Origin of the sequence: Pseudoclavibacter caeni (assembly GCF_008831125.1) — a bacterium.
Classification (GTDB): Bacteria; Actinomycetota; Actinomycetes; order Actinomycetales; family Microbacteriaceae; genus Pseudoclavibacter_A; species Pseudoclavibacter_A caeni.
This window is the reverse complement of sequence record NZ_WBKA01000003.1, coordinates 284,823-342,493: the sequence shown is the minus strand read 5'-3', so window position 1 is coordinate 342,493 and position 57,671 is coordinate 284,823. Positions and strand designations below refer to the sequence as shown.

Sequence of the window (57,671 nt, the reverse complement as noted above, 5' to 3'; positions counted from 1 at the left end):
TCACCTGCACCGGCACCCACACGGTGACCGAGGCCGACCGCGACGTCGGACAGGTGGTGAACACCGCGACCGCGCACGGAGCCACCTCAGAATCCGGTGACGTCAACCTCTCCGCGACAGACACCGCCACTGCGGTCGTCAACCCGGCGGCGCCAGACGACTCCCGGGTCATCCAGCCGGGCGGTACCGCCACGTTCCAGCTCGTCGACGATGGAACCACACCAGGCATCGTGAGCCCTGACGACGCTGCGAAAGTCACGGTCACCCTCACCGTTGACGGGCAGACCGTGAGCCCCGGCGGTTCGGCGACGGTCGCCGGCGAGGGCACGTGGGCGCTGGATACCGACGGCACGGTCATCTTCACCCCGGCGGACGCCAGCTACACCGGAACGGTCACCTCCGTCACCTACACGGCGACGAACCAGTACGGCGGCAGCGCCACCGGCACCCTGGGCGTCACGATCAACACCGCCCCCCTGCGCGTGTGCACCGCGGACGAGCAGCGAGCCAGCCAGCGGTACTGGGCGTTCGGGGATGCTGCCCAGCTCGATTTCGGCACCAACGGCACCAGTGTGGCGGCGGGCACGTTCACCGGGCTCGATGAGGCGGACGGCACCGTGACCGTCACCGACTCAGCCGGCAACCTGCAGTTCGTGGTGGCTGGCGGCAGCATCCTCGACGCGTCCGGGGGCGCGATGACCGACACCGATGACGGAGCGGTGACCCTTGACATCGGGGCCGGGGCGTCCCCAGCCACCGTGTTCCCCGCCGCGCAGGGTACCGGACGCTACTACGTGGTGTGGAGCACCGCGACCACCGCGACCGCCGGCCAGCTGAAGTACGCGGTCGTCGACATGACCGAGGGCGCGCACGGCGCGGTGACCACGGCCCCGACAGCGGTCGGAACCGGCACGAACGCCTCGGGCGCAGTCGCATCCGTGCCGAACGCCGACGGCACTGGCTACTGGGTGCTCAATCCGCAGCGCGTCAACGACAATTCGCTGTTCTCCGCTGATGGGTACACGCTCGACGCCTGGCAGTTCACGGCGAACGGGCCGGCGACCGCACCCGTGACCACCCCGGAGCTGGGGACGTCGGGGGTCACCTCCTCGACGGATGTCGCCACGGCATACGAGGACATCCGGTTCAGCCCGGACCTCACCCAGGCTGCCGCGATCTCCTCCGTACACACGACCGGCGGAACGCTTTCCGTGAATTACGAGACACACCTGCATCTACTTGGCTTCGACGCGGCTACGGGAACGCTCACCGAGGTCAAGGACCAGACCATCAGTGACAGCCGCGGTCAGGGCTACAGCGTCGAGTACGGTCCGGAAGGCAGCGATGCCCTGTTCGTCTCCACGCTGATCACCGATCCCGGCGAAAACGTCGCGAGGCTGCTGCAGTACTCGAAGGTCTCTGAACAGAGCAGTGTGAGCATCTGGAACGCCAACGTGCTGAAGACGTCCAGCCTGACCGGCGCCATCCGACTCGCGCCCGACGGACGCCTCTACTGGGCGCACAACACGTCGGCACTGACCGTGCTGACGAACCCCGGCACCGCCACGAGTGACTCGAATGCGGAGTTCACGACCTTGGACCTCGGCTCGGGCACCCCGGCTCGCCAGGGCCTGACCAACACCCTTACCGACTGCGCGATCTCGCCGACCGGGTTCGCCTTGCACAAGCTCGGTGCCGGGGCAGGGGAGGACGGTTCCGATGCCGCCGTTGACGGTGCGGAGTTCGCACTGTACCCGAATGACGACGGCCAGGCCGGCGCTGACACCGCCGCCACGCTGACCCCCGTGGATGGGCAGACCGGCGTGCTCACCGTCGACGGGCTCGCCCCCGGCTACTACTGGCTGCGCGAGACGAAGGCGCCCGCCGGGTATGCACTGCTCGCCGACGACGTGCGGGTGCACATAGCCCTGCGCGGCGAGGTCACCGTGCAGAACACCGGCGGGCAGAACCCCCAGGTGCAGCTGACCGCGGGCGGCGACGGCACATACACGATCACCGTCACCGACACGAAGACGTATCAGCTGCCGTTCACCGGCGGATGGTGGCTGTTCGCCCTGCTGCTCGCCGGCGGCGGCCTGCTCGCCGGTGTGCTCGCCCGCGCCATCCAGCGCCGACGGCAGCACGACGAGGACCTCACCGACACCGATGACCATACCGAGACCACCACAGAAGGGGAATCATGATGAACACACGAAAGAGGCGTCGGGGCATCATCGCCTCGACCATGGCCTTGGTGAGCGCGGTCGCGCTCGCCCTGGGCGGCGCGGTCGTCGCCCAGGCCGACGACAACGACATCCCGACGACGTCGGACATCACGATCACGAAGCTCACCACACCCCCGACGGGGCAGGGCGACGCCGCGACGGGTGCCCAGAGCGGCATCCCGTCGGGGGCAGAGCCGATCAGCGGGGTCACGTTCACCGCCTACGCCGTTCCGGTGCAGGACAGTGGCACGGACCTCACCGCGGGATCGAACGCGTGGCAGCAGAAGATCTCCACCATCGACGTGACCGCAGCGCAGAGCCTGATCGGCGCGACCCCGACCGCAGTGCACACGTTCGACGCCACGAACGCCAGCGGCGTCGCCACATGGTCGGACGCCCCGCGCGGCCTGTACCTGATCCGCGAGACCGCGGCGCCGGCCGGCGTCACCCCCGCACAGGACTTCCTCGTGGCCGTGCCGATGACCGACCCGGAGAACCGAAACACCTGGCTCTCGACGATCTACGTCTACCCGAAGAACTCGAAGGTCACCGTGTCGAAGGCTGTCGACGAGAGTGACTCGGTCGCAGTCGGGCAGGACGTCACCTGGACGGTGACCGCGGACATCCCCCGCGACACCGCCATCAGCAAGTACGTCATCTCGGACGCGCTGGACTCACGACTCACCCCCTACGCCACGGGTGACAACGCCCCAACCGTCGGTTTGACCGGCAGCACTGGACAGACCCTCACCTCAGGTGACTACAGCGTCGCCGTCTCTGGGCAGAATGTCACGGTCACCTTCACGGATGATGGCCGTGCGAAGCTGGCCACGGCCTGGGCCACGGATCCCACGGCGCAGGTCACGCTCAGCATCCCGACAACGGTGAACAGCACCGCCAAGGGTGCCCAATCGACGACGTCCGCCGCGATCAACAACACGGCGACCCTCTCGGTCAACGACGCTGCAGACATCACCAGCACCCCCGCGACGATCAAGGTCGGCGACATCAAGATCGCCAAGACCGACTCCTCCACAGGGGATCCGCTGACCAGCGGGGCGGCGACGTTCAGCGTGTACCGAACCGAGGACGACGCGAAGAACCGTGTCAATGCGATCAGCGTCGACGGAGAGACTACGTTCCAGACGAGCACGACCGACGGCACCGTCGTCATCTCCGGCCTGCTGTTCTCCGACTGGGTCGACGGCGAGTCCGTGGCTGAGGGCTCCTACCGTTCGTACTGGGTCAACGAGGTCACGGCCCCGGAGGGCTATCAGCTGCTTGCCCAGCCGGTGAAGGTGAACGTCACCGCTGCCGGGGTTGACGTCGCGACGACCACGATCGCCGACGCGCCCAACAGCACCGGCTTCACCCTGCCGCTCACCGGTGGCACGGGCACGCTGATCCTCACCGTGCTCGGCGCAGGCCTCCTGGTCGCCGTGCTGGTGATCGCCCGCCGGCGTCGCGCCCGCGAGGACCAGGCCGCGTAGCCGATATCTGTGCTCGGGGCAGACGCGCGGACGCGTGACTGCCCCGAGCAGCACAGCCGGGGCGCCCTGCGTGGTCTCTGAAACCGGAGCCCCGGGCGCTCTCCGCGCGACGGCACCACACCGCCGACGTCACGACGGAGGCACCCAGGCCACCTTGGACACCTGCAGCAGGAACAGCAGAACCAGCAGCGCACGAGGGAGGAGGACCCGCATGGACAGCGAACGGTCGCAGACCGGTTACGTCCCGAGCACGTCGACGGGCATGACCCGTCCGGGCGGGCGTGCGGTGGGGCACTCGGCTGACGTGTCCGTGCGGCTCCTCCACCAGCCCCGTGTGCCCGACCAGGCCGGTGCGTGGCGCACCACGACCCGCCCGCTCGGCATCCTGCTGACCGTGCTGCTCGCCCTCGCCCTGCTGCTCGTCACCGGGCCCCGGGCACAGGCGACCACCGCAGCGTCCCCGGCTGGCACATCCGCAGCGGGCACAGTGCCTGCCGGGGATGCCGGAGCTGCGCAGGCGACCACCGCATCCGCCAGCGATGAGAGCGCCGGGCGCGTGACCATCGCATCCATCGACCCCGACGCGACTACGGCGATCGAGGTGCACAAGCTCGATCAGCCCGAGCAGCTTGGCGAGCCGGCCAGCGGCGTCGAGCAGGATGTCTCCGGGCTCACCCCGGTCGCCGGGGCCACGTTCACCGCGACCCGCGTGCCCGGCCTGGACCTGACCACGGACGCCGGCCGCGCCGAGGCCTCGACGTTCACCGCCGCCGACGCGATCGCCCGCATCGGTGACGCCGCCCCCGACGTCACCCGCACCACCGACGCCAGCGGGCTCGCGAGCCTCGCGCCGCTCGGCGTGGGGCTGTACCTGGTCGACGAGACCGTCACACCCGACGGATACGCCTCCAGCGATCCCTTCCTGGTCGCCCTGCCGCTGACGAACCCGGCCGGCGACGGGTGGCTTGAGACCGTGCACGTCTACCCGAAGAACGCCGGCGCCAGCGCCGACCTCGCCGTCGATGACGCCGACGCCGTCGTGCTCGGCGACACCGTGCGGTGGACGAGCCGCACGACCGTGCCCCGCGCCGAGCCGCTGCGCGTCTACCGCGTGCTCAACCGGGTCGCCGACGGGCTCGAACCTCCGACCGCCGACCAGGTCGCCGTCACACTCGGCGACGGCACGGCCCTCGGCGCCGACGACGTGACCATTGCCGTCGACGGCACCCTCATCACCGTCGCGTTCACCGACGCCGGGCGCACCCGACTCGCCGACCTGCGCGCCACGAACCCCGACCTCGAGGTGCACGTCGCCTACCCGACCGTCGTCACCGCCGAGGGCGAGCACACGAACCGGGTGCGCCTGGTGATCACCGACGACGGCGTCGCCGACGCCGACCAGACCAGCCGGCTGACCGACACGGCGACCACGAAGTGGGGCCCGCTCGAGATCATCGTGACCGAGCAGGGCCGCCCAGACCATCGCATCCCCGGCACGCGCCTACGCTTGTACCTCTCGGCGGAGGACGCACTCGCCGGGCGCGACCCGGTCACCATCGAAGGCGTGAGCGAGTGGACGACCGACACCGACGGCCGCGTGCTGCTGCACGGGCTGCGGTTCTCCGGTTTCGTCGACGGGCTCGACCGCGACACCGATGACCCGCTGTACCGGCAGTACTGGGTGATGCCGGTGTCATTCCCCGCCGGTTGGACCGGCGATCTGACCCCGCAGGCGGCCATCGTAAACTCGGTCACCGACGCACAGATCGTCACCCTGCAGGTGCGACAGGCGGACGAGGGCGCGGCCGGCCTGCTCGGCCCCGGCGGCGCGCTCGGCCCGGGGACGCTCGCCCGCACCGGGCTGCAGGCCTCCGGTGCTGTGCTGCTCGCCGCAGTGCTCGTGCTGCTCGGTCTCGCCGCGCGCCGACGGGGGCGGGCGACGGCCGAGGTCACTGCTGGGGCAGCCGGTGCCTCTGGCGCGAACCCCGACGGGAGCGCGGGGCCGGCAGCGAACCCGGGCGCCCGATGACCGCAGCCGGCGAGGCAGGGACAGGCACTCCCGTCGAGGGAGCGTCCGCGCGCGAGGGCGGGCCTGCGGCGGCGACCACAGGCGAGACCGCAGCCGGTGAGGCGGGGGCGGGGCAGCATCCCCAAGGACACCGCCGGAGCCGCCGCCGGCGCAGACGGACGCCGCGGCAGCGCCGGCGACTGCGCCGCGGCATCCTGCTGCAGATCGTCGCGATGATCGCCATCGGGCTGCTCGTGTACCCGCAGGCGGCCGACTGGTTCGCCCGGCTGGCCGCGAGCCGCGAGATCTCGGGGTACCTGCAGGGGGTGGAGCAGACGCCGTCGGCGGAGCGGCAGCGCATCCTCGACGCCGCATACGCATACAACCAGACGCTGCAGGTCGGGCCGCTGACCGACCCGTACATCGAGCAGAACCCCGACGAGGCCCAGCGCACCGCCGTATACCAGGCGTACGAGAATCTGCTGCGTGTCAGTGGCACCGACGCGATCGGCACCCTGAGCTACCCGGCCCTCGACATCGGCCTGCCCATCTATCACGGCACGGCCGACGAGACCCTGTCGAAGGGACTCGGACACCTGTATGGCACGTCACTGCCCGTCGGCGGACCGAACACGCACGCGGTGCTCACCGCACATTCCGGGCTCATCCACGCGAAGCTGTTGACGAACCTGACTCGAGCACAGGTCGGCGATGTGTTCTGGATCAGCGTGCTCGGCGAGGACCACCGCTACCAGGTGATGAGCACCGAGACCGTGCTGCCGAACGAGACTGACTCGCTGAAAATCGTGCCCGGAGAGGACTGGGTGACCCTCTTCACCTGCACGCCGATCGGCGTCAACAGCCACCGGTTCATGGTGCACGCGAAGCGCATCGCCGACACCGACGACAGCGGCGGCGAGAGCCTCGGCGGCATCGGGGCACCGGGGTTCCCCTGGTGGGCGGTGTGGTTCGTCGGCGGGTCAGCGGTGACCGGGTGGATCATCCTCACGCCGCCGCGGAAGAGGCGGGCAACGCGGGGGACGGGCCGCTGCCGGTAGGGCCCGTCTCCCTCCCCGTGCACGGACCTGCCACGGAGGATCCGTATGGCACGGATCTGCCAGGGGTGGCAGGTTGGTGTTCGGGCGGCAGGTCGGTGCACGAGCGGGCACGGAAGGTGCTGAGAATGTGCTGGCGGGCGAGCGAGTGTGAACGAATGTTTCAGTGGCCCCTGGTCGTGGTCGTCGTGGACGTCTATCGTTGAGAAGCTGTGTCGCCCGGAACGGTGTCAGGGGGTGCTAGGGCAGGCCCTCGGAACGGCGGTCTCGGATGACAGACCGGATGTCCGGCACGGCGGTCTCGGGCGCCCGGCCAGCGGCCCGCGGTCGACAGCGGCGCACGGGTCGCGGAGCAGAATAGGACAGGAAGGTGGTCGCGATGAGCTGGACGGTGATCGCGAAGGCGATCCCGCTGTTCGTCGACGCCTTCTGGACCACGCTGTGGCTGAGCGCCGTTGGCATCGCGATCGCGCTCGTCGTCGGCGCGGCCGCGGCCCTCGCCCGCCAGTTCGAGGTGCCCGTGCTCGGCCGCGTCGCCGCCGGGTACGAGGAGCTGCTGCGCAATACCCCGTTGCTCATCCAGCTGTTCTTCCTGTACTACGCGTTGCCGTCGGTCGGTCTGCGGATGTCGGCCGAGACCTGCGCGATCGTCGGCCTCGGTCTGCTCGGCGGCGCCTACATGGCCGGTGCGTTCCACGGCGGGTTCGCCGGGGTGGCGGACGCGCAGGTCGAGTCCGCACGCGCACTTGGTCTGTCACGCCTGCAGCAGGCCCGCTTCGTGACCCTGCCGCAGGGGCTCTCGCTGAGTGTGCCGGCGATCGCCGCGAACATGATCTTCCTGGTCAAGGAGACCTCGATCTTCACCGTCATCGCCGTGCCCGAGCTGACGAACACGGCACGGTACCTGATCGGCATGTACTACCGCACCGACGAGTACCTGTTCCTGCTCGTCGTGGCATACGCGATCATTCTGATCCCCCTGTCGGTCGGGCTGACCCTGTTGGAGAGGAGGGTGCGTCGTGGTGCATTCCGGCGCTGAGCTGCTGCTCGACCCGACGATCCTGCTGCGTCTGCTCGGCGGGCTGTGGGTCTCGGTGCGCATCGCGCTGCTCTCCCTCGCCATCGGCATCCCGCTGGGTGTGGTGATGGGGGTGCTGCGCCTGCTGCCGAGCCGCCTGCTGCGCACGGTGCTGCGGCTGTACCTCGAGTTCTTCCGCATCGTGCCGACGCTCGTGCTGCTGTTCCTCTTCTACTACATCCTGCCCCGCGAGCTTGGCGTGCAGGTGGGCGGCGAGGTCGTCGCCGTCGTCGCGTTCGCACTGTGGGTGGCCGCCGAGATCGGGGACGTCGTGCGCGGTGGCCTGCAGTCGGTGCCGGACGCGCAGGTCGACGCGGCCCGCGCACTGGGGCTCGGGCGGATGCAGCTGCTGCGCTGGGTGCGTATCCCCCAGGCGATCCCGCTGATGGTGCCGGCCACGATCAACCTGGCCACCCGCGTGATCAAGACCACGTCGTTGCTGCTCATGATCAGCGTGCTCGACGTCGTCACCGTGGGCCAGCAGATCATGGAGGCCAACCGGGACAACGCCCCGGATGCCCCGTTCTGGATCTACCTGTTCATCTTTGCGCTCTTTTTCGCCGTCTGCTGGCCGCTCGCCCGGCTGGCTCGTCGGCTCGAGCGCCGTACCGAGGAGCGTGACCGATGACCGCATCCGTCGACGACCAGCCCGCCGAGCCGTTGCTGCGCGTCACCGATCTCGCCAAGCGCTTCGGCGACCGCGAGGTGCTGCGCGACGTGACCTTCGAGGTGCCCCGCGGCAGCGTGCAGGTGCTGCTCGGACCCTCCGGATCGGGCAAGTCGACGCTCATCCGCTGTCTGAACGGGCTGGAGACGATCGATGGCGGTCGCATCGAGTTCGGCGGGGCCACCGTCGTCGACGCGACCGGCTTGGCGGACCGCCACCCGAGCCGCCGAGCGCTGGCTCGTCGCGCCCGCGCTCAGGAGGACGCTTGGCGTCCGCTGCGCACGCGCATCGGCATGGTCTTCCAGAGCTACGATCTCTTCCCGAACCGCACCGTCGCCGAGAACATCCGGCTCGCCCCGCTCAAGGTGCAGCATCGCGACCGGGACGAGGTCGACGCCGACATGGACCGTCTGCTCGACCGGGTGCAGATGGGCGACTATCGCGACGCGTACCCGCGTGAGCTCTCCGGTGGGCAGCGGCAGCGGGTCGCGATCGTCCGCGCGCTCGCCATGCGCCCCGAGCTCATGCTCTTCGACGAGATCACCGCCTCCCTCGACCCCGAGATGGTGCGTGGGGTGCTCGAGATCCTGCTCGACCTGGCCCGCGACGACATGACGATGATCGTCGTCACCCACGAGATGGAGTTCGCCCGGCGCATCGCCGACACCGTGCTCTTCCTCGACGGCGGCGTGATCGCCGAGCGGGCCGGGGGAGCGGAGTTCTTCGACCACCCGCGCACCGACCGCGCCCGCGCGTTCCTGGAGAGCATGGCCCCGCTCGAATGAGGCCCGGAGCGCGCACCCGGTGCGACACGTCGGGCGTGCACCGGGTTGCCCGAGACCGGCCGGCCGGGGACGCGACCTGGCACCCGTGCGTGTCGGTCGCCTGGAGCGGGGCCGAGCCGCACGCCACAGTACGACACATGCGGGCGTACCGTCGCGCCCACATGCCAGCATGACCTGCGGGCCGGCCTGGCGCCGTGTCCGCTTCACCCGGCTCAGACCGGACCTATCGCAGGAGGAATCATGAACAGGATCACCCGTCGTACGTTCGCGGCACTCGCCGCCACCGCCGTCGTCACGGTCGCGCTGACCGGCTGCGCGAGCGGCTCGGCTGACTCGTCGCCCCAGTCGCAGACGGGCGCGACCGTGCAGGAGATCAAGGATCGCGGCAGCATCCGCATCGCGACCTTCACCGACCTGAAGCCGTACGGGTACACGAAGGACGACGGCACGAACACCGGCTTCGACGTCGAGCTCGGCGAGCGGCTCGCCCAGGACCTGGGCGTGACGGTCGAGTGGGTTCCCGTCAACGCTGACGCTCGCGTCGACACGCTGCGTTCTGACAAGGCCGACCTCGTGCTCGCGAACTTCACCGTCACCGACGAGCGCAAGGAGGTCGTCGACTTCGCCAAGCCGTACATGAAGGTTTCGATCGGCGTGGTGTCGCCCGACAGCGCGCTGATCACCGATGTGTCGCAGCTCGAGGGCCAGACCCTCGCGGTGAACAAAGGCACCACCGCCGAGCAGTGGTTCACCGAGAACGAGCCGGGCATCGAGCAGTCGAAGTACGACTCGAAGACCCAGCAGTTCCAGGCGTTCCAGGACGGCCGTGCCGCCGCTCTCGCCGATGACAACACGTACCTGTACTCGTGGGCGAAGGACAACCCCGGCTACACCGTCGGTATCAAGCAGCTCGGCGACCAGTCGTACATCGCCCCGGCCGTGGCCAAGGGCAACAGCGACCTGCTCGGCTGGGTCAACGAGCGGATCACCTCGCTGACTGACGAGGGCTTCTTCGAACAGGACTACACCGACCAGCTCGCGCCGTACTTCACCAGCGACGTGCAGCCCTCGGACGTCGTGCTCGCCAGGGACGAGCTGGCGGGACTGTAGGCCTGCGCGGGGCGCCCCCTCCGTGCACCGACCTGCCGGTTGTGCATGGTTCTGCCACAACGTGGCAGATCCGTGCACAAGCACTGTCGCCGTGCATGGTGACCGCTCTGCACGGAGGTCGTCACGTGCTGCGGTCCAAGCCGCCGACGGGCCGACCCGTATGCCGCCATACGCGTTCGATATGGCCGCACGGCCCGGCGGCCGGAGCCGACGTGGTGGACTGTGACGCAGATCGACCGATCGACCGGTCAACCGGGTCGCGGGCGGACAGCTCGTCGGCGTTCCCGGTGAACCGGTCGGCCGGCCGGGCAGCACTCATCAGGCCGACAGGGAAGAGGCACATCATGCAGGCGGACGTCGTCGTCATCGGACTCGGGACCATGGGGTCCCTCGCGCTGTGGGAGGAGGCGAAGGCGGCCGGGGACCGCGCTGATCGGGTCGTGGGCATCGAACAGTACGGGCCCGTCCACACGCACGGCAGCTTCACCGGCGAGTCGCGCGTGTTCCGCGTCGCCGTGCACGAGGGAGCCCGGTACGTGCCGGCGCTGCTCAAGGCGCGTGAGCGCTGGCAGCACCTGCAGGAGGTCGCCGGCCGCCAGCTCTTCCTGCCCACCGGTGTGCTCAACGTCGGCCCCGAGGGCTGCGAGCCGATCGCGACGGTGCGCCAGTGCGTTGCCGAGAACGATCTGCCCGCCGAGGAACTCGACACCGCGGAGCTGCGCGAGCGGTTCCCGCAGCACGCCGTCGACGAGGGCGACGTCGCGGTGCTCGACACCCTCTCCGGCGGCCTGCGCCCGGAGCTGACCGTGCTCAGCGGTCTCGAGCTCGCGGCGAAGGCGGGGGCGACGATCCTCACGAACACCCCGGTCACCGGCATCGCCCGCGACCCGAACGGCGGGGTCACCGTCACGATTGGCGGGCCCGAGCCGCAGACGATCCACGCCGGACGCGCGATCGTCACCGCCGGCTCGTGGGCGGGCCGTCTGCTGCCCGGCCTCGCCGACCTGCTCACCGTGCACCCGCTGTCGCTGACCTGGTTCGCCCCGCACCACATCGAGCTGTTCACCCCGGATCGCTTCCCCGTGTTCCTGCGCGACCGGCGCACCGATGACGGCGGGCTTGAACACCTGTTCGGCGTGCCGACCCTCGACGGGTTCAGCATCAAGGCCAGCGCCGGCTCGCTGTTCGGCGTCTTCGACGACGTCGCCGAGGTGCCCGAGATGCCCGGCGCCGACAAGCTGCGCGAGATCGGCGAGATCGCCCACCGGTTCTTCCCGGATCTCAACCCCGAGCCCGTGCGCGCGAGCATGCACCACGACGCGTTCACCCCTGACGACGCGCCGATCGTGGGCGTGGACGACTCGGGCACGATCGCCTTCGCCGCCGGCATGAACGGCAACGGGTTCAAGTTCGCGCCGCTGTTCGGCGCCTGGGTCAGCGAGCTCTCCCGCGGTGAGACCCCCGACCTGTACGACGAGGAGTGGTACGGGCTCGCCGGGCATCGCGCCCGCGCCGGCCTGGCCTGACGACCTGCCCACCTTGCGTCCGCCGGGCTCAGGCGGAGCCGACCCCCGCATCCGCCCGCATCGCGCCCAGCACTCCCGCGAGCATCCCGGCCAGCCGGCCAGCGGCGTCCGCGACCGCAGCCGTCGCATCAGCCCGGTGCACCACTGACAGCGGGCTGAGCGCGAGCGGGTCGGCCAGCGGGCGGACGTCCAGGCCGGGCCGGTCCACCGGTGCGCCGTGCGCGTCGGTCACCGTCGAGCGCGGGACGAGCGCGGCGCCGGCTCCGCACGCCACGAGCGAGAGCTGATCCATGTCGTTCGACTGCGGATGCGCGCGGTGCGGGCGCACCCCGGCCCGGGCCAGTGCGCGGCTGATCGCGTCATGCGCCTGCGGGGCCACGTCGCGTGGCCAGGAGAGCAGGGTGAGATCGGCGATCCCGTCGAGCGTCGCTGGACCCGGCGGCAGCCCATGCGCGGCGGGCACGGCCAGCCACAGCGGTTCGCCGGGCAGCGGACGCCAGCACAGGTCACCGGCGGTGACCACGGGGACCCGATCGAACTCGGCGCGGGCGGGCGGCGCGGACGGCGCGGACGGCGCGGACGGCGCCGACGCGTCCTGCGGCCAGGCGCGGATGACGCCGAGGTCGAGCTCCGCCTCGCGAAGCCGAGCGAGCTGGCGGGCCTCACTGACCACGCGGACGTCCGGCAGCGTGATCGAGGAGGCGGAGAGCGCGGCCGGCAGCAGCCCCGCGGCGATCGTGGGGGCGGCGGCGACCCTCAGCCGCTGCAGGTCGTCGGAGGGAGAGGTCCCCGTCCGCAGCCGCTGGCCGAGGGTGCTCAGCCGCTCGGCGCCGAGCACGAGCTCGCGGGCGCGGTCGAGGTACCGGTCTCCCTCGGGTGTGGGGCGCATCCCCGCGCGGCCCCGGGTGAACAGGGCGAAGCCGAGCCGGCGCTCGAGCCGGGTGACCGCCTGGCTCAGTGCGGGCTGGGCGAGGCGCAGGCGGCGCGCGGCGGGGGAGATGCCGCCCTCGGCGCGCACGGTCAGCGCATAGCGGAGTTCCCGCAGATCGACGTCCACGGTGTCAACGGTAGCGGGTGGTCGCTGCACGCTGCACGGGCCGGGCCGGGGTCTGATGGCGAGCCCTGAGCGGGTTCAGGGCGGGCAGTGGTCGAGGGCACGACCATGTTCGCGCCAGCTCCCCTTGAGACGACCATGTCTGCGCCAGAGACTGGCGCGTTCGTGGTCGTGTGTGGCGTCTGTGGCGCAGACTTGGTCGTGCCCTCCGCTCACGATCCACGTCTGTGTGCGCGAATCCACGTCTGTGTGCGCGAATCCGCCATCGGTGTGCACGAGATCTCCCTCTCAGTGCTCGAGTTCCGTCCGCGCGCACGCGCTCCATCCATCCCCGGGTATTGAGGTGAACCTCGCCAGCGTTAGACTGTGTGAGGGCAGCCTCACCGCTGTCCCTCTGGGGTTGTTCCGACGCCGTCTGTCCGTGCCGCGTCTGACGGAGCCAGTGAGAGACGAAGGAGTGTGCGATGCGGGTTCAGGTGCCGCGCGTGCCTGTGCAGGGACGAACTGCATCGGTCGGTTCGCACCGTGCGACCGGTTCAGACCACTCGACCAGTTCACACCTCTCGTTCGGCTCGCACGACCAATGCCAGCTGACCGAGATCCCCTGCGGGGTGGCCGTGGTGATCCGCGACATCGCCGCGTCCGGACGCGACGATGCGGTCGACGCCGGTCGCATCCGCCGGCTGCGGGATCTCGGCCTCACCCCCGGCACGACCGTGACCGTCGAGCGGCGAGCGCCGCTGCGCGGGCCGCTGCAGCTGCGCTTCCGTGACAGCGCGATGTGCCTGCGCCGCTGCGAGGCCGAGCTCGTCATGGTCGAGGCGGCGAGCGTCCCCGCCCCAGGTGAAGCGGCGGACTCCGCCCGAGGTGAGACGGAGTGCGCGAACCGCGTCGAGGCGGACGATCCGGGTCACGGCGAGGCGGCCGCACGCTGATGTCCCGCCGTCATCCCGAGGACACGTCCGCCTCCCGCGAGAACGCACCCGAGAGCGCGTCCAGCCACGGCGCCTCCGCAGCCCCATCCGGCACAGGGGCCGGCGGCCACTTCGGCACCCCCACCACCACGCCCGGCTGCCACGGCGCCCCCACCGCATCCGTCCCCGCCGACGCCGACCTGCGCGTCGCCCTCGTCGGCTCCCCGAACGCCGGCAAGTCCACGCTCTTCAACCGCCTCACCGGCGGCCACGCCCACACCGGCAACTACCCGGGCGTCACCGTCTCCCGCATCACGGGCGCCTGCCGGCTGCCCGCCCGCCCCGGCCGACACCGCCGCACGGCCGTCATCGAGGACCTCCCCGGCACCTACAGCCTCGAGCCTGCGAGCGTCGACGAGCGCATCGTCGCCGACACGCTGCACGGAGAGGGCCCCGACCCCCGTCCCGACGCGATCGTCATCGCCGCTGATGCGACCACGCTGCGCCGCTCGCTGCTACTCGTCGCCGACGTGCTGCGCCTGCGCATCCCCGCGATGCTCGCGGTCACCATGCCCGACGAGCTCGCCGCGCGCGGCGGCAGCCTCGACGTCGCCGGGCTGTCCCGAGCGCTCGGGGTGCCGGTGGTGCTCTCCGACGGACGCCACGGCCGCGGTGCCGCGGTGCGCGACCTGCTCGGCGACGTCGACCGCTGGCCGGCCCCGCCCGTCCTGCCGCCGGCCGACGCCGCGGCGAAGGACGCATGGGTCGCATCCGTCCTGGACTGCGCCCGCTACCGGCCCGCGGCGCCGGACGCGCGCACCCGACGGCTCGACCGTGTCCTGCTGCACCCGGTCGTGGGTGTGCTCGTCTTCCTCGCGGTCTTGGTCGTGTTCTTCCAGATCATCTTCACCCTCGCCACGCCGCTGCAGGACGCGATCGGCGACGGGTTTGCCGCCGCGGGCGCCTGGGTCACCGGCACGTTCGGCGACGGACTGCTGGCCGGCTTCGTCGCCGACGGCCTGCTCGGCGGCGTCGGCGGCGTGCTCACCTTCGTGCCACAGATCGCCCTGCTGTTCGTGCTCATCGCCGTGCTCGAGCAGAGCGGGTACCTCTCACGCGCCGCGTTCCTGATGGACCGCACCATGGCGTCCACCGGGCTCGAGGGGCGGGCGTTCGTCAGCGTCCTCAGCTCGTTCGCGTGCGCGATCCCGGGCATCATGGCCACGCGCACCCTGCCCGACGCCAGACAGCGGTTCGCGACGATGATGACGATGCCGCTGGTGACCTGCTCGGCCCGGCTGCCCGTCTACAGCATCCTCGTGGGGCTGCTCGTGCCCGAGGACGCCCGCTGGCTCGGCCTCGACGGGCGCGGTCTCGCCATGTTCGCGCTGTACTTGCTCGGGGTGGCGTCGATGATGGCCGCCGCCCGCGTGATCACCTGGGCGACCGGCCGCCGCGGCGTGATCATGCCGTTCACGATGGAGATGCCGCCCTACCGCTGGCCCGACCCGCGCACTCTCGGGCAGGCGGTGTGGCAGCCGGTCAAAGGGTTCATTCGCAAGGTCGGCACGATCATCCTGGGCACCACGATCGTGCTGTGGGCACTGCTCAACGTCCCCGTGGCCGGGACGGACGTGCTGCGGCAGGCCGGCGTCGACCCCGACGACTCGGGCGCCGTGGCGACGTACACGATGCAGCACTCGGCCGCCGCCGCGATCGGGCACGCCGTCGAGCCCGTGTTCGACCCGCTCGGCTTCGACTGGCGGGTCGACGTCGCCGTGCTCTCGTCGCTGTCGGCGCGCGAGACGTTCGTCGCCACCCTCGGCCAGATGGTCGCCGCCACCGACCCGGAGGAGCCCGACGACGCCCTGGCCGCGATGACCTTCGACGAGGGCCCCCAAGCCGGCCAGCCCGTGTTCACCGCCCCGACGACGGTGGCGCTCATGGTGTTCTTCGTCTACGCGATGCAGTGCATGTCCACGTTCGGGGTGCTGCGCCGCGAGACCGGCACGTGGCGGTGGCCGCTCGCCGCGTTCGCCGGCTACGGCACGCTCGCCTGGGTGATGGCGCTCGCGGCGCGGACGCTCACCGCGCTGGTGGTGGGATGAGCCGGCGGGGTGCGACCTCGTCGTGTGTCGAGGCCGGTACCGCGCCGGGTGCGCTTCCAGCGCAGAGCACGCCCCGGCCATCGGGCGAGCTCCTGTTGCACGCCGAGGCCGGCGCGGCGGCCGACGAGGTGCGCTGGGTGATGCCAGGACGCGTGCTCGCACGCATCGCGTCCTGCGCCGGCGGATGGGGCGCGCTCACGGTGATGCCGGCCCCGCTGCAGGCGCTGTGCGACGAGGGGACGCTGCGCGACGTTCGCCTGGCCGCCGACGCCCTCGTGACGCGGTGGGGGGCGATGCCAGGGGAGGGCGCCCGGGCCGTGGCAGGCCGGAGCACCACGGATGTGTCCGCTGTCGGTGACGTGTCGGCGGCCGCAGCGGCACGCTCTGTCGGTGCCGAGCGGCGTCAGCGGGATCGCGAGGGCGCACGCGTCGAGGCGGCCGTCCGTGCGAGCGTGGCCGAACCCCGGGCGGCATGGCGGGTGCGCGCCACGGGCGAGGGGGACGTCCTCGAACAGGTGCGCACACTCGTCGACGGGCCGGTCGCGGCGATGCTGCGCCGGCACGGCGGGCGCATCCGGCTGCTGGGCGTGACCGAGTCCGCGGGCGGGATCGACGTGCGCGTGCGGCTCGGGGGCACGTGTCGGGGCTGCCCGGTCGCGCAGCTCGACCTGACCGGGCGGGTGCGACGAATGCTGCGCCGGGAATGCCCGCAGGTGCGCCGCGTGACCGCGGGGTGAGCCCGAGGCGCACAGGGCGCGTGCGATCGGCCGGTGCGTGCGAGCGGGGCGTGCGAGAGCGGCCGACCGGAATCGCGCCGGTGATCCGCCGGATGACCGGGTCTGCGCCACGAGGCGGTGCAGATGTGACTGTCCGTGGAGGTGGTGGCGCGGAAATGGTCGCAGGTCGGTGTTCGACACAGTCAGACAGGTGTTCGGGCAGGCAGTGGGATGCTCAGACACACAGGCCTCTCGTCGGATACCGCCATGGGTATTAGGCTCATGGTGCCGGCGTGCGATCGGCTTGGGTGCATCACTGGTCGGAGGCCGGACGCATCACCGGTCGAGGGAAGGCATCAAGAGGAGTGCCGTGCACATGTGCGCACGCGTATTCCGCATGACGAGCCCCGCGCACGTCAGCGCCCGAGCCCTGCGCACACGCGGCGTTCACACGAGCAGAGGAGCAGACATGAAGGCATTCGTGAGGTTCATGGCCACGTCGGGCGGACGCTGGCTGCGCGTCGTCGCGGGAGCGGCGCTGATCGCGATCGGCGCCGCGCTGGGCGGTGGCTGGTGGGCGCTCGCCGTCGTGGGCGCGCTGTTCGTGCTGGTCGGAGCGCTCGACGTGTGCCTGATCGCCCCGCTTGTCGGCCTGCCGGTGCGCGGCCGCGACGTGCGCTGAGCCCGGACGGCCTGAGCGGGCCGGGCCCATCCCCAGGACAGGCGGTGTGCGCGACCCACGCGCTCGCGATGGCGTCCAGGTCTGAGGGCCCGCTGCGGATGGGTGCAGTTAGGCGCTGGGCAAGGATCCGCCTCGATCAGTGGAGCATCCCTGCGGCGGGCGGGGCACGCCGCTCCCGGCCCGATCCGCACACAGGTCTGCGACAGCATCCCCACAGCCCGCCGCTGTGACCGCACAGGTCGCGCCGAGGCCCTCCGCGATTCACTGGGAGTGTCGCCGACGAACCCCGCCGACGACAGGTGGATCGCACACGGAGGCATCATGGGCATGAATGACACACCCGCAGCAGGCCCGGCGAGAGGGGACGCGTCGGCGTTCGGCGCGAGCACAGCCGATCCCGAATCCGGCACGGGCACGACCGGCACCGCCGGACACCGCAGCCCTCACCACGTCCTGCGCGGCGTGCTCGCGCTCGGCGGCACGGTGGCTCTGGGCATCGGGCTCGTCCTCGGCGGTGGGCTCGCGTCCGGATGGCTCGGCGGGGCGTCCGGGTCCGGGGCGATCTCGGCACTGCCCGCGCTGGGGCTTGACGGTTCAGGCTCGACCACATCGAGTGGCATCACCACGGCCACCGACGATCAGCAGCGGGGTGCGGCGATCATCGAGACGGTGCTCGGGTACGGCAACGGCGAGGCCGCCGGCAGCGGCATCGTGCTCACCAGCGACGGACTCGTGCTCACCAACCACCACGTCGTCGAGGGAGCCACCGAGATCAGCGTGACGATCCCGTCCACCGGCCGCACCTACACGGCATCCGTCGCGGGTACCGACGCCGACAAAGACGTCGCTCTGCTCCAGCTGCAGGGCGCCTCCGACCTGGCCACCGCTGACTTCGACGACGACGGTGTCTCCACCGGTGAGACGCTCACCGCGATCGGCAATGCCGAGGGGCGCGGGGAGCTCGTCGCGGCGTCCGGCGCGGTCACCGACACGGACAGGGGCATCACGACCAGCTCCACGAGCGGTGAGGAGTCGGAGCAGCTCAGCGGGCTGATCGAGTTCCAGGCCGATGTCGTCTCCGGCGACTCCGGCGGCCCCGTCCTCGACAGCGACGGCCAGGTGGTCGCGATGACCGTGGCCGCGTCGACCAGTGGCGGCAGCGGATCCTCCGGCTCGCTCGGCGCCGGCTGGCGGCAGGACGAGGGGGCCGGCTCCGCCACCACGGTCACCGCCGGCCAGCGCGAGTCGGCCGCCGGACGGGACGGGGCGGCTGTCGGCGGCTCGACTGACAGCGGCGTGGTCTCGACCGTCGCCGGACCGACGCCGAGTGGCACCGCTCTCGGAAGCTCCGTGTCCGGTGGGTCGGGCTCGTTCGGCGGGGCTGGCTCCTCGGGGGCCACGACCACGACCGGCTATGCCATCCCGATCGACACGGTGCTCGCCGTGGCCGACCAGATCCGCAGCGGCGAGGGCACCGACGAGGTGCACATCGGCGGCACCGCGTTCCTCGGGGTCACTCTCAGCTCAAGCGGCGGTTCCCGCCGCGGTGGTTCTGGTTCCAGCGGTTCTGGTTCCAGCGGTTCTGGCTCCAGCGGTTCTGGCTCTGGCCTGAGCGAGGGGTCTGGGCGCAACGGCTTCGGCTCGTCGGCGAACGGGTCCTCCGCTGGCTCCAGCCGGTCCTCGGCGTCCGGGGCGCTGATCGCTGGCGTGGTCGACGGCGGTCCTGCCGACGAGGCGGGCATCACCGCGGGCAGCACGATCACCGCGATCGACGGCACGACGGTGACCGGGGCGACCCGGCTCAGCGAGCTCATCGGCGACCATGCGGTCGGCGACCAGGTGACCGTCACCTGGACCGATGCTCAAGGGGCCTCTCACACCGCCACCGTCACGCTCGCAGAAGGGCCGGTCGCCTGAGCCCGGGCGACGTCTGCGGGGATCCCAGACATCCTGACGACCTGATGCCTGCCTGGGCGACCACACGCCGGCTTCAACGGTGTCTGCCGCTCGTGTGCGCGATGCTGCCGGCAACCAGATGGCACACGTCGCCGACCTCCCGGCCGCCCGTGTGAGCACGAACACTGCTCTCGATGTGTGCACGAAATGCGGCCCTCAACCGCCGGGCGGAATCCGGCAGACGGGCGCAGCAACCGGGGCCGGCGGGAGCCGCATCGGCCGGGATGATCCCCTCGCCCTCCAGCGCAATCGTCGCGCCGGCCGCCCTCAGACGTCCTCGGCGCCCGTCAGCAGCGCTGCGGTGATCCGGCGGGCGGCTCGAAGGCGGGCCAGCACCGTGGCGGCGGTCTCCGAGCGTGTGCCCGGTGTGACATCGTCAGCGGCGGAGGCAGCGCCGGGGCCGGTCTCTGTCAGGGTCACACCCATCGCCACGTGCAGCACCGCTCCCGCCGCGGCGAACAACAGGTGTGCCTGCTGACAGGCCTCGGGGGAGCTCGCCGCGATGCCGCGCTCGTGGGCGATCCGTGCGGCGATGGCGTCGTGCACGCTCCGCTGCAGCGGGCGGGAACGGGTCAGGTGCTCGCTGAGCAGTGCCGGGTTCGTCTGCAGGATGCGTCGCCGGGCCTGGCCGAGATCGGGATGCCGCAGCGGGTTGTGCTCCGATCGCGAGAACAGCCACAGCAGCCCGTCGAGGGTGTCGTTCGGGTGGCCGGAGGCGGCGGATGTGACGGGCGTTCCCCGACCCTCATCGCCGGTGCACCGGGACTCGACGTCGTTGCGGCCCCTGTCTCCGTGAGAACAGCATGCCGTGTCAGCGGCGTCCATCAGCGCGCGGTCATCGTCGATGAACGCCTGCAGTGCGTCGTCCGGGGTGTCCGGCAGCACGCCGAGCACAGCGGCGTCCTTCGTGCCGAAGTAGTTGTAGAACGTGCGCGGGGAGACGTCCGCCTCGGCACAGATCTCCTCGACCGACACCGCGTCATAGCCGCGCTCGGCCACGAGTCGCACCGCGATGTGCTCGATCCGGGCGCGGGTGCGACGCTGCTTGCGCTCACGCAGCGAGCAGTGGCCCGCGCCCCCTGCGTCTCGAGCGGCGCTTCCGGCGTCGGCGCTCATCGTCGACTCCTGCCACGCCGTGCCCCGGGCATCGCACCCTGCTTGAGCGGGTGCTCCTCCACGAACGCGAGCAGCACGAACGCGATCGCCAGCAGCGGGATGAGCCACAGGAACACCGGGGTGAGCGCGTCGTTGTACGCGCCGGTGACGAGCACCCGGATCGCCTCCGGCAGCTGCGCCACCGCGCCCGGGGTGATCGAGTCGATCTGCGGGGTCTGGGCCAGCGCATCCGGTGCCTGTCCGGATGCGGCGGCGGCCTGGGCGGCATCGGCGAGCCGGTCGGTCAGCAGCGTCGTCAGCCGGGAGGTGAACACGCTGCCGACGATCGCCGAGCCCAGAGTCGCGCCGATCTCGCGGAAGAAGTTGTTCGCACCGGTGGCCGTGCCGACCTCGGCGGCGGGGAACTCGTTCTGCACGACCAGCACGAGGATCTGCATGCCGAGGCCGATGCCGGCGCCGACCACGGCCACCCCAGCCTGCACCTGCCACAGGGGCGAGTCCGCCTGCAGGCCGCCGAGCATCACGAGCCCGGCGATCGTGACGAGCATGCTGACCAGCGGCATCCACTTGTAGTGCGGGGTCGCGCTCGCGAGCCAGCCGGAGAGGATCGAGGTGACCATGATGCCGGCGACCATGGGCAGCATCCACAGGCCTGACTCGGTCGCGTTCGCGCCGTGGACGATCTGCAGATAGGTGGGCATGTAGCCGAGGGTGCCGAACATCGCGATGCCGATCGCGAGGCTCGCGGCCGTGGTGAGGTTGAAGTTGCGGTTGCGGAACAGGTGCAGCGGGATGAGCGGTTCGACCGCCTGCGACTCCGCCCACACGAACAGCGCGCCGAAGACGACGGTGCCGGCGATCAGGGCGATGATCTGCGGGGAGTCCCAGTCGTACGTGTTGCCGCCCCAGGAGCTGAACAGCACCAGGCAGGTGACCGCGATCGCCATCAGCGCGGTGCCGAGCCAGTCGACCCGGGTGCCGCTCGCACTGTGGCGGGGCAGGTGCAGTAGCGCCATCAGTGCGATGATCGCGATGACGGCCAGCGGCACGTTCATCCAGAACGCCCAGCGCCAGCCGATGCCGTCGGTGAACCAGCCGCCGAGCAGCGGGCCGCTCACCGCGGCGAGGCCGAACACGGCGCCCATCGGGCCCATGTACCGGCCGCGATCCTTCGGCGGCACCACGTCGGCGATGACCGCCTGCGAGAGGATCATCAGGCCGCCGCCGCCGAGCCCCTGCACGCCCCGGGCGATGATCAGCCAGGCCATGCTGTCGGCGAGCGCGCCGATCACCGATCCGGCGAGGAACAGCCCGACCGCGCCGATGATGATCGGCTTGCGGCCGAGCAGGTCGCCGATCTTCCCGTAGACGGGCATCATGATCGTCGCCGCGAGGATGTACGCGGTCGACACCCACAGCATGTGCTCGACCCCGTCGAGCTCGCCGACGATCGTCGGCAGCGCGGTGGAGAAGATCATCTGGTCGAGCGAGCTGAGCAGCATCACGATGATGAGCGCGACGAAGATCAGGTTGATCTGCCGCTTGGGCAGGATCACGCCGTCCCAGACGGGTGCGTCGGGTTGGGTGGTGTCGGTGGATGCGGCGGCCGCGGCGGCCGTGTCGACGGAGGATGCTGATGCGGTCTCGTCGGTGGCATTGGAGCGGGCAGAGTCGGTCAGATCGGGCATGGGGCCTTCCAGGAGGATGCAGATGGGGGATGCGCGGCGGGCGTCATCGCTCGGACGCCGCGTTCAGTGACTGTAAACTTGCAGTCACTGCAATGTCAAGTGCGGCGATTCGTCGCCGCAGGGGCGCGGGCCCGTCCGCGGAGAAGCTCGTCCGGTCACCGGCGGCGCAGCAGCAGCGAGGCCGCGGCGCCGAGCAGTGCGCCGGTCGTGTTCATCGCCACATCGTCCAATGTCGCGAAGCGTGCGGGCAGCAGGAGCAGCTGGGCCGTCTCGATGGCGCCGGAGACGGCTAGGCCGGTCAGTGCCGCGATCCACCAGCGCCGGCGGGGCAGCAGCAGAGCGACGAACAGGCCGAGCGGGACGAAGAGCACGACGTTCGCGGACCGCTCGACGAAGGCATAGTCGAACATCCCGGGCAGGCCGTGGGCGTGCAGCCAGGTCAGAGCCGATTCGAGCGCCGGGTCGACGCCGCGGTCCACCGGGGACGGCCAGAACGCCACAGCGGTCAGCAGCAGGGCATAGCCGACCAGCGCGGCGGTCGGCCACAGGGAGCGGCGCCCACCGCCGGCGCGATGCCGAAGCCGGACGTTCATCGAACCAGTCTACGGTCGCCGGCCGCGAATCTGTCGCAGGGCCCTCGGGGTGCGACCGGCTGCGTGGTGGCTGCGACCGGGTCGGTGTGACCACGCCCGGTGGGGTGTGGCCTCGATCGCGGCATGGGTACGCTGGAGGGCATGACCCATGCGCTCGAGACCGACGCCATGCCCCATCCCCGCCGCGATCGTCGTGATCGCCGTGCGCGACGGACGCGGCGTCGCTGGCCGTGGATCATCCTGGCCGTGGTGGTCGTCCTCATCGCCGCGCTGGTCGTGATCGGAGTGCAGGTCGTCCGGCACGCGTTCGCCACCCGCGACGACCTGCAGCAGGCGAAGGCCCAGCTCTCGCTCGTGGGCGACCGTTATCAGAGCGGCGACAGGTCCGGGGCACAGCACGCCTATGACCAGGCGCGGGCGCTGGCCGGCTCCGCGCGTGACGAGACCTCGGGGGTGTCCTGGACGATCGGCACGGCCGCCCCGGCGCTGGGGGCGAACCTCGCGGCGGTGCGCACCGTCGCCGACCAGACTGCGGGGCTGCTCGACGACGCCGCACCGCTGGCCGGGCGGATCCTCGCGATGGACCCGGACCAGCTTGTGCACGACGGAGCGCTCGACATGGACGGACTTGAGACGATCATCGACGACCTGCCGGCGCTCGACACTCGGCTTAGCGACGCCAGGGACGAGCTCGACGCCATCGACACCGACCCGCTGATCTCACAGGTCGGCGACGGGGTCGGCGAGCTGCGCGACCAGATCGACGGGCTGCAGCCGACCGTCCGCCAGGCGGCCTCGCTCGGCAGCCTGCTGCCCGGGGTGCTCGGCGCGGACGGGCCGAAGAACTACCTGCTGCTCTTCCAGAACAACGCCGAGGTGCGCTCGCTCGGCGGCAACCCCGCCTCGCTGATGCTGCTGCGGGTCGAGGACGGCCGGCTCGAGATCGCCGATCAGAAGGACAGCGGCAGCTTCAACAACAACTACGGCGGCGCCCACCCGAACGCGATCGCCGAGCTGCCGGACGGCGCCTACAGCGTGTTCGTCCCGAACGTGTCGCGCTTCGAGATGGACATGACCGGGTTTCCCGACCTGCCGGCCGTGGCGGCCATGGCGAAGGGCTGGTGGACGGAGGCCGGCGGCACCGCGCAGATCGACGGCGTGCTCACCTTCGACCCCGTGGGGCTGAGCTACCTGCTGCGCGCCACCGGCCCGGTCACCATGCCGAACGGCGACGTGCTCACCAGTGACAACGTCGTCAAGACCGTGCTCAGCGACGTCTACGCGCGCTATCCGCTGCCGGCCGCGCAGGACGCCTACTTCGCCTCCGCCGCGGCGAGCGTGTTCAACGCGCTCACCACACAGAAAGTCGACTCCGGCGAGATGATCGCTGCACTCAGCCAGTCCATCGACGAGCGGCGGCTGCTGTTCTGGAGCGCCGACGCACAGGTGCAGCAGGCGCTCTCCGTCAGCCCGGAGCTGCAGGGGGTGATCCCCGACGACGGCAGCGGCGATGACGGCGCCACCCGCATGGCGGTGTACCTGTGGGACACGACGGGATCGAAGATCGACTACCACGTGACGAGCAGCGACGTGGCCCGCCGGTACACCTGCAGCGCCGACGGCTCGACGACCTACACCGTGGACGTCACGCTCACCTCGACGATCACGCCCGAGGAAGCCCAGCAGCTGCCCGAGTACGTGCTGCCGGACGGCCCCAAGTCGAATCAGCGGTTCGGCACCGACATCTACGCCTTCGGGCCGAGCGGCAGCCGGTTCACCGGGATGGAGGTGCTCAGGGGAGGGCTTGAGCAGAGCGTCTCCCAGCAGGGCGAGACCCTCGGGCGCCCCGGGGTGCGGGTGGTGACACAGATGGCGTTCGGCACCACGACGACCGTGCGGCTCACGTTCGTCGCCGACGGCGTCCAGGACGAGTCACCGCTCGACCTGCTCACCACTCCGATGGTGCACCCGGTCGAGGCCTCCACGGAGACCCTCGACCACTGTGCATCGTGACGGCACGGGAGCGGCTGTCACGCGGGCCGCGCCGCATCCTCGCCGCACTCGCCGTCCTCATCGCCGCCTGGCTCGCCGTGATGACGCCGGTGCTCATGTTCCCCCGGGTGGACGTGCCCGAGCACGCCGACGCCGTCCTCGTGCTCGGCCCGCCCGCCCAGTGGCGTGTCGAGCGGGCGCTCGCCATGACCGGCGACGGGGTGACCGACACCGTGGTGATCTCACGGGCCGCAGACCAGACGGTGCGGGTGTGTGACGACCCGCCCGCGGGGGTGACGGTCATCTGCTTCACCCCCGACCCGTTCACCACGCAGGGGGAGGCCCGCGCGCTCGCGGCGCTCGCCGACGAGCGCGGCTGGGACGACGTCGCGGTGATCACGATGACCCCGCACGTGACGCGCACCCGGCTGGTCATGCAGCGCTGCCTGCCAGACGACACCGTGCAGGTGTACGGCGAGAACCACCTCTCGGCCGGGGAATGGGCGTACAACTACGTCTACCAGACCGGGGCGTATCTCAAGGCGTTCCTCGTGACGACGGGGTGTTAAGGCCCTCACCGGATCTGCTCGGAGCGCGACCGACTGCAGCGGGCCGTCGCCGGCGTCTCGTAGACTGGCCGGGCACGGTGGCGCCAGAAGGCGCTCCGGGATCCCCGGGGCGCTCACGGAAGGGGTGAAGCGCATGACCGGGATCCTCGACTCCACGACCCGCGAGCAGGCGATCGAGACCGTCAGCGATTCGCCGGTCGACGTGCTCGTCGTCGGCGGGGGTGTGACCGGCGCGGGCATCGCGCTCGATGCGGCGACCCGGGGGCTGCGGGTCGCGGTCGTGGAGGCTGAGGACTGGGCGTCAGGCACCTCCAGCTGGTCGAGCAAGCTGCTGCACGGTGGGCTGCGGTATCTCGAGATGCTCGACCTCTCGCTCGTGCACGAGGCGATCCTTGAGCGCAACCTCCTGCTGCGCACGATCGCCCCACACCTGGCGGTGCCGGTGCCGTTCGTCTACCCGCTCCATCACCCGGTCGGGGAGCGCGCCTACGTCGGCGCCGGGGTCACCCTGTACGACGCGCTGGCCTGGCTCGGCGGCACGCCCGCGGTGCCCGGGCACCGTCATCTGTCGCGGGCGGGGGTGCATGAGCTGTTGCCCGGGCTCGCCGCGGAGCGCCTCGCCGGCGGCATCCGCTACTACGACGCGCGCATCGACGACGCCCGCCTCGTGGTCACACTCGTGCGCACCGCCGCGCACTTCGGCGCCCGGGCGATCAGCCGCGCCGAGGTGACCGGGTACGTCACCGACGACTTCGACCGGGTGCGCGGCGCCCGCATCCTCGACCGGGAGTCGGGGCGCACGTTCACCGTGCGCGCGAAGCATGTGATCAACGCCACCGGCGTGTGGACCGAACGCACCGAGGCGCTCTCCGGCACGAGCGGCGGGCTGCGCGTGCTCGCCTCCAAGGGCGTGCACATCACCGTGCCCCGCACGCGCATCCCCGGTCGCGCCGGGGTGATCTCGCGCACGGAGAAGAGCGTGCTGTTCATGATCCCCTGGAAGGATCTGTGGATCATCGGCACCACCGACACCCCGTACGAGGGCGACCTCGCCCGGCCTGTCGCGACCGAGGCGGACGTGTCGTACCTGCTCGCCCACGTCAACGCGCTGCTGTCCGACCCGATCGACCGGTCGGACGTGGTGGGCGTCTACGCCGGCCTGCGCCCGCTGCTGCAGCCCGGTACGAAGGCAGGCACCGCATCCACGAAGGTCTCCCGCGAGCACACGATCGCCTCCCCGGTGCTCGGGCTCACCGTGATCGCCGGTGGCAAGCTCACCACCTACCGGGTGATGGCGGAGGACGCCGTCGACTTCGCCCTCGGCCCGAAGGCCCGGCGCCGCCCCTCGCGCACCCGGCACACCCCGCTGCTCGGGGCCCGTGGGCTGGACGCGCTGGTCGCCCGCCGCGGCGAGATCGCGCGCGTGCACGGCTGGCCGATGTGGCGGGTCAACCGGCTCGTCAACCGCTACGGCACCGAGCTGTACACGCTGCTCGCGCTCATCGGGGACGAGCCCGAGCTCGGCGAGGAGCTGCCCGGCGCCCCCGGCTACCTCCAGGTGGAGGTCGTCCACGCGGTCACCGCAGAGGGAGCGCTGCACCTCGACGACGTGATGGAACGGCGGCTGCGGCTGAGCATCGAGCTGCCCGGCCGGGGTGAGGCCGCACTCGAGGCCGTCGCCGACCTCGTCGCCGCCCAGCTCGGCTGGAGCGCCGGGCGGCGGGCGGCCGAGGTGGCCGCCTACCGCGTCGCCCGCGCACACACCGGGGTCGCCACAGACGATCCGGCGGCCGCAGCCGAGGGCGCGATCTCGTCTGAGGCGACGGCCCAGAGCACTCCCACCGGCCGGGGCGGAGGCGCGGATGCGGCGGATCCCGACGCCGAGAACGGGGACGGCGCACGGTGAGTCAGCGTGCAGACGTCGCGTCGCCCAGGTCAGGGCCGGTCCGCATGGGATCCGCCGGCCGCGTCCACCCCGGGTTGCGCCCGCCGGGTTCCCCGACATTCCTCCCGGCCGTTCTCGTGACGCTCCTGCTCACGCTCCTCGCTTCCGTCACCATGGCGACCGACGCGATGGCGACCCCGTCATCTCGACCGGCGGCCGGCGTCCGCACCGTCGCTGTCGGCTCCGCGGACGCCGCCGCCGACCTGCAGGCCGTGCTCGACGCGCAGGTGGCCGACGCCGCGGCGCGGGGCGTCACCATGCGGATCGCGGTGACTGACCTGGACGGCGCGGTGGCCGGCGTGGGCATCTCCCAGTCCTCCGGGGACGGCGGCCGGGTGGCGGCCGCGAGCACCATCAAGGTCGCGCTCGCCGCGTACGTGCTCGACGGGGTCGACCGGGGCAGCTGGACGCTGCAGACGCCGGTGACGGTGCCGGCCGATGACGTCGTCGGCGGCTCCGGCACGCTCGGCGGTCAGGCCGCCGGCCGGCGGTATCCGCTCGAGCAGCTGCTGCGTCTGATGATCACCGTCAGCGACAATACCGCGGCCAACGCGCTCATCGACCTGGTCGGCGGGTTCGACCCGGTCAACGCCTGGCTCGTCGAGCACGGTTTCGACGCCGACGAGCTGCACCTCGGCCGCAAGATGATCCTGCCCCACGCCGCGGACGCCGAGAACTGGATCAGCGCCGACCAGGCCGTCCGGCTGCTCGCCGCGATCCACGACCACACCCTCGTCTCGGTCGAGTCCAGCGAGCGGCTGATCGACCTGATGCGCGACCAGACGGTGCGCACGAAGCTCGGCGCGGTGATCCCACACGACCTGTTGGCCGACAAGACGGGGGAGAACACCGGGGTGAGCCACGACATCGGCTACCTGCTCGTGCCCGGCCGCACGGTCGCCATCGCCGTGCTCACCGGCTACGACGGCGCGGGCGCGGATGCTGCGAACAGCACGGTGCAGCGTGCCGGCGCCGCGGTGCTCGCCCTGCTCCAGGGGCTGCCCGAGGCGAGTGCGCAGCCCAGCACGTCACCGAGCCCCACGACTGCGCCCGCGCCGGCGGCCTCCACCACCCCGTCCGGCCCGGCCGTGGCGGAGACGGCCGCGGCGTCCCCGCAGCGTGATGCGCTCTCCGGGGGCGATCTGGCCGTTCTCGTCGCGCTCACCGGCGGTGCGGCGGGGCTCGCCGTCGCCGGGCTCGTGCTGCGCGCCCGCGCTCGTCGGCGGCGCGCGGCGGCCGAGCGGGGGCACACCCCGGTCGTGGTCCAGCGGCTCGGGGCTGCGACGGGGGCCGAGAACCCGACCGAGACCGGGACGGTGCCGTGGCCGGCGGATGAGGGGAGGAAACCCCGATGAGCGCAGCGCGGACGAGACCCGACGGGACGGCCACCCCGGCCGGCGAGTGGCACGGCGGGGAGTGCCTGATCGCCGTCGACCAGGGCACCACGAGCACCCGGGCGATCGCCCATGACCTCGCCGGACGGCAGATCGCGGTCGCCCAGCTCGAGCACGACCAGATCCTGCCCCGTCCGGGCTGGGTGCAGCAGAGCGCCGCCCAGATCTGGGGCAACACCCGGGCAGTGCTCATCACCGTCATGGAGCGGCTCGCCGAGCGAGGGCGTCCCCGCCCGCTGGCGGTCGGCATCACCGACCAGCGCGAGACGACTGTGCTGTGGGATCCCACGACCGGCGTGCCCGTGCACGACGCGATCGTGTGGCAGGACACCCGCACCCAGCCGTTCGTCGACGCGCTCGCCGACCGGGTCGGCGTCGACGCGCTGCGGCGCACGACGGGGCTGCCACTGCATCCGTACTTCTCGGCGACGAAGATCGCCTGGCTGCTCGAGCACGTCGACGGTGCGGCGGACGCGGCCCGCGCCGGTCGGCTGCTCGCCGGCACGATGGACACGTGGGTGCTGTGGAACCTCACCGGCGGGGCCCGCGGCCGGCGCACGGTGCACGCCACGGATGTGACGAACGCGTCGCGCACACTGCTGTTCGACATCACCCGGCTCGACTGGGACGACCGGGCGCTCGACCTGTTCGGAGTGCCGCGGGCGCTGCTGCCCGCGGTGCACCCGAGCGTGCACGCGTACGGCCGGGTCGACGCCCGGGCGGCGGGGCTGCCCGGCGTTCTCGACGGGGTGCCGGTCACCGGGGTGATCGGCGACCAGCAGTCCGCCGCGCTCGGTCAGGGCGCCACCCGCCCCGGCGACGCGAAGAACACCTATGGCACCGGCAGCTTCCTGCTCGTCAACACGGGTGACCGGCCCGTGTTCGGGCGGTCGGCGGCCGGGGACGACGGCCCCGACGCCGGCGCCCCGGCGGGTGGGCTGCTCACCACGATCGCCTTCCGGCAGGAGGGGAGCCCCGCCGCCTACGCGCTGGAGGGATCGATCCCGGTGACCGGGTCACTCGTGCAGTGGCTGCGCGACGGGCTGGGCCTGATCGACCATGCGGCGGATGTGGAGGCCCTCGCCCGCACGGTGCCCGACGCGGCCGGGGTGACCATCGTGCCCGCGTTCTCCGGGCTGTACGCCCCGTGGTGGCGTCCGGACGCCCGCGGTGTGATCACCGGGCTCACCCGGTACGTGACCCGCGGACACCTCGCCCGGGCCGCGCTGGAGGCGATCGCCCACCAGTGCGCCGACGTCATCGAGGCCAGCGGGCTCGAGATCGCCGAGCTGCGCGTCGACGGCGGGGCCAGCCGCAACGACCTGCTCATGCAGATCCAGGCGGATCTGCTCGGCGTGCCGGTGCAACGTCTCGACACCGCCGAGACCACCGCCCTGGGCGCCGCCTGCGCGGCGGGGATCGGGGCCGGCGTGTGGCGCGACGTCGACGAGACGCGCCGCCTCACCGTGCTCGGCGACCGGTTCGAGCCCGCGATCGACGATGTGGCCCGCCGTGCGGCCCGCGACCGCTGGCGGGACGCGGTGCCGCGCAGCCTCGGCCTCGCCTGACCGGGGTCGCCGACACTGTCGGGAGCCCCGGGCGTCGCATGCGCTCAGCGTCCAGGGCCGCGCGCATCCGCCGGGTGCGATGGCCGCTGCGCTGCAAGGGGGGCTCACAGCTTGCGCAGCAGCACCCGGTTGACGGTGTGGTCGCTCGCCTTCTCGAGGATGAGATCGGCGCGCATGCGGGTGCGGGCGATGTTCTCGCGCAGATTCGGCAGGTTCACGCTCGTCCAGATGCGCTCGGCGATGCCGCGGGCCTCGGCCGGGCGCAGCCCCGCGTACTTGCGGAAGTACGCGTCCGGCTGCTCGAACGCACCGGCCTGCAGCTTCAGGAACCGGTCGACGTACCAGCGTTCGATGTCGCTCGTGCGGGCGTCGACGTAGATGCCGAAGTCGAGGAAGTCGCTCACCGCCGCCTGCGCGCTGTCACTCGGCGTCTGCAGCACGTTGAGCCCCTCGAACACGAGCACCTGGGGGCGGCGCACCACGATCTCCTCGTCGGGCACGATGTCGTAGCGCACATGTGAGTACACGGGCGCGCGCACCTCGGCCGCACCGCTCTTGACCTGGCTGAGGAAGCGCAGCAGCCCCCGGCGGTCGTACGACTCGGGGAACCCCTTGCGGGCGAGCAGACCGCGCCGCTCGAGCTCGGCGTTCGGCATCAGGAACCCGTCGGTGGTGACCAGCTGCACGCTGTCGATCTCATCCCACCGGGAGAGCAGCTCGCGTAGCAGCCGGGCCACGGTCGACTTGCCGACGGCGACCGATCCGGCCACGCCGATCACGAACGGGGTGCGGCCGCCGCTGGTGTGCAGGAAGCGCTGGAGGCGGCGGTCGAGGCCGCGGCGGTTGACCACGAAGTTCTTCATCAGCAGGGTCAGCGGCAGGTACACCTCCGCCACCTCGCGCAGGTCCAGCGGGTCGCCGAGACTGCGCAGCCGGCGCACGTCGTCCATCGTCAGCGGGTTCGGCACCCGCGGGGCGAGCTCGGACCACGTGTCGCGCGAGATCTGCCAGAACGGGGAGGGGCGGGTGCACCGCTCATCGTCGTGCAGCGGATCGAACGCGTCTTCGTCCAGCTCGGCGTCATCGACAGGCATGGGCTCCATCATGCCGCACGGGCCGCCCGCCGCGCACATCCGGTCTCCGTCGGCTGTCGGAGTCGTCGTCGTGGCCGTGGCGACCTCGGCACCCGGGCCCGCACCGCTCAGGACGCCGCGGTCGCGTGCTCTAGACTCTCCAGCATGTGCGGAATCGTTGGATACGTCGGCCCCGGTGACACTCTCGACGTGCTGCTGGGCGGCCTGAAGCGCCTTGAGTACCGCGGCTACGACTCCGCCGGGGTCGCGGTCGTCTCCGACGACGGCGTCCTCGGCGTGCGCAAGCGCGCCGGGAAGCTCGACAACCTGATCCAGGCGCTGCACGACGAGCCGCTGCCGGTCGGGCACACCGGCATCGGCCACACCCGCTGGGCCACCCACGGCGGGCCCACCGACCTCAACGCACACCCGCAGCTCGGCGACGACGGCCGTCTCGCCGTCATCCACAACGGCATCATCGAGAACTTCGCCGCGCTCAAGCAGGAGCTCGCCGACGAGGGGTTCACCTTCGTCTCCGAGACCGACACCGAGGTCGCCGCGGTGCTGCTCGGTCGGGAATACCGGCGCACCGGCGACCTCTACCAGGCCTTCCTCGCCACCGTGCAGCGACTCAAGGGCGCCTTCACCCTCCTCGCCGTCCACCAGGACGAGCCCGGTCGGGTCATCGGCGCCCGGCGTAACTCCCCGCTGGTGATCGGCCGCGGCGAGGGCGAGAACTTCCTCGCCTCCGACGTCGCCGCGTTCGTCGCACACACCACTCACGCGTACGCGATCGGGCAGGACCAGATCGCCGTCATCACCGCCGACGACATCACCGTGACCGACTTCGCCGGCCAGCCCGTCGAGCCCGAGCCGTTCGAGGTCGCCTGGGACGCCTCCGCGGCGGAGAAGGGCGGCTGGAAGAGTTTCATGGCCAAGGAGATCGCCGAGGAGCCCGAGGCCGTGGCCGACACGCTGCGCGGCCGCACGGCGGACGGCCGGGTCATCCTCGATCTCGGTGCGATCGACGAGGCACTGCTCGCCCGCATCGAGCGGATCATCCTCGTCGCCTGCGGCACCGCGTCATACGCCGGTCAGACCGCCGCATACGCGCTGCAGCAGTGGACACGGGTGCCGGTGACCGTGGAGCTCTCCCACGAGTTCCGCTACCGCGACCCGGTGCTCGACGACCGCGTCCTCGTCATCTCCATCTCACAGTCGGGGGAGACGATGGACACGCTCATGGCGACCCGCTGGGCGCACGATCAGGGCGCGGCGACGCTGTCGATCTGCAACACGCAGGGCGCGACGATCCCCCGCGAGTCCGACGGCGTGCTGTACACCCATGCCGGCCCCGAGGTCGCGGTCGCCTCCACCAAGGCGTTCCTCGCCCAGATCGCCGCCCTGTACCTGTTCGGCCTGCAGCTGGCCCAGGTGCGCGGCACGATGGGCGACGACGCGATCGCCCGCGTCGTCGCCCGGCTGCACGCCGTGCCCGACGCGATCCGCGAGGCGATCACCGCCAGCGAGTGTGTCCCCACGATCGCCCACTGGATGGCCGACACCCGCGCCGTGCTCTTCCTCGGCCGCCACGTGGACTACCCGGTCGCCCTTGAGGGCGCGCTCAAGCTGAAGGAGCTCGCCTACATCCAGGCCGAGGGGTTCGCTGCCGGCGAGCTCAAGCACGGGCCGATCGCGCTCATCGAGCCGGGCCTGCCCGTCTTCGTCCTTGTGCCGAGCCCGCGCGACCAGCCGCTGCTGCACGCGAAGGTGATCTCGAACATCCAGGAGATCCGCGCCCGTGGCGCCCGCGTCCTCGCCGTCGCCGAGAAGGGCGACACGGCGGTGCTGCCTTTCGCCGACGAGGTGATCGCTCTGCCGCTCGTCCACCAGCTGATGCGCCCGTTCGTCACCGTCGTGCCACTGCAGACCTTCGCGATGGAGCTCGCCGAGGCGAAGGGCCTCGACGTCGACCAGCCTCGCAACCTCGCGAAGTCCGTCACCGTCGAGTGACCACGATGCGGGGCAGGGCTGCGGGGGAGCGCGCATGATCGCGGGCGTCGGTGTGGACGCGGTGGACCTCGACCGGTTCGCCCGGACCCTTGCTCGCACCCCGACGCTGCGCGAGCGGCTGTTCGCCCCGGCCGAGCTCCGGCTGCGGCCGCCGCTGCGCGACGAGCAGCTCGCCGCCCGGTTCGCCGTCAAAGAGGCCCTGATCAAGGCCCTCGGCGGGGGCGTGCCGGGGTTCCGCTTCCGAGACGTCGCCACCCTCCCGGGCCCTCATGGGGCGCCTCGGCTCGAGCTCGCCGGGGCCGTCTCCGACCACGTGCACGCACGGGGTCTGCGCCTGCACGTCTCGCTCACCCACGACCGGCCGGTCGCGGTGGCCGTCGTGATCGCGGAGAAGGCGGACGCACCGGCCTGACCGGTCTCGGCCGTGCCGGCCGCGCACGGCCGAGGAACGCTGCGGAGGCGGAACCACTTCTGCGCCAGAAAGACCGGGCCGACCACGTTCGCGCCAGCAGACGGCGCGTTCGTGGTCGGTGGGGGGAGAGGATGGCGCATTCGTGGTCGGCCGTCCGGGCGAACCCCGGCCGTCTGCCCGCGGCGGGTGCACAATAGAGGGCATGACCTCTCTGCAGGAGGTGCGCGTCGACCTGGACGCGTACCGGCGCAATCTCGACACGTTCCTCGCCCGGGTCGCCCCCGCCCGGGTGCTCGCGGTGCTCAAGGCCGACGCCTACGGGCACGGCGCCGTCACGCTCGGCCGCGTCGCCGACCGCACGGACGTGTCGTATCTCGGGGTCGTCACCCTCGACGAGGCGCTGCGGCTGAGGGACGCCGGCATCACCAAGCCCGTGCTCGCCTGGCTACACCTGCCGGGCGTCGACTTCCGCGACGCCGCCCGCGCCGACATCACCCTGGGGCTCTCCACCGCCGAGCAGCTCGAGGCCGCCGCGGACGCCGGCGCGCGTCGCGTGCACCTCGTGTTCGACACCGGCCTCGGCCGCAACGGCGCCCGCCCCGAGCAGTGGCCGGCGTTCCTCGAGACCGCGGCCCGTCTGCGCGACGCGGGCCGGCTCGAGATCGAGGGCGCCATGTCGCACCTGTCGAACACCACGCCGAAGGACGACACCACCCAGCTGCGGCAGTTCGACGCGGCGCTCGCCGCCGCCGCCCGTCTCGGCATCGAGCCGCCGCTGCGACACATCGCCGCGACCCAGGTCGCCTGGGATCGCCCCGAGGCCCGCTACGACATGGTGCGCATCGGCATCGGCTCGTTCGGGCTCTCCCCGGACGCGCGCTCGAGCGCCGACCTCGGCCTCGCGCCCGTGATGCGCATCGCCACGCGCGTGGCCAACGTCAAGCGGGTGCCCGCCGGCACGCCGGTCAGCTACGGCTACCTGTGGCGGGCGCCGCGCGAGACCACGCTCGCTCTCGTGCCGTTCGGGTACGCGGATGGTCTGCCGCGCCCGACAGAGGGCGGCTGGATGCTCGTCGGCGGACGCCGCTGCCCGCTCGTCGGCCGGGTTGCCATGGACCAGTGCGTCGTCGACTGCGGCGACGCCCCGGTCGCGATCGGCGACGAGGTCGTCGTGCTCGGCGACCCCGCCCGCGGAGAGCCCGGCGCGGAGGTCTGGGCCGAGGCCGCGGGCACCATCACCTACGAGATCGTCACGCGCATCGGCGGCCGTCCCGCCCGCGTGGCCGTGGGCGGGTGAGCGGGATGGCCGCGGCGGAGGACGCCGCATCCGGGGACGGCGGACGCACGCTCGCCCAGCTCGAGAACGTCGACGAGACCCGGCTGGCCGCGCTCGGCCGACGTCTCGGCGGCATGCTGCGCGCTGGCGACCTGATCATCCTCGACGGGCCGCTCGGCGCGGGCAAGACGACGCTGACCCGCTCGATCGGCGCGGGACTCGGCGTGCGCGGGCCGGTCACCAGCCCGACGTTCGTGCTCGCGCGCACCCATCCCTCGCTCGTCGGTGGCGCACCGCTCGTGCACGTCGACGCGTACCGGCTGCGCAGCGGACTCGAACTCGACGATCTCGACCTCGACGTCGAGGGGGCGGTCACCATCGTCGAGTGGGGGCACGACTGGGCCCGGCTGCTCGCCGACGACTGGGTCGAGATCGCCCTGACCCCGACCAGCGGCACCACCCGCACCGTGACGGTCACCGCCCACGGGGCCGGGGGCGCGGACGGCCTCGCCACCCGGGTAGAATCGCAGCTCGTATGATCGTCCTCGCCATCGACACCTCCGCCGGCACCAGCGTCGCCGCGCTCTGCGACGGTACCCCCGTGGCGGTGTCCGATGACCAGAACCCCCGCGGCCACGCCGAGGCGGTCGGCCGGCTCGTCGCCCGCACGCTCGACGCCGCCGAGATCGCCCCAGCCGATGTGGATCTCGTCGTCGTGGGCGTCGGCCCCGGCCCGTTCACCGGGCTGCGCGTCGGCATCGCGGCCGGCGTGGGGTTCGCGGCCGGCGCCGGCTGTCCCGTCGTGGGCGTGCCGAGCCATGATGCCGTCGCCCTTGACGCGCTCGCCCCCGCCGAGCCGTGCGACATCAGTGTCGCCACCGACGCCCGCCGCCACGAGGTGTTCGTTACTGACTACGATCGGCTCGACGAGCACGGTATCCCGCACCAGACCAGACCCGCGCGCACCGAGCCGCAGGACTGGCCGGAGCACAGCGATCGCGTCGTCGTCTCGCCCAGCATCCCCGCGCTCGGGCTGGGGCGCATCGCCTGGCTGCGCCACCGGGCAGGCTTGTCGCAGCGCGACACCGCGCCCATCTACGTGCGCCAGCCCGACGTCGGCCGTGCCCGGCCGAAGCGCGTGCTGTGAACGCCGCGACCCCGCGCGTGGCACGGGCCGACGACCTGGAGGCGATCTCCCGCATCGAGGCGGCGAGCTTCCCTGAGGATCCCTGGACGCGCTCGATGCTCGCCGAGACCCTCGCCAATGCCGACAGCCCCGTCTTCGTCGTCGAGGACGCGGCGGCCGGTGCCGTCGGGTTCGCCGCGGTGCTCGCCGCCCGGGGCGCCGGCGAGGCCGACGTGCTCACGATCGCCGTCGACCCCGACGCCCGCGGGCGGGGAGTCGGGCGGACGCTGCTGCGCCGGCTCGCCCGTGCCGCCCGTGATCGCGGGGCGCACCTGCTGTTCCTCGAGGTGCGTGCCGGCAACGCCCCGGCACGCGCGCTGTACGAGAGCGAGGGCTTCACCGAGATCGGGGTGCGCCCCCACTACTACCGGCCCGACGGGGAGGACGCGGTCGTCATGCGTCTCGACCTGCACCGGTGGGAGCGTGAGCTCGGCGGGGACGCGGCGGCCAACACGGCCGTCCGGGCTTGGCACGTGGACGTGGCGGGCGCCCCCGACCGGCACCCTGTCGCATCGCGGCACGGCGCGGGGATGGCGGATGCGGCAGACTGGAGCGGACGCGACGGGGCACCGGCCCCGCAGGCGAGAGGAGGCGCCGCTGATGGCGACGCGCACTGAGACGGACCGGACGGGAGACGCCCCTCGGAACGACGGGCGTGGCCCCCTCGTCCTCGGCATCGAGAGCTCGTGCGACGAGACGGGCGTGGGCATCGTTCGGGGCACGACCCTGCTGGCCAACACGGTCGCCTCGTCCATGGACGAGCACGCCCGATTCGGCGGCGTCGTGCCCGAGGTCGCCGCTCGCGCGCACGTGCAGGCGTTCGGCCCCGCCCTACACCAAGCGCTCGCCGAGGCCGACATCACCATGGCCGACGTCGACGCGATCGCGGTCACCAGCGGGCCCGGCCTCGCCGGCGCGCTCATGGTCGGCATCTCCGCCGCGAAGGGGCTCGCGCTCGGCAGCGGGAAGCCCCTGTACGCGGTCAACCACCTGGTCGGTCACGTCGGCGCCGAGATCCTCGACAGCGGGCGGCTGCAGACGCCGACCGTCGCCCTGCTCGTCAGCGGTGGACACACCTCGCTGCTGCTCGTGCGCGACCTCGTCGACGACGTCGTGCTGCTGGGCGAGACGATCGACGACGCCGCGGGCGAGGCGTTCGACAAAGTGGCCCGGCTGCTCGGCCTCGGCTACCCGGGCGGCCCCCGCATCCAGCGCGCCGCCGAGGACGGCGACCCCACCGCGATCCGGTTCCCCCGCGGGCTCTCCTCGGCGAAGGGCATGCGCGCGCATCCGTACGACTTCTCGTTCTCCGGGCTGAAGACCGCGGTGGCCCGCTGGGTGTCGCAGGCCGAGGCAGCCGCGGCGGGCGGCGTCCCTGGCAGCGTCGGCGGCGACGTCGCCGACACCGCCGCGGCGGCCGAGCGGGCCGGTCTGCCGGTGGCGGACATCGCCGCGAGCTTCCAGGACGCGGTCGTGGACGTCCTGATCACCAAGGCGCTGCGGGCCTGCGCCGATCTCGGCGTGCCCCGGCTGCTGCTCGGCGGCGGCGTCATCGCCAACGCCCGACTGCGCGAGGTGGCCGCCGAACGGTGTGCCAGAGCGGGCGTCACGCTGCGCATTCCGAAGCTGTCGCTGTGCACGGACAACGGAGCGATGATCGCCTCGCTCGGCGCGCAGCTCGTGCTCGCCGGGAAGCCGCCGACCGGACTCGACTTCGGGCCGGACTCGTCGCTGCCGGTGACCGACACGTACGTCGCCCCGCGGGCGGACTGACCAGATCGGGGCGGGCCTCGTCGAGGTCTGGCACGCGCCGCGCCGTCGCATCGGGCCCGTGCACAGACGCACCGGCTAGACTCGCTGCGATGAACGACGACAGCACCACCCCAGCCGGATCGAACGCCGATCAGGGCGATCGCCCGGATCTCTCCCGTCCGCGCCCCGCGCCGAAGTACGGGCTGTACGCGCCCGGGTATGGCCCTGAGGGCCAGGCCGCACGGGCAGCCGAGTCGGGTGCGGCGGCCGGGCCCGCCGCATCCCCGGTCTCGGCCGCGAACGGCGCCATCCCGGCCGGCGCCGCCACGGGACAGGGCGACGCGTCAGGCGCGCCGTCAGGCATCGGCCAGACCTATGACCCGAGCCGGTACGTCTCCGCCGCGTCCGGTGCAGATCCACGGGTCGGCGAGTCCTATGGGGCCGCGCAGCATGGCGTCCAGCAGCCGGGGGAATGGCCGTCGGGCCCTGTGCCCTCGCCGCGCTACGACCAGTCCTCCGGGCCGATGCTGCCCGCAGGCCAGCGCACCGATGGAGTCTCCGTCGCAAGCCTCGTGCTCGGCATCTTCTCCGTGGTGACCTTCCTGCAGCTGTTCGGGCTGCCGGGCATCGCCGCGATCGTCTGCGGGCACATCGGTCTGCGCCGCACCCGTCGCACGGGCGCGCAGGGGCGGGGCATGGCCCTGGCCGGGCTCGTGATGGGGTACATCACGGCGATCATCGGCCTGTTGCTCCTCGTGCTGGCCGTCGTGCTCGTGGTGATCCTGCTCAACGACCCCACGGCATTCGACGGCGTGCTGCCGCCGGACCAGCTGCAGCAGCTGAACCAGGAGTTCGACGAGTTCCAGGCCTGACCCCGACGTCCCATCCTGACGGGTATCGCGTCGCGTCGGCGGGCGCGTCCCGTCTGTGGGGATCGTCCCGCCGGGGCGTGCCCGACCGCGCCGCTCAGTCGCGCACGGCGAGCACGGCGACGTGCCGGCCCGCGGCCCGGGTGACGATCACGACGAGCTCGTCGGCGCGCATCCCGGCGGCGGGATCGGCCGCTGTCGCCGCCGGCTCGGGTCGATCCGTGCGCGCCGCGGTGCCCGTCCCGCCCGTCCGCCCCGCCTCGCGGACGGCGACCCTCGAGAGGTCCCGGGCGAGGGCGGCGGGGTCCAGGTCGGCGCCGCGCTTCTTCACCGTGACCCGTCTGGCGCCGAGCGGGCCGGCCAGCTCGCGCACGGCCCGACGCAGCGTCCGCCGGTCGAACGGCAGCGTGCGCAGGACGCGATGGCGGCGCAGGAACGGATCGTCAACAGGCGGCGCCCCCGCCGCGTCCGACAGCCAGGCGATCGTCGGGTCGATCGTGTGCAGCCCGTGCCGCCGGGCGAGGGTGCCGAGGGCGCGGGCGCGGATCGCCGCGCCGTCCGGCTCGTACAGGTGCGCGCCGACCGGGCCGACCATGGGGTCTGCCCCCTCGGCGACCACCCGGTGCCAGCCGGTCTCGTCATGGCGCAGGGCGCTGCGGCGGCCGAGCGCCTCGGCGAGCGGGCCGGACCACAGGGCGACCTCGACGACCGCGCCCCGGTCGGAGACCCACTCGGCCTCGAGCCCGGCCGGCACGAGCTCGTGCGGCAGTCCGGGGCCGAGCTTGATGCCGGTCGGCCAGCGGTCCGCGACGTCGAACGCCCAGTCGAGGGCGGGGGAGAACTCGTCCGGATTCCATGTGCGCCGGGTGCCGCCGCGTTCGTGGACGCGCCTGGCCGGGTCCAGGAACACGGCGCCCCGACGCGGGGCCGCCGCACCGCTGGAGGCCGTGGCGGCCGGCTCGGCGCTCGCGGCGCCGTCTGCCAGCCCAGCCGGGCCGAGCTCCGCGACGAGGTCGACGTCCTCGGCGCGGCCCTCGCGCACGACGACGCCGGGCCACACGGCCAGGTTCCAGGCCGCCAGCGCGGCGGTGACCGGGTCCGCGTCCACCGCGAGCACCCCCAGCCCGGCCGCGGCGAAGGCGAGGGAGTCGACGCCGAGTCCGCAGCCGAGGTCGGCGACCCGCGTGATCCCGGCCCGTCGCATCCGCCCGGCGTGTGCCGCGGCGACGACAAGCCGTGTGGCCTGCTGCACCCCGTCGTCGGTGAGCAGCATCCGGTCGGCGGCCGGGCCGATCCGCTCTCGCATCCGCCGGCGCAGGCGCAGCTGGGTGATGAGTGCGGCGATCAGCGCCGGGTCATGGCCCTTGCGGTGGAGCCTCGTCGACAGCGTGAGCGCGTCTGCGTCATCGGCGGGCTCGTGCAGTGCCCCGAGCAGGGCGAGCGCGTCGGGTGTGAGCAGTCTGCGCGCGTCATCCGGGGTCATCCGCCGATTATCCCACGCCGGCCGGGCGCGTTCCGCGCGGCCGGGTGTCGGGTCTGGGGACGCGATTAGCACTCCGCTTGCACGAGTGCTAACTCGTGGCTACAGTTCTTTATGCACCCACCGGGGTGCCTCAGATTGTGTTCATCCAGTCCAGAAGCGCTGGACGAGAAGGAAGAGGTCACAAGTGTCGGTTTCCATCAAGCCACTCGAGGATCGTGTCGTCGTCAAGCTGGTCGCGCAGGAGCAGACCACCGAGTCGGGGCTGGTCATCCCCGACACCGCCAAGGAGAAGCCGAGCACCGCGGAGATCGTGGCGGTCGGCCCGGGGCGCGTCGACGACAACGGCAATCGCGTGCCGGTCGACGTCAAGGTGGGCGACAAGGTCCTCTTCAGCAAGTACGGCGGCACCGAGGTCAAGCTCGGCAGCGAGGAGTACCTCGTGCTGTCGGCCCGCGACCTGCTTGCCGTGGTCGACTGACTCAGGTGATCCGGGCTGCTGGCCCGACGACGAGGGGCGTGCGCATCAGGCACACGCCCCTCGTCGCGTCTGCGGCGGCCCGCGGTCGCGGCGCCGGGGCGGTCTGAGCGGTCGGCGGCGTCCCCGGCGGTGCCGTCCCGCGCGTCGCGAGGACGGCGGGCGGTCGTCGCGACGGAGGCAGACCCCTGTCACGTCCGCCTCGCCAAGTGCTGTGAGCCTGCTGCGAAACGCCTGCGAAACATCCGGACACACTGATGAAATCCGGGTTCCGTACGGTCAGAAAACGACACGGGTGCACGACCCGGGTCGAAGGAAGCAGGAGCAGACATGACACGCAGTCCCATTCCCCAGAAGAAGGGCTCGGCGTTCGCGCGCCGCAGCGCACAGCTCGTCGCGGTCGGCGTGGTCGCCGCAGTCGCGCTCACCGGATGCGCGAAGTCGTCCGGTGGCAGCGGCAGCGGTGACAGCGGCACGCTGAACATGGGGGCGGTGTTCCCCCAGACCGGCACCCTGTCGTTCATGGCGCCGACGCTGACCGCGGGCTTCGAGCTCGCGGCGGACGACATCAACAAGGCCGATGCGGGCATCACCGTGAACACCGAGGTGAAGGACGAGGGCGACTCCACCACGGACACGGCGCTGACCGCGGCGAAGTCGCTGATCGAGAAGGACTCGGTTATCATCGGCGCCGCCTCCTCGGCCGCCTCGAAGAACATCATCCCGACGGTGACGAAGCGGCAGGTCGTGGAGATCTCGCCGTCGAACACCTCGCCGGACTTCACGACCATCGACGACAACGGCGGCTACTACTGGCGCACCGCGCCCTCCGACCTGCTGCAGGGCAAGAGCCTGGGCGGCCAGATCATCAAGGATGGCGCCAAGAAGGTGTCGATCATCTACCAGAACGACACCTACGGCTCGGGGCTGAAGGACGCGGTCAAGAACGCCGTCGAGGCGGGCGGCGCCACCGTCGAGGAGGTCTCGTTCGACCCGGCGGCCAAGGACATCTCGTCTGAGACGCAGAAGGCGATCGCCGACGATCCGGACGCCCTGGTCGCGATCTCGTTCGACCAGTTCAAGGGCATGGTGCAGACGTTGCAGACCGCTGGCTTTGACTTCTCGAAGCTGTACGGCACCGACGGCAACAACGGCATCATGAAGGAGGGCGACATTTCTATCAAGGGGGCGACGTTCTCGCAGCCCGGCCCGTACGAGGGGCTCGACGACTTCCTCAACCGTGTGAAGGAGAAAGCGGGGCAGGATCTCACCTCGACCGTGTACGCCCCGGAGGTCTACGACGCGACGATCGTCGCCGCGCTCGCCGCGCTCCAGGGTGGTGCCACCGACGGCACCACGATCAAGGACAACCTGCAGTCGGTCTCCGCGGATGGCACGAAGTGCACCTCGTTCGAGGAGTGCGCGAAGCTGGTCAAGGACGGCACCGACATCGACTACGACGGGTTCTCCGGCCCGATCGATTTCGATGACAACGGCGACGTGACGAAGGCCACGATCTCGTTCTACAAGGTCTCGGACGCGTCGAACAAGACCTCGTTCGAGCGCCAGGAGGAGGTCACGGCCGACTGACGCCACGGCGCGTCGCACGGTTGATCGCGAGCGGGCGGTTCCCGGGGTTCTCCCGGGGCCGCCCGCTCGTCCGTGTCTGCGGCGGGGACGGCCCGGCATCCGTCCGTGGCCCGGATGGTCAGGCGCGGTGCCGGTGTGGGGGCTCAGCCGGCGGTGTGGTCCTCGGCGAGCGTGCCAAGATACAGGCGCACGACCTCCGGATCCTCCAGCAGCTGGTGCCCCGGGCCGACGTAGGCGTCGCGCCCCTGGTCGAGCACGTACCCACGGTCGCAGATCTGCAGCGCGCGCCGGGCGTTCTGCTCGACGATGAGCACACTCACCCCGGCCGCGTTGATGCGGGCGACGTTGAGGAACGTCTCGTCCTGACGGACGGGGGAGAGGCCGGCCGAGGGCTCGTCGAGCAGCAGCACCTGCGGGTCCATCATGAGGGCCCGGGACATCGCGACCATCTGTCGCTCACCGCCGGAGAGGCCGCCGGCGCGCTGGCCAAGCCGTGAGGCGAGCTCCGGGAACAGCCCGGCGACGAACTCGAGCCGCTCGCCGAACAGGCGCGGGTTCTGATAGCAGCCCATCTCGAGGTTCTCGCGGATGGTCAGCCGCGGGAAGACGTTCTCGGTCTGCGGCACGAAGCCGACACCGGCGCTCACGAGCCGGTCGGGCTTCATCCCGGTGATGTCGCGGCCATCGAGGGTGATCGTGCCCGAGCGCACGTTCACGAGGCCGAAGATCGCCTTCAGCAGGGTCGACTTGCCGGCCCCGTTCGGGCCGATGATGCCCACGAGCTCGCCGCGGTCGACGTGGACGCTGCAGCCGTTGAGGATGTTCACCCCGGGCAGGTAGCCGGCGACCAGATCGGTCGTCTCCAGAACGTGGTCGCTCATCGGTCCTCCTCATGCGTGGCGTGGGCGGTGGCGCGCACCGCCCCCGTGGCCGCGGGACGGGGTACCCCGCGCTCGGCGCGGATCTCCGCGACCAGCTCGCCGAGATCACGGTCGCGGTTCGAGCCGAGGTAGGCGTCGACGACCGCGGGGTCGTTCATGACCACGGCGGGCACGCCCTCGGCGACGACACGCCCCTCGGCCATCACGACCACCCAGTCGGCGATCGCCTGCACCATGTGCATGTCGTGCTCGACGAACAGCACGGTCATGCCCTGCTCCCGCAGCCGCACGATGTGCCCCAGCAGCGACTGGGTCAGCGCGGGGTTCACCCCGGCCATCGGCTCGTCGAGCATCACGAACTGCGGGTCGCTCATCAGCGCCCGGGCCATCTCGAGCAGCTTTCGCTGCCCGCCGCTGAGCGAGGCGGCATAGTCGTCGCGCTTGCCGTCGAGCAGGAACGTCTCGAGCAGACCCATCGCCTTCTCCTCGATGGCGCGCTCCTGCGCCCGCCACAGCGGTGGGAACAGCGCCCGCCACAGGCTCTCGCCGCGCTGGTCGCGCGCGCCGAGCTTCATGTTCTCGAGCACGCTGAGCATCGCCAGCGACTTCGTCAACTGGAAGGTGCGCACCTGGCCCAGCCGCGACACCTTGAACGAGGGGATTCCGGCGAGACTCGTGCCATCGAACGACCACTCGCCGGAGTCCGGGTGGTCGAACCCGCTCAGCAGGTTGAACAGGGTGGTCTTGCCGGCCCCATTGGGGCCGATCAGCGCGGTGATCACCCCGCGGGGGATCTCGAGGTGCTCGACGTCGACGGCGGTCACACCGCCGAACGATCGGGTGATGCCGTCGGCGATCACGATGGGGTCGGTCTTGGCGCAGCCGGGGCCGATGACGCCGGACGCGATCGGTTCGGTCGCGCGCCCGGTGGCGGTGCCGGGTGTGGCGGGTCTGGGGTCAGACATTGAAGTACACCTCCGACTTCTTTCCGAACAGACCCTGGGGCCTGAAGATTACGAGCAGCATGAGGGCGATGCCGACGAGGATGAAGCGCACCTGCCCGCCCTGCACGCCGGTGATGGGCAGCAGCTGTTCGCTGACGAGCAGCGAGATGAGCCCGTCGGTGGCGACCAGGACGAACCAGAAGATCATGGAGCCGACGATCGGGCCGAGCACGGTGGCCGCGCCGCCGAGCAGCATGATCGTCCACAGGAAGAAGGTCGTCTGGGTGCCGAAGTTGTCTGGCTGCACCGAGCGGGGCAGCACGAAGATCATGCCGCCAAGACCGCCGAGCACGCCGCCGAGCAGCAGCACCTGCATCTTGTATGCGAAGACGTTCTTGCCGAGGGAGCGCACCGCGTCCTCGTCCTCTCGGATGGCCTTGACGACCCGCCCCCACGGGCTGTGCACGAGCCGCCAGACGAGCAGCGCGCACAGGGCCACGACGATCCAGGCGAAGACCATCGTCCACAGGTCCTCCTCGGTGTACGTCAGCGGGCCGATCGCGTACAGGCCGACGGGGAAGGGGTTGAACGACTGGAAGTCGTCTGCGCCGCTGTCCATGCCGGCCGAGCCACCGGTCAGCCACGACAGCTCCGGGGTCTTGGCGACGAGACGGATGATCTCGGCGGCAGCGATCGTGACGATGCTCAGGTAGTCGGCGCGCAGCCGCAGGGTGGGGATGCCGAGCAGCAGGCCGAAGACCATCGCGCCGGCGATGGCTGCGAGCAGTCCGACGATGAACGGCATGTGGAACGTGTTCGACAGGATCGCGAACGCGTACCCGCCGACGGCCATGAACCCGGCCTGTCCGAAGTTCAGCAGTCCGGTGTAGCCGAAGTGCAGGGTCAGGCCGAGCGCCGCGAGGGCGTATGCCGCGGTGGTGGGGGAGATGACCTCCCCGAGCGCCTGGACGATGAACGAGAAATCCATGATGCCCCTCTCAGCCGATTCGCTCCGGCCGCCCCAGGATCCCCTGGGGGCGGACAAGCAGCACGATGATCATGATCACGAGGGCGGTGACGAACTTGAGGCTGCCCGGCAGGAACAGGCTCGAGACGTTGACGGCGATGCCGATGATGAGGGCACCGACGAGCGCCCCGTAGGCGGTGCCGAGGCCGCCGAGCACGACCGACGCGAAGATGAGCAGCAGCACCGACGCGCCGGTGTCCCACTGCTGGGTCTGGTAGAAGGCGAGCAGCACGCCGGCGACCGCCGCGAGCGCCGTGCCGCCCGTCCACACGACGCGGATGATGCGGTTGACGTCGATGCCGGAGGCCGCAGCGAGGGCGGGGTTGTCGGCGACTGCGCGAGTCGCCTTGCCGATCCGGGAGCGGGTGAGCAGCAGCGCCGTGGCCACCAGCAGGGCCACCGCGATGAGCGAGCCCAGCACATCCCACATCCGCAGACGCACCCCTCCGACGACGAGCCAGGCATCGCTGGAGACCGGCAGCACGATGCGGTCGGGGCCGAAGAGGAAGGCGTACAGGTAGCGCAGCACCAGGGAGAGACCGATGCTGACGATCATCAGTGGGATCACGCCGACCCGACGGCGGCGCAGTGGACGCCACAGCAGGGCGTCCTGCACCCAGCCGAACAGGCCGCCGACGATGAACGCCAGCAGCACCGCGGCCCAGGCGGGCAGGGCTGCGGAGCCCATCGCGACGACGGCGACGAACCCGCCGAAGGTGACCAGGTCGCCGTGGGCGAAGTTGTTCAGTCTGGTGGTGCCGTAGATGAGCGAGACACCGATCGAGGCGAGGGCGAGGATGAGCCCGTAGATCACCCCGGAGACGAGACTCGGGGCGAGCTGGTCAGCGAGGAAGCCGCCGTCGGCGAGCGTGAGCGCGTCGGGCGCCGGTGCGGGGAGCGCTGCGGTCAGGACCATGCCGGAAGCCTTTCTGGTCGCCGGCGCACGCAGTGGACGCACGCCCCCGGCGGCGGACGGCGCGCCCGCCGGCGGTGGCTCGCAGGCTACCCGGCCTATGTGTCAGCTGTGTTACGCGGTGGGCCGGGGCGGGCGGGTCATGACACCCGGCTCGGACGCGCCCGGGCCGGGTGTGCCAGCGGGCGCATGATGACGTCGCGCCCGTCGCATCCGGCCGCGGCGTGGTGCGACCGCCGGCGCGATACACTTGTGGCACCGCGCTCGTGGAAGGAAGAAATGGCACACGACCCCTTTGCCTACACCGGTCTCACCTATGACGACGTCCTCCTGCTGCCGGGGCACACCAACGTCATCCCCAGCGAGGTCGACACGAAGACCCGTCTGACCCGTGAGCTCACGATCAACATCCCGATCATGTCCTCCGCGATGGACACCGTCACCGAGGCCCGGCTGGCGATCGCCCTCGCCCGGCAGGGCGGCATCGGCGTGCTGCACCGCAATCTCTCGATCGAGGGTCAGGCCACGCAGGTCGACCTCGTCAAGCGTTCCGAGTCGGGCATGATCACCGACCCGCTGTCGACCGGCCCTGACGCCACGGTGCAGGAGGTCGACGACATCTGCGCGAAGTTCAAGGTATCCGGCCTGCCGGTCGTCGACGAGCACGACGTGCTCGTGGGCATCATCTCCAACCGTGACATCCGCTGGGTGCCGGTCGCCGAGCGTGCCACCACGAAGGTGCGCGAGGTGATGACGAAGGGAGAACTGATCACCGGTCCGGTCGGCATCAGCCGTGAGGACGCCTACCGCACCTTCGCCACACACAAGATCGAGAAGCTCCCGCTCGTCGACGACGAGGGGCATCTGAAGGGCCTCATCACCGTCAAGGACTTCGACAAGGCCGAGCAGTACCCGAACGCGAGCAAGGACGGCTCGGGCCGGCTGCTCGTCGGCGCGGCGATCGGCGTGTTCGGTGACGCCTGGGAGCGGGCATGCGCGCTCGTCGAGGCTGGTGTGGACGTGCTGGTCACCGACACCGCCAACGGCGACTCCAAGGGCGAGCATGACATCATCAAGCGGCTCAAGAGCGATCCGGCGACCCGCCACGTGCAGGTCATCGGCGGCAACATCGCCACCCGCGAGGGTGCGCAGGCGCTCGTCGACGCGGGCGTGGACGCGGTGAAGGTCGGCGTGGGCCCGGGCTCGATCTGCACCACCCGCATCGTCGCCGGCGTGGGTGTGCCGCAGGTGTCGGCCATCTACGAGGCCTCGAAGGCCACGATCCCGGCCGGGGTGCCGCTCATCGCCGACGGCGGCCTGCAGTACTCCGGCGACATCGCGAAGGCCCTCGTCGCCGGTGCCGACTCCGTCATGCTCGGCTCGCTGCTCGCCGGCACCGACGAGAGCCCGGGCGAGCTCGTCTTCGACCACGGCAAGCAGTACAAACAGTACCGGGGCATGGGGTCCCTCGGCGCACTGCAGACGCGCGGTCAGCGCACCAGCTACGCGCGTGACCGGTATTTCCAGGCCGACGTGCCGAGCGACGACAAGCTCATCCCCGAGGGCATCGAGGGGCAGGTGCCGTACCGCGGTCCGCTCTCCGCGGTGACCTACCAGCTCGTCGGCGGGCTGCGGCAGTCGATGTTCTATGTCGGCGCCCGCACGATCGATGAGCTCAAGGAGCATGGTCGGTTCGTGCGCATCACCCCGGCCGGTCTGAAGGAGAGCCACCCGCACGACGTGCAGATGGTCATCGAGGCGCCGAACTACCACGGCCGGTGAGCCCCGGCCGGGGTGCGCCACGGTGTGACGACGGGCCGGAACGACCCGGGAGAGTGAACGAGGAATCATGAGCGAGACAGTGCAGATCGGCGTCGGCAAGACGGGACGTCGCGGCTACGGCTTCAGCGACATCGCGGTCGTGCCGGACCGGCGCACCCGCGACGCCGGGGACGCGGACGTCAGCTGGCGCATCGACGCGTACGACTTCACCCTGCCATTCATCGGCGCGCCGATGGACTCCGCGGCGTCCCCGGAGACGGTCATCGCCCTCGGGCGCGCCGGCGGCTTGGGCGTGCTCGACCTCGAGGGGCTCTGGACGCGGTACGAGGATCCGGGCGACGCCTACCGGCGCATCCGCGAGGCCACCGACGACCAGGCCGGTCGGGTGCTGCAGGAGGTCTACGCGGAGCCGGTGAAGGCCGAGCTCATCACGGCCCGGCTCGCCGAGATCCGCGCGGCGGGTGTGACGGTCGCCGGGGCGCTCTCTCCCCAGCGCACGCAGCAGTTCTACCAGACGGTGCTCGACGCGGGCGTCGACCTGTTCGTCATCCGTGGCACGACCGTCTCCGCCGAGCACGTCTCGTCGACGGCCGAGCCGCTGAATCTCAAGAAGTTCATCTACGAGCTCGACGTGCCCGTCATCGTCGGCGGCGCCGGCACCTACACGACCGCGCTGCACCTCATGCGCACCGGTGCGGCTGGCGTGCTGGCCGGGTTCGGCGGGGGAGCCACGTCGTCCTCGCTGCGCACACTGGGGCTGCGCACGCCGATGGCCACGGCCGTCGCCGACGTCGCCGGCGCCCGCCGCGACTACTTGGACGAGTCGGGCGGCCGGTACGTGCACGTCATCGCCGACGGCAGCCTCGGGCACGCCGGCGACATCCCGAAGGCGTTTGCCTGTGGTGCGGACGCGGTCATGCTCGGCACCGCTCTCGCCCGCGCGAACGAGGCGCCCGGCGGCGGCTACCACTGGGGGGCTGAGGCCCGCCACCAGCGGCTGCCCCGCGGACGCCGCGTGCCGGTCGGCAGTGTCGGCCCGCTCGAACAGGTGCTCTTCGGCCCCGCCCACGATGCGACCGGCACCACGAACCTCGTCGGCGCCCTGCAGAAGTCGATGGCCACCACCGGCTACACCGATCTCAAGGAGTTCCAGAAGGTCGCGGTTACGGTCTCGCACTACGAGGCGTGACCGCGTGACCGGGGTCACGGACGCGCCGCGCGGCGACACGGGTCGGGCCGGGGACGACGGTCGGGAGGTCGCCGTCCCGCGGCGGATGAGCTCTGCAGAGGCGGACGCGCTCATCGACGTGCTCGAGGCCGAGCTCAGTGAGCCGCCGCGCTCGACGCTCTCGGTGCTGCTCACCCCGAAGTGGCTGGGCGCGCTGCTCGCCGCGCTTGTCGTCGTCGCCGTGTTCGTCGGACTCGGCTGGTGGCAGCTCTCCCGCGCGGTGACCCCGGGCGACGACGGCAGCCGGGGCACGGAGGAGGCGCGGCCGATCGAGCAGGTGCTCCCGCACCCCTATGGGGATCTCGACCCTCAGGCGATCGAGCAGCGGGTGACTCTCACCGGCACGATGATCCCCGGCACCGCTGACGTCGTCGACCAGCGCGACCAGCAGGGCACGGTCGGCGCCTGGACGATCGTCGGTCTGCGCGTCGACTCCCCGGACGGCCCCGGCGTGCTGCCGGTCGCCCTCGGCTGGAGTCCCAACGCGCAGGCCGCCGACGGCGTGCGCGACGACGTGGCCCGGCTCGCCGACGCTGGCACGACGCTCACGGTGACCGCCCGCATCATGCCCTACGAGGGCGTGGAGATCCGGCAGACGACCGCCGCGGCGTACCGACCCACCGTCATGGCCGCCGCCGAGCTCGTCAACCGCTGGCCCGACACCGGCCTGCCCTGGCACGACGACTTCGCCATCGTCAATGACGGGCTGCCTGCAGCGCTCGCCGACGAGGTGACCACGATCTACTCGCCGCCGCCGTCGACGCAGACGCAGGTCAACTGGCTCAACATCTTCTACGCACTCGAGTGGGCCGTGTTCGCCCTGTTCACGCTGTACCTGTGGTGGCGGCTCGGCCGCGACGAGTACGAACAGCTGCACGCGCACGCCGACCAGGAACGCGAGGAGCTCGAACTGCTGCGCCGGGTCGCGAATCGCGGCGCGGCCGACGAGGGACGTTCGTCATCGGGCGTGGCAGAGAACGGACGCTAGGATGGATGCCATGACCCGCAAGCCCATCCTGCCGGCTCGCGACCGGCGGCGTCTCCCCGGTGCGATCCGGTTCTACAGCGTCTTCGCTTATGTCACCGGCGTGTTCCTGCTGCTGCTCGTCGCCGAGATGGTGCTCAAGTACGTGCCCTGGCACGACGGCTACGGTTACGAGGTGTTCGCGAACACGCAGCACGGGGTGCAGCTGGTCTCGGCCGACCCGGTGTTCGTCGAGAGCGCGCAGGGTGTGAACCTCTCGATCGGCGTGCTCATCGTGCACGGGTGGCTGTACGTGGTGTACCTGATCGCCGACTTCCGGCTGTGGACGCTGCTGCGCTGGCCGCTGAAGAACTTCATCCTCATCGCACTGGGCGGCGTGGTGCCGTTCCTGTCGTTCATCGTCGAGCACTTCATGTCCGCTCGCGCCCGCCGCGACCTCGCTGATGCGAACCGGCGCGCCGAGGAGCATGACACCGCGATCGCCGCACTGCGCGCGCAGGTCGCCGCCGACGCCGCGACTGCCGGGTCGGCTGCGGCTGACGGCACCGGGTCAGATCCCGGAGGGGCAGCCCCTGAGACCGCCGCCTCCGACGCCGCGGCGAGGGAGCCTCGCTGAGCCGCACGTGGCATCCGCCACGCGCGTCGCCGGCCGGTCGTCCGGGCGCACTCACATGAGCAGCTGAGGCAGCCACCACACGAGCTGTCGAGACATCCACCCACCACATGAAGAGAGCAGGAGAGACCACGGTGACACAGCCTGACCGGGCAGCACCCGGGCGAGACACCCCAACGGTGCTCGTCATCGACTTCGGGGCGCAGTACGCGCAGCTGATCGCCCGCCGCGTGCGCGAGGCGCACGTGTACTCGGAGGTCGTGCCGCACTCGTGGAGCGTCGAGCGCATCCTCGCCCGACACCCTGCGGCGATCATCCTCTCCGGCGGGCCGGCGAGCGTGTGCGAGGACGGCGCCCCGCGTGTGGACCCGGCGCTGTTCACCGCCGGCGTGCCGGTGTTCGGCATCTGCTACGGCTTCCAGGCGATGTCGTACGCGCTGGGCGGCGTCGTCGACCGGGCCGCCGTCGGCGAGTACGGGCACACGGATGCGACGGTGACCGAGCCGGGGACGCTGCTCGCCGGCTCGCCCGAGCACCAGTCCGTGTGGATGAGCCACGGTGTGGCCGTGCAGGCTGCGCCGCAGGGCTTCACCGTGCTCGCGCACACGGCCGGCGCCCCGGTCGCGGCGATGGAGGATCCGTCGCTGCGACTGTACGGCGTGCAGTGGCACCCCGAGGTGCTGCACACCCCGCTCGGGCAGCAGACGCTCGAGAACTTCCTCTACCATGGCGCGGGGCTCGAGCCCACCTGGACGAGCGAGAACGTCATCGGCCAGCAGGTGGAGCGCATCCGCGCACAGGTCGGCGACCACCGGGTCATCTGCGGTCTGTCGGGCGGCGTCGACTCCGCCGTGGCCGCCGCGCTCGTGCAGCGCGCGGTGGGCAGCCAGCTGACGTGCATCTTCGTTGACCACGGTCTGCTGCGGAAGGACGAGGTCAAGCAGGTGCAGGAGGACTTCGTCGCCGCCACCGGCATCCGTCTGGTGACCGTCGACGCCTCGGCGCAGTTCCTCGGCGAGCTGGCCGGGGTGACCGAGCCGGAGCGCAAGCGCAAGATCATCGGCCGGGAGTTCATCCGGGCGTTCGAGCGTGCTGCGCGCGACCTGCAGAACGAGGCGTCCGCCGACGGGCAGCCGATCCGCTACCTCGTGCAGGGCACGCTGTACCCGGACGTCGTCGAGTCCGGCGGTGGTGACGGCGCGGCGAACATCAAGAGCCACCACAACGTCGGCGGGCTGCCGGAGGACCTGCAGTTCGAGCTCGTCGAGCCGCTGCGCACCCTGTTCAAGGACGAGGTGCGTGAGATCGGCCGCGAGCTCGGCGTGCCCGAGGTGATCGTCAGCCGGCAGCCGTTCCCGGGGCCAGGGCTGGCCATCCGCATCATCGGCGAGGTCACGCCCGAGCGGCTCGCGATCCTCCGCGAGGCCGACGCCATCGCCCGCGAGGAGATGACCCGGGCTGGCCTCGACGATGAGATCTGGCAGTGCCCGGTCGTGCTGCTCGCCGACGTCCACTCGGTGGGCGTGCAGGGCGACAGCCGCACGTACGGGCACCCGATCGTGCTGCGCCCCGTCACGAGCGAGGACGCGATGACCGCCGACTGGGCCCACGTGCCGTACGACGTGCTCTCGGTGATCTCCAACCGCATCACCAACGAGGTGCGAGAGATCAACCGCGTCGTGCTCGACGTGACGAGCAAGCCGCCGGGCACCATCGAGTGGGAATAATACACAGTAAAAAGTGTATTAGTTATCCTGACTGAACCGAATTGCTTCTAGGTGCTCCGCAATGGCACCGGCTTTTGCGGGACAATGGCAAGCAAGCGGATTTCCGCAGTTCAGATAGCAAAATGCGGCTAGGTAGATGAACGTTTCTACCTAGCCGCTTCTTTGTTTTAGGTGTGCGTGAGTGCGCCTGTTACCTTGTGGTGTTCTCGGTGGGTTGATTTATTTCGGAACCGTTTGGGAACCAAGTATTGGAATTGGGAACCAGAAAACAAGGCGATAGGTTCTAGACACTACTCACAAAGCTTTTCGTACGCTTTCTTCACGATGTTTGCCATGAGTACTCTTCTTTGGGCGAGGAAGTCAGGGTACTCGAGGTTTTCGAAATCGAGGGGGAGTGCGTTGTCCCTGCAGGATTTTGCGTATCCCTCTTCGCCGAGCTTTTCCCTGTAAGCTGAGACATATTCGGCTGGAGCTTTGTCGCCAATCTCGATATTCGTGTTGTAGTCGAGGTAAGTGAAGTTTGCTATCTGGTTCCGTTCGCGATCGTTGTCGTAGCCGATCTTCGTCAGGTAGTTCTTCGGGAAGATGTGGTGCTTGTCGATTGCGTTCTTCTTCCCGCTTGCGCCGATGGTGAAATACTGGGCAAGCGGCGACGTGCTGAACAGCATGGGCATGCCCAAGACAATCAGAGAAGCAACGTAGCCGAACCATGACGGCGAGTTTGCCGACGAACCCTCGAGACTGCTCGGCAGGCTGTAGGTGAAGAAGTCGTCTGTGAACCTGGTTGCGATGGTCGATTCCAGATAGGGCACGAAGCTTTCCGGCGTTGTCACCTCTCGCAAGTCGGCGAACTGCTTTTCGACCTCTGATTCCGTTGACCCGGTGTAGAAGCCGGTGATGGTGGCCATGAAGATCCACTTGGTGATGACTTTGTTCAGCTCGAACGCCGGGACCTTGTAGTCGTACTTGCCGATGAGGTACAGGACGTAACTGAACACCACCGCATTGGTCGAGGCGACGATGCTTCCTTTCAGGTACCCCGCCTTACCGAACAGGTTGAGGAAGGCGTGCCAGTTGTTGAGGTTGAGAGCGAGGTCGAGGGCATCCTTGAACTTTCCTAGGTTCTCCTTGCGCGTCTCTGCCGAAGTAATCCCGGTCGTCAGGTCCTTGCCTCTCAGGAGCATGTAGGCGTACTTGAGACGGGCGCGCCTGAAGCCGACTCCGACGGCGATCCTGATGAGGTGCGACGGGTCGACTTCGATAATCTGGTTGTAAGCGGTCCCGTCCTTCGGGATGCGGGATTCCGCGCAGAACCTGTCTATGCGCGCGTGCACTTCGTTGTCGAACACCGCGAGGAGCGTCTCGATGAAGTTCTTCTCGGTGAGCTTGGTCCCGCCAGAGTTCACGCGGACAAAGATCTCCGCCACGTCCTCCTCGTCGGCCTTCGAGTTTATCTTCAGCGTCGGGAGCGTGTATATCCCTAGGTTGAGGAGGTCGTTGAGGTTCTCCTCGATCAGGTCCTCCTCCTCGTCGGTCAGCGCGGGCCTGCCGTTCCTCTCCCGTCCCTCGTTGGCCTGCCTGATGAAGGCCTTGCGGAACTTGGACACGGAGTGGTCCCTGTCCGCCTCGAATACCGAGCTCACGGAGCTGATCCACTCCGTGTTCCTCTCGTACGCCTGCGTCCAGACCGCGAACTCCCTGGTGAGCGGGTTGAACGATATCCTTATCGTCCGCTCCTGGTAGTTCTTATCCCGGACCTTCGTCCCATGGAGCGCCGCCAGCAGGGCCGTGAGCCTCTGCTGGCCGTCGATGACCAGGTCGTCGGGCTCCTTGTAGGTCTTATCGTTGTCGCCGATCTGCTTAGCGTTGTCGTACTCGTCCGGCGACGACCAGAGCATGATGTAGCCGATGGGATAGCCCTTGAGCATCGAATCGAGGAGGTTCCTTACCTTGCTGTCGGGCCAGACGAAGGGCCTCTGCAGGTCGGGGAGGCCTAGCTTTCCCAGCTCCACGTCTCGGAGTAGGTCCTCGACCTTGCTAGGGATGTTATCGAACAGTTCCTTGCCCATGCGTTAGGCTCCTATCAGCTTCATGATTTGGTCCACCTTCTCGACGATGCGCCGCTGTTCGGCAAGAGGCGGGATGGGAACAAGTAGAGACTTCACTGTCGCGACATTAATGTGTTTTACGCCAGTTCCCACGTTTGCCTTCTTGTAGATTAACCAAGCATATGCAGAGGACAGAACTATTTGGCAATACTTGTTATAAAGAGCATACGGTTCAGTGCTCATAAGCATTACACGTTGCCCGAGGCAAACGTTTTCTCTAGCAAGTATCACCGAACGGCCTATGGAACCTTCCCGCGTAAACACTATGTCACCGATTTGCGGTACGTATTTACTAACACGTGATTCATATGACTCTTTAGATAAGTTACGCCCATCTGTCTGATGCCACCTGTCGTCAATGCAGTTGGTGTCTATGGCAATGTATCCAGTTTCGTTCGCAAGATATTGTGGTGTTGAGTGAGGACAATCGACAATTACCCTGCAGAGACTTTCCAGCCTAGCCCATTCCCAGCTCTCCGGTATGTCGAAGGGGATCTCGTCGTCGATGCAGACGGGCTCGGACTTGCCGCGGCGCTCGTACCAGCTGCCGCCCTCGCGGTAGATCACCGATTCCCTGCCCTTGGGGTTCCTGATCTTCTTCTGCTTCACGAGCTCGCCGCGCTCCCCACGGATGCGCTCGAGGAGCTCGCCCGCGGGCTCGTCGGAGGGGTCCTGGGGTACCAGCTTGCCCTCGACGGCAAGCTGCAGCACGGATTTGCGCAGACGGTCCGGGAGCTCAGCGTCCAGCTTCTCTCGCGCGTCCTCGAGCCTCCCGTACTCCTCGACCAACGGCATGAGCTCGTTTACCTTCTCGACGATGAGTCGCTGCTCTTCAATGGGCGGAATGGGGATGAGATAGTTCCGTACCGTTTCCTGTGCCAGTTCCTTCTGTTTGGTGCTACCACTCGCTTGGTCCTCAATCCTTAGCTGAACCGACGGCCCCGCAAAGTATAGATATGCGAAACGGAAGTCCAGCCAACTCTCCTTCGTTCTTATGACGGTTACGTGGCTATCCGCGACGGCCCATCCGTATTTGTTTACATGCGAGTCGTATACAGCCATGCGGCCTAATGTCCCGATGCCGGTCGAGTTCCAAAGCAGGTCACCATCCCTTAGAATTCGCTCCTCCGCATATGAAGCTACGGTATCTGGATCGATAAATTTCGCCAGCTTCAGGGAGAACCCTGACCATTGATTGCATTTTTGTGCGACAACTGGGTATTTTTCGATGCTGGAGTATCTCGGTGATTTACCTCTTTGAATGTAGGATGTGACGGTTTCCAGCCGTGCCCATTCCCAGCTCTCCGGGATGTCGAAGGGGATCTCGTCGTCGATGCAGGCGGGCTCGGACTTGCCGCAACGCTCGAACCAGCTATTGCCCTCGCGGTAGATCACCGACTCCCCGCCCTTGGGCCTCCTGATCTTCTTCTGCTCGATGAGCTCCGCGCGCTCTTCGCGGATGCGCTCGAGGAGCTCGCCTGCGGGCTCGTCGGAGGGATCCTGGGGCACCAGCTTGCCCTGCACGGCCAGCTGGAGGATGGAGTTCTTCAGGTCCTGTGCCTTCATCTAGAGCTCGATTCCGAGGATGCTGCAGATCTCGCTCAGCCTGGCGTCGATCTCCGCGTCTAGTCGCTCGCGCTCCGCCTTGTAGTTCTTGATGAGCTCGTCGGGCGGCAGGATCTCCTCTTCCTCATGCGGGTAGCCGCACAAGTCGAAGTTGTAGCCGCCTTCCTTCAGCTCCTCTGGAGTGTAGAAATGCGCCTTGGGGTGGTCGTCCTCGTCGATTTCCCTGCGATTGTTCCACCACTCGATTACGGGGTCGAAGTGCTCCAGCCTGATGGGCTTGGTCTTCGAGAAGTGCATGTAGCCCTCTGGCATGTCCATGCGGTAAAACCACACGCCCTCGGAGGGCCTGCCGTTCTCGAAGAACAGGATGTTGGTGGTGATGCTCGTGTACGGCGCGAACACGCTCTGGGGCATGCGCACGATGGTGTGCAGGTTTGACTCTTCCAGCAGGCGGCGCTTGAGCTCGACCTTTGCGCCGTCGGACCCGAACAGGAAGCCGTCGGGAACGATCGCCGCCGCGCGGCCGTGCTCCTTCAGCCGGTAGAGGATGAGCGCGAGGAACAGGTCAGCCGTCTCGGAGCTGCGCAGCGCCACGGGGAAGTTGTTCTTGATCGCATCGTTCTCGCTTCCCCCGTAGGGCGGGTTCATGAGCACCACGTCGAAGAGGCCGTCGGGCTCATGCCGGTACTCGCGCACATCGCGGTCGAGCGAGTTGCCGTGGAAGATCCTGGGCTGGTCGATGTCGTGGAGCAGCAAGTTGGTGACGCACAGCAGGTAGGGCAGCTGCTTCTTCTCCATGCCGTAGACGCTCCGGGAGTAGACCTCGCGGTCCGCAGGGGTCTCCACCTGCTCCTCGAGGAGCTTGAGCGCCGAGGTGAGGAACCCGCCGGTGCCGCAGGCGAAGTCCGCGACGCTCTCGCCGAGCCTGGGGTCGACCATCCTGGCCATGAAGTCAGTGACGGCGCGGGGCGTGTAGAACTCGCCCGCGTTGCCGGCGCTCTGCAGGTCCTTGAGGATCGTCTCGTAGATCTCGCCGAAGGCGTGCCGCTCCTTGTACTCCGTGAAGTCGACCGCGTCGTCGATCGCATTGACCACCTGGCGCAGCAGAACGCCGTCCTTCATGTAGTTGTTGGCGTCCGTGAACGCCTGCCTCACGATGACCTGGGACAGCGGAGCACCCTCTGGCAAGTCGAGACCCGCTAGACCGGGGAACAGCCTGTTGTTCACGAAGTCGAGGAGCTCGGGGCCGGTGAGCGCTTCGCCGTCCTTGGAATCCACCGCCCAGCTGCGCCAGCGCAGCTCTTCGGGGATCACGGACTCGTAGGAGTCGTCGTGGAACTCCCACTCCTCCTCCTTGGCGTCGTAGACCTTGAGGAAGAACATCCACGTCATCTGCTCGATGCGCTGCGCGTCGCCGTTGATGCCGGCGTCCTTCCGCATGATGTTCTGCAGGGCCTTGACCAGGGTGCCAAGTGCCATTCAGGTTCTCCTTCTCGTTTGCTAGGCGGAGTAGAGCTCGCGTTCGAGCT

Annotated in this window: 48 protein-coding genes (2 of these 48 cut by a window edge); 34 read left to right on the top strand and 14 right to left on the bottom strand. The window is 70.3% G+C overall.

Annotated elements, in window-relative coordinates; translation table 11 throughout:
- From F8O02_RS05735 to F8O02_RS05695, 9 genes are all read left to right on the top strand, one after another.
- Positions 1–2,204 carry the final stretch of a DUF7507 domain-containing protein gene (locus F8O02_RS05735; protein WP_158036273.1) on the top strand. 2,287 nt of this gene lie to the left of the window's left edge, so only the last 2,204 of its 4,491 coding nucleotides appear in the window; its start codon lies off the left edge, out of view; the stop codon is at positions 2,202–2,204.
- The gene (locus F8O02_RS05730) at positions 2,201–3,715 is read left to right on the top strand and encodes a SpaH/EbpB family LPXTG-anchored major pilin (protein ID WP_158036272.1); all 1,515 of its coding nucleotides are present in this window, start codon (positions 2,201–2,203) and stop codon (positions 3,713–3,715) included. The genes F8O02_RS05735 and F8O02_RS05730 overlap by 4 nt, the downstream gene beginning before the upstream one ends.
- Before the next feature lie 211 nt (positions 3,716–3,926).
- Positions 3,927–5,744 carry a SpaH/EbpB family LPXTG-anchored major pilin gene (locus tag F8O02_RS05725; protein ID WP_158036271.1) on the top strand — a complete coding sequence of 606 codons (1,818 nt, stop codon included), beginning with the start codon at positions 3,927–3,929 and terminating at the stop codon, positions 5,742–5,744.
- On the top strand, positions 5,741–6,781 hold the full coding sequence (locus F8O02_RS05720; protein WP_225734135.1) for a class C sortase: 1,041 nt from the start codon (positions 5,741–5,743) through the stop codon (positions 6,779–6,781). Before F8O02_RS05725 ends, F8O02_RS05720 begins: the two co-directional genes overlap by 4 nt.
- Positions 6,782–7,157: 376 nt before the next feature.
- On the top strand, positions 7,158–7,817 hold the full coding sequence (locus F8O02_RS05715) for an amino acid ABC transporter permease (RefSeq protein WP_158036270.1): 660 nt from the start codon (positions 7,158–7,160) through the stop codon (positions 7,815–7,817).
- Positions 7,801–8,484, top strand: coding sequence for an amino acid ABC transporter permease (locus tag F8O02_RS05710; protein ID WP_225734134.1), 684 nt, complete (start codon positions 7,801–7,803; stop codon positions 8,482–8,484). The genes F8O02_RS05715 and F8O02_RS05710 overlap by 17 nt, the downstream gene beginning before the upstream one ends.
- Positions 8,481–9,308 (top strand): amino acid ABC transporter ATP-binding protein, encoded by an 828-nt coding sequence (locus F8O02_RS05705; RefSeq protein ID WP_158036268.1) that lies wholly within the window; start codon positions 8,481–8,483, stop codon positions 9,306–9,308. Before F8O02_RS05710 ends, F8O02_RS05705 begins: the two co-directional genes overlap by 4 nt.
- A 240-nt stretch (positions 9,309–9,548) precedes the next feature.
- Positions 9,549–10,418, top strand: a complete 870-nt coding sequence (locus F8O02_RS05700; protein WP_158036267.1) for a transporter substrate-binding domain-containing protein — start codon at positions 9,549–9,551, stop codon at positions 10,416–10,418.
- A gap of 344 nt (positions 10,419–10,762) precedes the next feature.
- Entirely contained in the window at positions 10,763–11,944 is a 1,182-nt protein-coding gene (locus tag F8O02_RS05695; protein WP_179416367.1) for an FAD-dependent oxidoreductase, read from the top strand.
- Between the two features lie 28 nt (positions 11,945–11,972).
- Here F8O02_RS05695 and F8O02_RS05690 read toward each other — a convergent pair whose 3' ends face one another.
- Positions 11,973–13,001, bottom strand: coding sequence for a LysR family transcriptional regulator (locus F8O02_RS05690; RefSeq protein ID WP_158036265.1), 1,029 nt, complete (start codon positions 12,999–13,001; stop codon positions 11,973–11,975).
- A 461-nt stretch (positions 13,002–13,462) separates the two neighbouring features.
- Here F8O02_RS05690 and F8O02_RS05685 point away from each other — a divergent pair, with 461 nt between their 5' ends.
- From F8O02_RS05685 to F8O02_RS05665, 5 genes are all read left to right on the top strand, one after another.
- Positions 13,463–13,933 carry a FeoA family protein gene (locus tag F8O02_RS05685; RefSeq protein WP_158036264.1) on the top strand — a complete coding sequence of 157 codons (471 nt, stop codon included), beginning with the start codon at positions 13,463–13,465 and terminating at the stop codon, positions 13,931–13,933.
- Positions 13,933–16,020 (top strand): ferrous iron transporter B, encoded by a 2,088-nt coding sequence (feoB, locus tag F8O02_RS05680; protein WP_158036263.1) that lies wholly within the window; start codon positions 13,933–13,935, stop codon positions 16,018–16,020. Before F8O02_RS05685 ends, feoB begins: the two co-directional genes overlap by 1 nt.
- 95 nt (positions 16,021–16,115) lie before the next feature.
- A complete protein-coding gene (locus F8O02_RS05675; protein WP_179416366.1) occupies positions 16,116–16,757 on the top strand; it encodes a NifU family protein in 642 nt (213 codons plus the stop codon).
- A gap of 448 nt (positions 16,758–17,205) precedes the next feature.
- The gene (locus tag F8O02_RS05670) at positions 17,206–17,418 is read left to right on the top strand and encodes a DUF2892 domain-containing protein (protein ID WP_158036261.1); all 213 of its coding nucleotides are present in this window, start codon (positions 17,206–17,208) and stop codon (positions 17,416–17,418) included.
- A gap of 327 nt (positions 17,419–17,745) precedes the next feature.
- Positions 17,746–19,335, top strand: a complete 1,590-nt coding sequence (locus F8O02_RS05665; RefSeq protein ID WP_179416365.1) for a S1C family serine protease — start codon at positions 17,746–17,748, stop codon at positions 19,333–19,335.
- A 306-nt stretch (positions 19,336–19,641) separates the two neighbouring features.
- Here the strand turns inward: F8O02_RS05665 and F8O02_RS05660 are convergent, their stop codons facing one another.
- The 3 genes from F8O02_RS05660 to F8O02_RS05650 form a co-directional block, all read right to left on the bottom strand.
- Complete coding sequence (locus F8O02_RS05660) at positions 19,642–20,490, bottom strand: TetR/AcrR family transcriptional regulator (protein ID WP_158036259.1); 849 nt, start codon at positions 20,488–20,490, stop codon at positions 19,642–19,644.
- On the bottom strand, positions 20,487–22,178 hold the full coding sequence (locus F8O02_RS05655; RefSeq protein WP_179416364.1) for an MDR family MFS transporter: 1,692 nt from the start codon (positions 22,176–22,178) through the stop codon (positions 20,487–20,489). The genes F8O02_RS05660 and F8O02_RS05655 overlap by 4 nt, the downstream gene beginning before the upstream one ends.
- Positions 22,179–22,333: 155 nt before the next feature.
- On the bottom strand, positions 22,334–22,771 hold the full coding sequence (locus tag F8O02_RS05650; protein WP_158036258.1) for a VanZ family protein: 438 nt from the start codon (positions 22,769–22,771) through the stop codon (positions 22,334–22,336).
- Between the two features lie 141 nt (positions 22,772–22,912).
- On the opposite strand from F8O02_RS05650, the gene F8O02_RS05645 reads away from it, so the two are divergent.
- The 5 genes from F8O02_RS05645 (at position 22,913) to glpK (ending at position 30,239) form a co-directional block, all read left to right on the top strand.
- Positions 22,913–24,784, top strand: a complete 1,872-nt coding sequence (locus tag F8O02_RS05645) for a DUF4012 domain-containing protein (protein ID WP_179416363.1) — start codon at positions 22,913–22,915, stop codon at positions 24,782–24,784.
- Complete coding sequence (locus tag F8O02_RS05640) at positions 24,781–25,332, top strand: YdcF family protein (RefSeq protein WP_158036256.1); 552 nt, start codon at positions 24,781–24,783, stop codon at positions 25,330–25,332. The genes F8O02_RS05645 and F8O02_RS05640 overlap by 4 nt, the downstream gene beginning before the upstream one ends.
- A 133-nt stretch (positions 25,333–25,465) precedes the next feature.
- A complete protein-coding gene (locus F8O02_RS05635; protein ID WP_158036255.1) occupies positions 25,466–27,238 on the top strand; it encodes a glycerol-3-phosphate dehydrogenase/oxidase in 1,773 nt (590 codons plus the stop codon).
- A 152-nt stretch (positions 27,239–27,390) separates the two neighbouring features.
- The gene (locus F8O02_RS05630) at positions 27,391–28,632 is read left to right on the top strand and encodes a serine hydrolase (RefSeq protein WP_179416362.1); all 1,242 of its coding nucleotides are present in this window, start codon (positions 27,391–27,393) and stop codon (positions 28,630–28,632) included.
- Positions 28,629–30,239, top strand: a complete 1,611-nt coding sequence (glpK, locus tag F8O02_RS05625) for a glycerol kinase GlpK (protein WP_158036253.1) — start codon at positions 28,629–28,631, stop codon at positions 30,237–30,239. Before F8O02_RS05630 ends, glpK begins: the two co-directional genes overlap by 4 nt.
- Positions 30,240–30,343: 104 nt before the next feature.
- On the opposite strand, the gene coaA is transcribed toward glpK, so the two are convergent.
- Positions 30,344–31,333, bottom strand: coding sequence for a type I pantothenate kinase (gene coaA / locus F8O02_RS05620; RefSeq protein WP_158036252.1), 990 nt, complete (start codon positions 31,331–31,333; stop codon positions 30,344–30,346).
- 144 nt (positions 31,334–31,477) lie between these two features.
- Here coaA and glmS point away from each other — a divergent pair, with 144 nt between their 5' ends.
- The 8 genes from glmS (at position 31,478) to F8O02_RS05580 (ending at position 38,823) form a co-directional block, all read left to right on the top strand.
- Positions 31,478–33,325: a glutamine--fructose-6-phosphate transaminase (isomerizing) gene (gene glmS / locus F8O02_RS05615; RefSeq protein ID WP_158036251.1), complete on the top strand. Its 1,848-nt coding sequence runs from the start codon at positions 31,478–31,480 to the stop codon at positions 33,323–33,325.
- 34 nt (positions 33,326–33,359) lie between these two features.
- Positions 33,360–33,737 (top strand): holo-ACP synthase, encoded by a 378-nt coding sequence (locus F8O02_RS05610; RefSeq protein WP_158036250.1) that lies wholly within the window; start codon positions 33,360–33,362, stop codon positions 33,735–33,737.
- Between the two features lie 202 nt (positions 33,738–33,939).
- Entirely contained in the window at positions 33,940–35,034 is a 1,095-nt protein-coding gene (alr, locus tag F8O02_RS05605; RefSeq protein ID WP_158036249.1) for an alanine racemase, read from the top strand.
- 113 nt (positions 35,035–35,147) lie between these two features.
- A complete protein-coding gene (tsaE, locus tag F8O02_RS05600; protein WP_233448815.1) occupies positions 35,148–35,552 on the top strand; it encodes a tRNA (adenosine(37)-N6)-threonylcarbamoyltransferase complex ATPase subunit type 1 TsaE in 405 nt (134 codons plus the stop codon).
- Positions 35,549–36,160: a tRNA (adenosine(37)-N6)-threonylcarbamoyltransferase complex dimerization subunit type 1 TsaB gene (gene tsaB / locus F8O02_RS05595; protein WP_158036248.1), complete on the top strand. Its 612-nt coding sequence runs from the start codon at positions 35,549–35,551 to the stop codon at positions 36,158–36,160. Before tsaE ends, tsaB begins: the two co-directional genes overlap by 4 nt.
- Positions 36,157–36,816, top strand: a complete 660-nt coding sequence (gene rimI / locus F8O02_RS05590; RefSeq protein ID WP_225734133.1) for a ribosomal protein S18-alanine N-acetyltransferase — start codon at positions 36,157–36,159, stop codon at positions 36,814–36,816. Before tsaB ends, rimI begins: the two co-directional genes overlap by 4 nt.
- Entirely contained in the window at positions 36,800–37,972 is a 1,173-nt protein-coding gene (gene tsaD / locus F8O02_RS05585) for a tRNA (adenosine(37)-N6)-threonylcarbamoyltransferase complex transferase subunit TsaD (protein ID WP_158036247.1), read from the top strand. Before rimI ends, tsaD begins: the two co-directional genes overlap by 17 nt.
- An 89-nt stretch (positions 37,973–38,061) precedes the next feature.
- A complete protein-coding gene (locus F8O02_RS05580; protein WP_158036246.1) occupies positions 38,062–38,823 on the top strand; it encodes a DUF4190 domain-containing protein in 762 nt (253 codons plus the stop codon).
- Positions 38,824–38,917: 94 nt separating this feature from the next.
- Here F8O02_RS05580 and F8O02_RS05575 read toward each other — a convergent pair whose 3' ends face one another.
- Positions 38,918–40,303 carry a class I SAM-dependent methyltransferase gene (locus tag F8O02_RS05575; protein WP_158036245.1) on the bottom strand — a complete coding sequence of 462 codons (1,386 nt, stop codon included), beginning with the start codon at positions 40,301–40,303 and terminating at the stop codon, positions 38,918–38,920.
- Positions 40,304–40,487: 184 nt separating this feature from the next.
- On the opposite strand from F8O02_RS05575, the gene groES reads away from it, so the two are divergent.
- Both groES and F8O02_RS05565 read left to right on the top strand, forming a co-directional pair.
- Positions 40,488–40,781: a co-chaperone GroES gene (groES, locus tag F8O02_RS05570; protein ID WP_158036244.1), complete on the top strand. Its 294-nt coding sequence runs from the start codon at positions 40,488–40,490 to the stop codon at positions 40,779–40,781.
- Positions 40,782–41,108: 327 nt separating this feature from the next.
- A complete protein-coding gene (locus F8O02_RS05565) occupies positions 41,109–42,368 on the top strand; it encodes an ABC transporter substrate-binding protein (RefSeq protein ID WP_158036243.1) in 1,260 nt (419 codons plus the stop codon).
- A 143-nt stretch (positions 42,369–42,511) separates the two neighbouring features.
- Here F8O02_RS05565 and F8O02_RS05560 read toward each other — a convergent pair whose 3' ends face one another.
- Genes F8O02_RS05560 through F8O02_RS05545 form a run of 4 tightly spaced genes read right to left on the bottom strand, consistent with a single transcriptional unit; the run spans position 42,512 to position 46,136 of the window.
- Entirely contained in the window at positions 42,512–43,249 is a 738-nt protein-coding gene (locus tag F8O02_RS05560) for an ABC transporter ATP-binding protein (protein ID WP_158036242.1), read from the bottom strand.
- Entirely contained in the window at positions 43,246–44,214 is a 969-nt protein-coding gene (locus F8O02_RS05555) for an ABC transporter ATP-binding protein (RefSeq protein WP_158036241.1), read from the bottom strand. Before F8O02_RS05555 ends, F8O02_RS05560 begins: the two co-directional genes overlap by 4 nt.
- On the bottom strand, positions 44,207–45,181 hold the full coding sequence (locus F8O02_RS05550; protein WP_158036240.1) for a branched-chain amino acid ABC transporter permease: 975 nt from the start codon (positions 45,179–45,181) through the stop codon (positions 44,207–44,209). The genes F8O02_RS05555 and F8O02_RS05550 overlap by 8 nt, the downstream gene beginning before the upstream one ends.
- A 10-nt stretch (positions 45,182–45,191) precedes the next feature.
- Complete coding sequence (locus F8O02_RS05545) at positions 45,192–46,136, bottom strand: branched-chain amino acid ABC transporter permease (protein ID WP_158036239.1); 945 nt, start codon at positions 46,134–46,136, stop codon at positions 45,192–45,194.
- 276 nt (positions 46,137–46,412) lie between these two features.
- Between F8O02_RS05545 and guaB the strand changes: the two genes are divergently transcribed.
- From guaB to guaA, 5 genes are all read left to right on the top strand, one after another.
- On the top strand, positions 46,413–47,915 hold the full coding sequence (gene guaB, locus F8O02_RS05540; protein ID WP_158036238.1) for an IMP dehydrogenase: 1,503 nt from the start codon (positions 46,413–46,415) through the stop codon (positions 47,913–47,915).
- A gap of 67 nt (positions 47,916–47,982) precedes the next feature.
- Positions 47,983–49,104, top strand: a complete 1,122-nt coding sequence (locus tag F8O02_RS05535; RefSeq protein ID WP_158036237.1) for a GuaB3 family IMP dehydrogenase-related protein — start codon at positions 47,983–47,985, stop codon at positions 49,102–49,104.
- A gap of 4 nt (positions 49,105–49,108) precedes the next feature.
- Positions 49,109–50,131, top strand: a complete 1,023-nt coding sequence (locus F8O02_RS05530; protein ID WP_158036236.1) for an SURF1 family cytochrome oxidase biogenesis protein — start codon at positions 49,109–49,111, stop codon at positions 50,129–50,131.
- A 10-nt stretch (positions 50,132–50,141) separates the two neighbouring features.
- Complete coding sequence (locus F8O02_RS05525) at positions 50,142–50,744, top strand: DUF3817 domain-containing protein (RefSeq protein WP_225734132.1); 603 nt, start codon at positions 50,142–50,144, stop codon at positions 50,742–50,744.
- A 131-nt stretch (positions 50,745–50,875) separates the two neighbouring features.
- Positions 50,876–52,468, top strand: a complete 1,593-nt coding sequence (gene guaA, locus F8O02_RS05520) for a glutamine-hydrolyzing GMP synthase (protein WP_225734131.1) — start codon at positions 50,876–50,878, stop codon at positions 52,466–52,468.
- A 290-nt stretch (positions 52,469–52,758) separates the two neighbouring features.
- On the opposite strand, the gene F8O02_RS05515 is transcribed toward guaA, so the two are convergent.
- The 4 genes in view from F8O02_RS05515 to hsdR are tightly spaced (at most 21 nt apart) and all read right to left on the bottom strand, a layout consistent with a single transcriptional unit that may run on beyond the window.
- On the bottom strand, positions 52,759–54,537 hold the full coding sequence (locus F8O02_RS05515; protein WP_158036233.1) for a GmrSD restriction endonuclease domain-containing protein: 1,779 nt from the start codon (positions 54,535–54,537) through the stop codon (positions 52,759–52,761).
- 3 nt (positions 54,538–54,540) lie between these two features.
- A complete protein-coding gene (locus F8O02_RS05510) occupies positions 54,541–56,142 on the bottom strand; it encodes a restriction endonuclease subunit S (RefSeq protein ID WP_158036232.1) in 1,602 nt (533 codons plus the stop codon).
- Entirely contained in the window at positions 56,143–57,621 is a 1,479-nt protein-coding gene (locus tag F8O02_RS05505) for a class I SAM-dependent DNA methyltransferase (protein ID WP_158036231.1), read from the bottom strand.
- Between the two features lie 21 nt (positions 57,622–57,642).
- On the bottom strand, positions 57,643–57,671 hold the 3' portion of the coding sequence (gene hsdR / locus F8O02_RS05500; protein ID WP_218859605.1) for an EcoAI/FtnUII family type I restriction enzme subunit R. Its footprint extends 2,335 nt past the window's final position; only the last 29 of its 2,364 coding nucleotides appear in the window; its start codon lies off the right edge, out of view; the stop codon is at positions 57,643–57,645.

Coding starts and splice junctions, on each gene's coding strand:
- F8O02_RS05560 (WP_158036242.1), bottom strand. CDS start 43,249: ATGAGCGACCACGTTCTGGAGACGACCGATCTGGTCGCCGGCTACCTG.
- F8O02_RS05650 (WP_158036258.1), bottom strand. CDS start 22,771: ATGAACGTCCGGCTTCGGCATCGCGCCGGCGGTGGGCGCCGCTCCCTG.
- alr (WP_158036249.1), top strand. CDS start 33,940: ATGACCTCTCTGCAGGAGGTGCGCGTCGACCTGGACGCGTACCGGCGC.
- feoB (WP_158036263.1), top strand. CDS start 13,933: ATGTCCCGCCGTCATCCCGAGGACACGTCCGCCTCCCGCGAGAACGCA.
- coaA (WP_158036252.1), bottom strand. CDS start 31,333: ATGCCTGTCGATGACGCCGAGCTGGACGAAGACGCGTTCGATCCGCTG.
- glpK (WP_158036253.1), top strand. CDS start 28,629: ATGAGCGCAGCGCGGACGAGACCCGACGGGACGGCCACCCCGGCCGGC.
- F8O02_RS05730 (WP_158036272.1), top strand. CDS start 2,201: ATGATGAACACACGAAAGAGGCGTCGGGGCATCATCGCCTCGACCATG.
- F8O02_RS05695 (WP_179416367.1), top strand. CDS start 10,763: ATGCAGGCGGACGTCGTCGTCATCGGACTCGGGACCATGGGGTCCCTC.
- F8O02_RS05670 (WP_158036261.1), top strand. CDS start 17,206: ATGAAGGCATTCGTGAGGTTCATGGCCACGTCGGGCGGACGCTGGCTG.
- F8O02_RS05725 (WP_158036271.1), top strand. CDS start 3,927: ATGGACAGCGAACGGTCGCAGACCGGTTACGTCCCGAGCACGTCGACG.
- tsaB (WP_158036248.1), top strand. CDS start 35,549: ATGATCGTCCTCGCCATCGACACCTCCGCCGGCACCAGCGTCGCCGCG.
- F8O02_RS05720 (WP_225734135.1), top strand. CDS start 5,741: ATGACCGCAGCCGGCGAGGCAGGGACAGGCACTCCCGTCGAGGGAGCG.
- F8O02_RS05665 (WP_179416365.1), top strand. CDS start 17,746: ATGAATGACACACCCGCAGCAGGCCCGGCGAGAGGGGACGCGTCGGCG.
- F8O02_RS05610 (WP_158036250.1), top strand. CDS start 33,360: ATGATCGCGGGCGTCGGTGTGGACGCGGTGGACCTCGACCGGTTCGCC.
- F8O02_RS05630 (WP_179416362.1), top strand. CDS start 27,391: ATGGCGACCGACGCGATGGCGACCCCGTCATCTCGACCGGCGGCCGGC.
- F8O02_RS05655 (WP_179416364.1), bottom strand. CDS start 22,178: ATGCCCGATCTGACCGACTCTGCCCGCTCCAATGCCACCGACGAGACC.
- tsaD (WP_158036247.1), top strand. CDS start 36,800: ATGGCGACGCGCACTGAGACGGACCGGACGGGAGACGCCCCTCGGAAC.
- F8O02_RS05555 (WP_158036241.1), bottom strand. CDS start 44,214: ATGTCTGACCCCAGACCCGCCACACCCGGCACCGCCACCGGGCGCGCG.
- glmS (WP_158036251.1), top strand. CDS start 31,478: ATGTGCGGAATCGTTGGATACGTCGGCCCCGGTGACACTCTCGACGTG.
- F8O02_RS05635 (WP_158036255.1), top strand. CDS start 25,466: ATGACCGGGATCCTCGACTCCACGACCCGCGAGCAGGCGATCGAGACC.
- F8O02_RS05685 (WP_158036264.1), top strand. CDS start 13,463: ATGCGGGTTCAGGTGCCGCGCGTGCCTGTGCAGGGACGAACTGCATCG.
- F8O02_RS05525 (WP_225734132.1), top strand. CDS start 50,142: ATGACCCGCAAGCCCATCCTGCCGGCTCGCGACCGGCGGCGTCTCCCC.
- F8O02_RS05715 (WP_158036270.1), top strand. CDS start 7,158: ATGAGCTGGACGGTGATCGCGAAGGCGATCCCGCTGTTCGTCGACGCC.
- F8O02_RS05705 (WP_158036268.1), top strand. CDS start 8,481: ATGACCGCATCCGTCGACGACCAGCCCGCCGAGCCGTTGCTGCGCGTC.
- F8O02_RS05700 (WP_158036267.1), top strand. CDS start 9,549: ATGAACAGGATCACCCGTCGTACGTTCGCGGCACTCGCCGCCACCGCC.
- F8O02_RS05510 (WP_158036232.1), bottom strand. CDS start 56,142: ATGAAGGCACAGGACCTGAAGAACTCCATCCTCCAGCTGGCCGTGCAG.
- F8O02_RS05580 (WP_158036246.1), top strand. CDS start 38,062: ATGAACGACGACAGCACCACCCCAGCCGGATCGAACGCCGATCAGGGC.
- F8O02_RS05565 (WP_158036243.1), top strand. CDS start 41,109: ATGACACGCAGTCCCATTCCCCAGAAGAAGGGCTCGGCGTTCGCGCGC.
- F8O02_RS05545 (WP_158036239.1), bottom strand. CDS start 46,136: ATGGTCCTGACCGCAGCGCTCCCCGCACCGGCGCCCGACGCGCTCACG.
- F8O02_RS05505 (WP_158036231.1), bottom strand. CDS start 57,621: ATGGCACTTGGCACCCTGGTCAAGGCCCTGCAGAACATCATGCGGAAG.
- tsaE (WP_233448815.1), top strand. CDS start 35,148: ATGCTGCGCGCTGGCGACCTGATCATCCTCGACGGGCCGCTCGGCGCG.
- F8O02_RS05660 (WP_158036259.1), bottom strand. CDS start 20,490: ATGAGCGCCGACGCCGGAAGCGCCGCTCGAGACGCAGGGGGCGCGGGC.
- F8O02_RS05575 (WP_158036245.1), bottom strand. CDS start 40,303: ATGACCCCGGATGACGCGCGCAGACTGCTCACACCCGACGCGCTCGCC.
- guaB (WP_158036238.1), top strand. CDS start 46,413: ATGGCACACGACCCCTTTGCCTACACCGGTCTCACCTATGACGACGTC.
- F8O02_RS05515 (WP_158036233.1), bottom strand. CDS start 54,537: ATGGGCAAGGAACTGTTCGATAACATCCCTAGCAAGGTCGAGGACCTA.
- F8O02_RS05535 (WP_158036237.1), top strand. CDS start 47,983: ATGAGCGAGACAGTGCAGATCGGCGTCGGCAAGACGGGACGTCGCGGC.
- F8O02_RS05645 (WP_179416363.1), top strand. CDS start 22,913: ATGACCCATGCGCTCGAGACCGACGCCATGCCCCATCCCCGCCGCGAT.
- F8O02_RS05550 (WP_158036240.1), bottom strand. CDS start 45,181: ATGGATTTCTCGTTCATCGTCCAGGCGCTCGGGGAGGTCATCTCCCCC.